Genomic DNA, 57,671 nt, shown 5'->3' on the forward strand with positions numbered 1-57,671 from the left:
TCTTGCTACTTGGATTGCCGTAAATACATCTTCATCAATATTGAACATTTCTTTTTTATTATAACCTTCTGCTTTTTCATTATCGTATTCAATTCCATTATAAATAACATGCATCTTTTCATTAGAAATACCTAAAGCAGCTAAACTTTTCTTTAATCTATTTGTTACAACAAAAAATAAATCTATATTTTTTAAGGCTTTCAAATTCAATTTCGTAAAAATCCAACCTTTTAAGCCTTGTTTAGTAAAGTCTTCAAATGGATCACTATGAATAGTCGTTACCCATTTTGCCGTTATTCTCTTTTTCATTAAAGAAACATAGAAATTAGCCCTAGGACCATGCGTATGAACTATATCAAATTTTTCATTATTAATGAATTCGCTTATATTCTTTAAAATAGATAAATCATAGCGGGATTTTTGTGAAAACACATGGACTTTTATCCCTAACTCTCTTGCTTCTTTCGCAACAATTCCATCTTCAAATACCGCTAATTCTACTTCACCAGTTGGAAACTGATCGAGAAGTGAAATAATATGTGTTTTCCCTCCCCCATCTTCTGCTCCTGCATTCATATGCAATATCCTCATATTTTTTCCTCCTTTAAATCCTCGCCACATTTCCATCTATCTTTATTTTACTGTACTAAAAAATAAAAGCTAACAAAAGTTAGCTTTTATTTTAATCATTCAATTTCTAAGTCTACAATTAGATAAGCTAACACCACTACAAAGTAGATCCCAACTCCTGGTGCTGTTAAAATATGTCCTGCAATATAGGCAATACCTAATGCTAACAATAAGCTTGCTGCAATCATTCCATATTTTATATTAAATATCTCTTTAAACCTTGTAATAAATACTAGTAGGATTCTTAAGCCGTAATAAATAAATGGAATCATTAGTAATGCAAAACCAATAATCCCAAAGTCATAAAACCAATCATGGAAGTCCATTTCAATTAGCTTTGGATCTGGCTGCTTTTGTTCATTATATTTAAAATTACCTGCATAACCCATTCCTAATAACTTTTGTGACATTGGCGCTTCTTTAAAGAACTGCTTATGTCTTTCTTCATATACTTGACGTCCGCTGAAAATAAGATTTTCTTGATTTTCTTTCTTTTGCTCTTTCTCAAGCTCTTTCTTAACTTCCTCTTCTATCTTCGCCTTTTCTTCTGGCTTTTCAACTTTATGATGCTTTTCTTCTTTTGCTTTAAGTTCTTGCTCTTTTTTCAGCTTTTCTTTAATTTCTTTTTCCTTTTGACCTTGCTGTGCCACATTTTGCTCTGATAAATAGTTATTGTGAATACCCATATTTTGTGCTAATGGCGTTTGTTTAAACGTTCCAACTACACCAGCTAATAGGACAATAGCAATTACTGCATTAAACGCAAGGGATTTTTTGTTCGGATTTTTTCTATCAAATAATAATTGTAGTACAATGATTCCGATTGCTGCCGCTAACGTAGCACCAATTGAGCCCATTCCTACTTTCGTACCGACCTGAATTAATGAGTAAATCATTAAAAGCGATGGAATCCAATATAAAACGTGTTTCCAGCTCTTTGTTTTTTGAATAGAATATAGTACCACAATAGGGAAAATAATAGCTAAGATTGAACCTAGTTCATTCCCTGCATAGAACCAACCTCGAGAACCTACCTTCATCCATTCATAACTACCAAAATCAGTAGATGTTGAAATAGAAATAACCATAATTGCGTTAATGATTAATGTAGCATATACAATACTATTTCGAACCTTATCACTAATATTAACTTTCTTTTTCAATGATTTTAAAGCTAAAATGTATGATCCCAGCATGATATATATATATAATGCTTTCGCAACGAATTTAACTTCTTCACTAAGTACAATAGGATCCTTAACTAGTTTATTATTAATAAATCCTACCCCTAAAACTCCGGCTAATAATATAAGATAAATTAAAAACTTTCTATTTTCCTTCTCTTTTGCCTGAATTAAAATGTAAATACCACCAACAGCCATAATAAGGAATCTTACTAAAATTCCAACGGTAGCACTTGACTTTAATAAAGTGATGCTAAGAGACGTTAATAAATCTAAAACAGGCTGTAAAATAATAAAAAAGAGCAAAAAACGCTCAAATCTAACCCTAGCTTGATTTGCTAACATTCCAAGACCTCCATACAAAATCTTAACATTATCTTTTAATCATAATTTTTTATCATTCAAACACACCTAGCAATTATAACATAACTCATATTCAAATCGAGAACTATTTTTCCAGCTAAAACTAGCCAGGACAAGTATTAACCAGTAATAGAAATTACTGTTCTTTCGCTATACTCCTTATTTTTACAAAAGCTATCTAACAACCATCCCCTTATTTTTGTCAGTATATACATATTTTTTTATCATTTTATACAGATGTAAACAACATACCTACCATTGTAACATTTTACCAACTAGGTAACATCAAAAAAATGTAAAATTAATCTTTTCATATCTTTTTCAAATTACTTTATAGCTATTTTCCAAACATTTTCAAACGCTTTCTTTATGTATTTTATCCGTTTTTCTACATGTAGCGAAAAGTAATTGTTATTTCCAATACTTTAGTGTATATTTTTTCTCTGGAACATCTTTAAGAGGAAGGGATTAAGGCCATGTTATTAATCGATATATTTACGTTTCTTGGCATTATCGCCGCTGCCATTTCTGGTACATTAGTTGGTTTAAAAAAAGATTTAGATTTATTCGGTGTCCTTTGTTTAGCTGTAGCTACTGCGCTCGGCGGCGGTATTATTCGTGATATTATGATCGGTAACCTGCCTCCCGTCGCATTTGTTAAACCCATTTACTTTTTCGTAAGCGTATTATCAGCATTATTTACTTGTATGTTTTTTGAGCGTATCAATAAACTTCAAGTTGTTATTATGCTTTCTGACGCTGTTGGCTTAGGCGTTTTTACAGCTATTGGTGCAAATGCGGCAATGTCACATCATGTTGACGCCTCATTTTTAGTTGTTTCAATGGGAGTCATTACAGGTATTGGAGGCGGTATTTTGCGTGACATTTGCGCTCAAGATATCCCCTACGTCTTCCGAAAAGAAATTTACGCCATCGCTTCTATTTTAGGGGCAATTAGTTTCCTAATCACATATGCAATGGGGGCACACGTATTGGCATTCTATGTTTGTTTATTAGTAACATTCATTATTCGCGTTGTCACTGTCATATATAATGTACATTTCCCAGTTTTCTTTAAAACACATGCTAAAATTAATAAAGGTCATTAAGAGAATTCTATATGGAATTCTCTTAATTTATATACTATTCTACACACTAACATAGAGTAATTGCATATAACAATATATAATTATATTAGAACCAAAAAATGAAAACGCTTTACAAACAGGGGGAAGAACGATGCTTGGGGTTTTTAAAAAACATAACAATAAAACAAACGTAAGTATACTTGAATTAAGTAAGAATCAACAAATCACTTTTAATGTTCCTACTAATTCTGAACTGAAAATTCAAATGGATATGCTACATATTTCAAAAGAAGATTTACAAATCGTAAAGGTACTACAGCCCTTTATTTATGAAGAAATTGATTGGATTACCGAAAAATTCTATTCCAATATTACAAAACAGCCTAATTTAATTACGATTATCGAACGTTATAGCTCTATTCCAAAACTAAAGCAAACTTTAAAAACACATATAAAAGAATTATTTAGCGGAGATATGCATGAAGACTTTATTGAACAACGTGTTAGAATTGCCAAAAGACATGTACAAATTGGGTTACATAGAAAATGGTATACTGCCGCTTATCAAGAATTATTCCGCTCTATCATGAAGATTTTAAAAACGAAAATTACAACAATTGACGATTTTTCTTATTCCATAAACGTAATAAACAAATTATTTACTCTTGAACAAGAACTCGTTATTGCGGCTTATGAATCTGAATATGAAAGAATGCAAAAAGAACTTGAAAAAGAAAAAGAGATAACAGCTATGACCATTACGCATATTGCAACAGAACTAGCATCTGTATCTGAAAAAACAAGCGCTTCTATTCAGCAGTTAACCGCTAGATCTGAAACGATTGTAGAAATTGCTAAAACAGGTACGTCATTAGCTACAACATCAGAAGAAAAAGCAAATAAAGGTAAAGAACAATTAAATGAGCAAAATAAACGAATGGAATACATTCAAACGAACATGGAAACGATTATTACAGATACGCATGAACTTCTCGATATTTCTAACAAAATTAACGAAATTATAGATATTGTAAAATCAATTGCCGAGCAAACAAATTTACTCGCACTAAATGCTGCAATTGAATCTGCGCGTGCTGGGGAATTTGGCAAAGGCTTTTCTGTTGTAGCTGGAGAAATTAGAAAGTTATCAGAGCAAACGAAAGAATCTATATTTAACGTTACAAAGCTCGTTGAAAAAACAAATGAACAGATTGTTCGTGTCTCTTCTTCCGTGAAACAAATTAGCTCTCTCGTATCTGAAGGAACTGATAGTATGTCTGCAACGGATCAATACTTCCAAGAAATCGTAAAAGACATGTCTAACTCGAAAGAACAGAATAAAAAAATTGAGAATGAGTTAGAAACCATTTCACAAGTAATGAAAGGAATTCAAGACGATTCCTCAAAAATGGCTCTAACAGCCGATAGTTTACAACTGGAATTAAATCGATAGAGTGAAGTTTATGTCAGTAGAGATATTTTATCCCTGCTGACTCTTAGCTTTCATCTTCTATCCATAAAAAAAGAATCCAAACTGGATTCTTTTTATTTTCTGAAAAATATTTTTTGACAATACACATAACTCATATAAACACCAAAGCTCTGCAAAATAAACAATGCTGGCATAATTACATTGTAATATGCCATATCTACTTGGAAGAGCTTTAACAATACGTAGCCACTAGTTAAAAATAAGAACAACATATATCCCTCATTTTGTTGTTTCTTAATAAGGAAGTGTAATAGAGCTATAGTCATAAATAATGTTAAGGCTATATATATCAGTTTTTCACATTTAAAAAGAATAGAATTTATTCCCTCATCTGAAAACTGATTTATCATCGGTTCTAAAAGTTTAAATCTTTCTCCCTCAATCTCTTTTAACTTTTGATCAATATGCTCTGTTACACTTTGATTTTTCGATACTCTTTCCTCATGTTGCGTTTTTCCAATTAAGACAGATTGAACATACGTCTCATTCGTAATCGTATATTGTGACAGTCCCATTGTCTTAATTCCATAATTCACACTAAAATGAGCACTATAAAATAGAATAAGTATCCCTATCATCTTTAGTAACACTTTTTGTTTCGTTGCTGATTGAAACACTTCAATTAATAATACATATATCGTGATAAAAATAGGAAGAAATAATCCCATTGGGAAAATCATATTACTACATGCAAATAAAATCGCTGAAAACACCCACATATAAGGATGATCTAATCCTTTATATAAAAGTATGTAGCAAGCAAAATAAAATAAAAATATTGCAAGTGACTCAGGAGTTAATACGGAACTCATGAATATATTTGGAATATACAGAGCATAAAATGTGGAAGCAATACGACCGCATTCTTCTCCAAAAACTATTGCCGCAATACGATAAATAAAAAATGCAGTTCCTGCGCAAAATAACACATTAAATAGTTGTAAAGCAAATAATGTATCACCAAATATACGAATAATTACTGACTCATATATAATAAACGGCAAATGAGTTATAGTCCCTATATTATTACCAATTGCAATCTCCTTTGCAGACTCATACATCATTTTCATATCACCAATTATTGGAGCATCTACAAATAACAGCATACTAAGCCTCACAACTATAGATATACTTATAAGAAAAATAAGAAATTGTTTGTCTGTAAAACGATATTGTAAAATTGATGCCACTAACAAAATGAGTATGACGAAAATTGCCAATATGATTGTTACACTTGTTGTACTTCCCCCAAAAAATTGCTTACTTGTCTCAAATGCTGTCCAACAACTATAAACAAAAAATGCAAGCATCGCACCAATCGTAATTTTATTGAAGAAAGATGAAAAATTTGTTTGTATATGATTCATATGTCCATTGCACCTCTATTTCCATTCATAACAAAACGATTCTATCATGAATGGGTACACGGCTGATAGGGAATTTCTATGACAAATACATAGTCATTACTTTTTGCTTGCAATGTAAGCGAATCCTCTTTTACACTACATTTTAGATAAAATAAATTTTCTTTCAGTTAACATGAATACAAATACAGAAGTTTAAATAATCCTCTTTTGGAATACGCTTTACTTTATTAAATATCTAATATGAGTAATCCACTTACACATATTATTCTGATTGAAAACAGACTATAGGGGCTGAATATATGGAAAAGAAATTCATGCGAGAATCTAAAGCAATTAAAACAACACGTGTTTTTCCTAACGATTTAAATAATCACCAAACACTTTTTGGAGGGAAATTATTAGCAGAAATTGATAGTATTGCTTCAATTGCGGCTGCAAGACATAGTCGTAAACATTGCGTAACAGCATCTATTGATTCAGTTGATTTTTTAACTCCAATTCACCAAGCTGATTCTGTTTGTTATGAAGCATTTGTATGTTATACAGGGAAATCTTCAATGGAAGTTTTCGTAAAAGTAATCGCAGAAAATTTATTAGAAGGTGAGCGTAGAATTGCCGCCACTTGCTTCATTACATTTGTGGCAATAAAAGACGGAAAACCTTCGTCCGTACCACAAGTACTTCCTGAAACTGAAGAAGAACATTGGTTACACACAACCGGTTCAGAACGCGCGGAAAATAGAAAAAAAGGACGTTTAAAAAGTAAAGAAATGGCTGAGGTTTTAACTTTAAATAAACCTTGGAATATATAATGTTATTTAGCACAGGTGAGCATTCCTTTATCTTCACCTGTGCTTTTTTATTACAAATTAAATTATAAGTTACATATAGCTATCTAAGCATAACGTCTATTCTTAAAATCCCCCACTAACTTGTCCTTTATTTTTATCTACTATTAGTGGTATAGTAGATAATGTTTACTAAACAAGAATGATGCCTATTATTTGTAAAGGATGGTGCAATATGTCTGTTGAAGTACCAATTGTAATACCTAAAACCTTGATTATTATTCCCGCTTACAATGAAGAGGAAGCGATTGCAGATACATTAACAAGACTTTTAGAATTAAAAGAACATTTTGTAGGATTAGATATTTGTGTAATTAATGATGGATCTATGGATAAAACATCTGAAATTGTTACAACATTCCCAGTCCATCTTGTAAATCTACCTTATAATTTAGGAATTGGATCAGCTGTACAGACTGGATATAAGTATGCTTATGAAAATAGTTATGATATCGCTATTCAATTTGATGCTGATGGACAGCATAACCCCGATGATTTATATAAAATCATCCAACCTATAGCTGAAGATCAATGTGATATGGTACTAGGGTCTCGATTTACGGAAAAAACCGCATATAAAGGCAGTCTTTCAAGAAGAATTGGAATATTTTATTTTACTGCCCTACTAAAATTACTAACAAAACAAACATTTATGGATCCAACATCTGGTTATCGTTCTATTAATCGCAAGGTAATTGAAATTTTCGCACAAAATTATCCGAAAGATTATCCAGAACCCGAAGTACTCATTCACTTAAAAAAGAAAAGTCTTCGCATTAAAGAAATATCTGTAAATATGCAAGAGAGACAAGGTGGACAATCTTCTATTACACCGTTAAAGTCTGCATATTACATGATTAAAGTCAGCTTGGCTATATTAATGCAAAAAATTGTGAAAGGTTGATAATCCATGCCCATAATTACCTTTTCATTTATCTTTATTCTATTATTATTTTTCCTGATTATTAACTCGATACGTAAAGGAACTTTAGAAACAAAATACGCCATTCTTTGGATTTTTGTTTGTATCGCAATGGCGATTTTAAGCTCTACAGATAAGATTATAAATTGGATTGGGAAGCTATTGCACGTAGAATACCCACCATCTGTTTTATTCCTGTTCGGACTTTTATTCTGCTTTATTTTAATTTTTGATTTAACTCGTAAGGTTTCTAAACAGCATCACCAACTTGTAACATTGACACAAGATTATGCGTTGCTAAAACAAAAATTAAATAATAAAGAACAAAATGATTCTTTACACGATGCATAATTAAAAATGACCTACTTTCTAAAATAGAAAGTAGGTCATTTTTATATACCATTTAAATGTAAATTCTTTGATAGATTTAATAAGATTATTTACTTACTTTAGAAATGGCCTGCTAATCCTCATAACAGTTGCGACAATACCTACACCTATCATTATAAATAGCATTGGCATCAATGGAAGCGCATATCGATCATATGCAAAGTATAAGCTATTGAAAAAGGTTTGGAATAAAACATTTATCCATAAGAATGAATACTCTCTCCACCTTCTCCAACAGAATGCAAATGCTAGGATAGAGCAAATTATGAAGCCTGTTTTAATTGTGTCATAAATCTTCTTCATATCTTCTCCAGATATATCAAAAATACTAATTGTGGTGCCTGGATAATAATATGCTTTTTCCCAGAAAATTTGTGGTTTTAAAATTAAATAACTCTTTATCATTGACGCTTTATCTGTATGCCACCATTCCTTAATACGGTCCATCGCTACTTCTTGCTGCTTCGCCATTAACTCATGCGCTTCTATACCTGGATATTTTGCAAAGATTTCTGCATCGATTTCTTCCACACTTTTCCCAGATGGATAACCTTCACCTTGATATGTGCCAAGTAGTAAAGGATTACCTGAACCAGCTGTAAGCGGAATAAACTTGTTAAACTGAACATAGTTACGTGCCCACCAAGGACCAAGTACAACAAATAGTACCAATACACTAATAAGGGCTTGCTTTACCATTAAACGAGCCGGATAGCGTTTTGCTACAAGATATATAAATAATAGAATTGGATATAAAGCGATTTGTACCCTGAAATATAGTGTTACAAAGTAGAATAATAAAATAATATAAAAATCTTTCATTGAATGCGTATCTGCTAACTTTAAGCTCCAATATAACAGCCCTAGTGATAGAAAGAGATAAGGACTTTCTGTCAACGTTAAGTTTTCCACCACCACTTCAGGTGGATATAGAGCTAATAACAATGCAGCAATCAATCCTACCGCCGGATTTAAAATATATGTACCAATCTTATAAGTCATATAAATACTTAAAATACCAAAAGCTATCATAACTAATTTTGCACATAAAACACCTAAACTTCCATGTCCGAATATGAAAAATATGCCCGCTAATAAAAATACTTGTCCAGGCATAATATGAATAGTTGGTTTTGTCGGATCATGATACGTTAACATACCAGTTTCCAAAAAATTCACGGCATTTTTTTGATACATTAAGTCATCGCTACCAAGTGTCAAATCACTACCATATGTTTTTAAAGTCATTAACCGAAAGATTAGGCCAATAACTAGAATAATACCCAATATTATCAATTCAGGTCTTCGCATATACTTTTGTAACATTCTAAAGCTTCCTCCCTTTTATTACAACACATCTCTCTATTATAACCACCTTTCATATCTAACTTCTATACCTTTAATAATAATTATTATATACATAAAGTTGATTTACAAAGTTTATATGCGGTAAACTTATACAGATATTCTTTTAATCTTATTCCTTATAAAATGAGTTAATTTAAAAACATAAAAATTTGAGGAGTTAAAATTCTATGATGAAACAAAACCAGCTTGTCTCAGTTGTTATCCCTCTATACAATGCAGAGAAATATATTGAAGAGACGATGCAGTCAATACTAGATCAAACATATAAAAATATCGAAATTGTAATTGTAGATGATGGAAGTAAAGATCAATCACCTTCTATCGTGAAAAACCTTGCTGAAAAATACCCAAGGCAAGTAAAATATGTTCATCAAAAAAACCAAGGTGTTTCGGTAGCTCGTAATACAGGAATTGAAAATGCTAGTGGAGAATATATTGCTTTCCTTGATAGTGATGACTTATGGCATCCAACTAAAATTGAGAAGCAAGTCGAAAGTATGCATAAAAACAACATGGACGCGTGCTATTGTGGTTATATGAATTTCTACGAAGAAACAGGCGAGAAGGTTGAACATACAACAAATTTTATTAAAGGCGATATGTCAAAAGCATTCCTAACACATCAAGTTGTTGCTCAAACAAGTACTTGGATTTTCAAACGATCCATCGTAATGGATCATAACATTCGTTTTACACCAGGATGTAGTTGGGGCGAAGACTTGGAGTTTTTATTTAAACTAATGAGTGTAACAAGTGTATGTTATGTTGATGAATACTTAACTTATTATAGAATCTTATCAGAAGGAAATCTTTCTTCAAAATATAAAGATTATGAATTAAAAACGACAAAAGAGCTGGAAGTATTCAATCGTATGAAGGACTGGGTACATAATAAGTCTCAAGATTTCATTACAAAAGACCCTCAGTCACTTATTGAGATTCTTGAGACTTATTTATTCCCTTATACAGTCATCAATAACGCTTGTATATATATTAAGGGAAACTCTCGATTAGATAAATCACAAGTTCAATTAATCAAAAAAGATATCAAGAAATATTGCCGTAAAATCTATTCAAAGAATGGAAAGCGTAGTAAAAAACTATATGCAATGCTTTGGTTTGTACGAATTAAATTTCTGTTTTCTTAAACTGAAAATATAACGATACTCTCTCTTTCTGTGAACAAATCAAATTTACAAATAGGACAAGCTAACCGGGTCCTAAAGAATAGAAAGGTCTTTTCTCATGAAAACAAATAAAATTCTAAAAAACGCATCCTACCTCTTTGTAGGAAACATTACTGTTCGTTTTGTACTGGCTATTGCAACAATTCTCTTTGCAAGATATGTTTCACCAGATGAGTACGGGATGTTTACAGTTGCATTAGCAGTTTCCGCTGTCATTTGCTATTTTACGGATGCAGGTTTGACACATACGTTTATGCGTGAAGGAACAAGAAGCAACGCTAACATTAGCGTATTAATAAGCAGTTATTTACGAATTCGTTTAGTATTAGCTATCGTAATTTCTGTGCTCTTCGCCATTTTCGCTCAGTTCTTCTACACTGATGCTTACTTACGTGCCATGGTATATTGGGTCGTACTACCAACCATGTTTGGAGCTACTTTACAAGGGGTTGGGATGGCCTATTTCCAAGTAACAGAGCGTATGCAATTCACAGCGATTATTTCTGTACTACAAGGTGTGACGGCCGCAGCCGCTCTTCTGCTAGGGATGTCATTTAAATGGTCACTTATGATGGTTGCTGCTATGTATGGAATATCTAGCCTTGTAACAGGAGTCATTGCCTTTATAATGACAATCCGCTATACAACAATTCATAAGGGTTGGAATAAAGGCATTTTAGATCAATTACTTATTTTCACAGTCAATGGCGTTATCATTATGCTTTTACCGCAGTTAGGTCCTATTATCTTAGAAAAAGTTTCAACAAAAGCACAAGTTGGATTCTTTGGGGCCGCCTATAAAATACCTGCTGTACTTTACCAAATACCTGGTGTAATTGCAGCAGCCTTTTATCCAAAATTGTTTGCTTTTGGAAACGAAAATAATATTGATGAACATAGAAAGCTATCTCAATTCGAATTAAAGCTTATGTCTTTCTTAGGGATGGGAATTTCTATCCCGTTTATTGCCGATCCAAATTTTTGGATTGTAACTCTATTAGGTGAAAAATATGCGCCAGCTGGTAATGCACTTGCAATTTTAGCCTTTATGGTCATTTTACAATCTATCAACTATCCGCTTGCTGATAATTTAACAACAGCTGGTCAACAATGGAAACGTGCGACAACTATGGCAATTGGATTAGCTGTCGCTATCATAAGTTACATCATATTAGGTAGCCAATTTGGAATGATGGGAGCTGCTGTAGCTGCTATCCTTACTGAGATTACATTATTAATCGGATTTTCATTATTCGTTCGTAAAGGATTTTCATTGCTATTCAAAGGAATAATATTCAATACACTAGCATTTATAATTAGTTATGCAATATATCGCACAGTATTAATTAGCTTACCACCACTAGTAGCTTTAGTACTTACTGGTATATTGTATGGCATTATTGGCCTTGCAATTGACCCACAAATACGTGGATTAATTTTAGGGTTTGTAAATAAAAAGCTAGGTAGATAAACAATAACAAGGCAAGCTTCTAAATTGTAAATAGAAGCTTGTTTTTTTACTTATATACAATTCCCCTTCATAATAAAAGGTTCTAGGTACAACCCCAATATATTTCTCGTACTTCTCTCCACTTAATACAACTGGTTTTTCCGTCAAATATATTATTTCCACAAATTCATTGATCTGCTTATCAAACAGACCAAAGAACTGGATTATTCCTCTCTTTACAGTTATTACTCATTTGGTATATCTCGTTAATTCCCGTATGTGTTGAATCATTTCCTCACCTGTAATGACACCATAACCTGGTATGTTCCAATTTTGTCCATAGGCCTCATCATGTGAAGCTAATTCAACCATTGCTTTTGCACCATCTGGTGTAAAAATATATTCACGGGCAATCTTTTTATCTCCAACAAAGCTAGACATCTTATTTGCAAGTATTGCCTTTAATTTATGATGGACAAGTGTGCATTCTGCATTTGGACCATAAAAGTCTGGGAAATGAGCAATAAACATTCGTACATTAGCTTGTTTTGAAAATATATACATTTTGAAATGATGGCATTATATGAAAGAATTTAGTATCATGATTCAAGGTACTATTTCAAGTTGGACGGAGGATACTATGAGCTTATTAACAGTTGAAAAATTAGGACATACATTTGGCGATCGTACATTATTTAAAGATGTATCTATGCGATTACTAGCAGGTGAGCACGTTGGATTAGTTGGTGCAAACGGTGTTGGTAAATCAACATTCATGAATATCATTACTGGTCAGCTTATTCATGACCAAGGTCGTGTAGAATGGACACCGGGCACACATTACGGTTACTTAGACCAACATACGGTTTTAACGCCTGGACGTACAATTCGTGACGTACTAGCGGATGCATTTTTACCGCTATTTGAAAAGGAAAAAGCTTTAAATGAAGTTACAGAAAAAATGGGAACTGCTACACCAGAAGAACTAGAAGAACTTCTTGAGCAAATGGCAGAAATACAAGATGCACTTGAAGCAGGTGGTTTCTATTTACTAGATATGAAAATTGAAGAGGCTGCACGTGGTCTTGGAATTGATGCAATTGGTTTAGATCGTGATGTTTCAGCACTAAGTGGTGGACAACGTACAAAGGTATTGCTTGCAAAGCTATTACTTGAACAACCAGAAGTATTATTACTTGATGAACCTACCAACTATTTAGACGTTGAACATATTCATTGGTTAACGAATTATTTAAAAGAATACCCACATGCGTTCTTGTTGATTTCCCATGATACGGAATTTATGAATAAATGTGTTGATGTTATTTTCCATCTAGAATTCACAAAAATGACGCGTTATACAGCAACATATGAAAAATTCCTAGAGCTAGCAGAAATCAATAAAAATCAACATATAAACGCTTATGAAAAACAACGCGAGTTTATCAAAAAGCAAGAGGACTTCATTGCAAAGAATAAAGCTCGTTATTCAACAACAGGTCGTGCAAAGAGTCGTCAAAAACAACTTGATCGCATGGAACTTATTGATCGCCCGGAAACGGCAATTAAACCTGAATTCTCATTTAAAGAAAGTCGCGCAAGTAGTCGCTTCGTCTTTGAAGGTGAAAATGTAGAAATCGGATATACACATCCGCTACTACCAAAGCTATCAATGACGATCGAACGTGGTGAAAAAATTGCTATTGTTGGATGTAACGGTGTTGGTAAATCCACGTTACTAAAAACAATCTTAGGTAAAATTAAACCTTTAAGCGGTAAAACAAGCCTTGGTGACTTCTTAGAGCCTGCATACTTTGAGCAAGAAGTTAAAGCTGACAATATAACACCAATTGATGATGTATGGAATACATTCCCTGGCCTAGACCAACATCAAATTCGTGCGATGTTAGCAAAATGCGGATTAAAAAATGAACATATTTCTCGTCCATTAAGTCAATTAAGTGGTGGAGAACAAGCAAAAGTTCGTTTATGTAAACTAATGGGTGAAGAAAGTAACTGGCTACTATTTGACGAGCCGACAAACCATCTTGATGTTACAGCAAAAGCGGAACTTAAGAAGGCTATGAAAGCATATAAAGGAACAATCCTCCTTGTATGTCACGAACCGGACTTCTATGAAGATTGGATCACAAAAGTTTGGGATGTTGAAGAGTGGTCTCAAAATAGTAAGTAGTCTTATCTAAAAAAAACTCCTTGTATGAACAAGGAGTTTTTTGCTTGTTTTTATTAAGAATTTTTTATATTGTAATATCCCATAAGTCGCAATTTAAATTCTTTTAATTCCGGATATGTCTCTAAATTTGCTAACATTCCTCTAATGACCGGAATTCTTGGATTAGACAATCTCATCTCCGCCTCTAAAACATCTAATGTAACAAGTAATTCATCATTTTCTAATTGATCCGCTAAAGTACGTTTAAACACAATAATTTCTTTTAAAAAATGTTCCTTAATCTGTTCCTTAATAAGCTCTGATTTACAAAGAAATTCTCCAAGCTTTTCTTCATGTAACACAGGTTCTTCTGAAGATTCTACCAATCCATCTACTAAATCGTCTACTCTTTTCAAAATAAAAGCAGAGACGTAAGATAAGTCTATTTCTGGCGCTTGTAAAATAATTAGTTCTAAATATCCACGGCATATGCCTTCTACCATAATGACTAAATCTAATAAATATGGCATAACCTTATCACCATAGATAGACAGTAAACTATTCCGATAAAATGCGTGAGACTCTAACTTCATCCGCATCATAAATTCTTCTACTTCTTTATTAAAAGGAATCGCATTTTCCCTTGCATGCATAATAATAAATTCTTTATGCTTTTGTATATCATTAAACTGGCAATGCAATTGTTTTGCAAATTTTTCACGTGGCAATAACGACTCTTTTTCAATATCCATCATTTTATTTTGAATCTTGTCATAGTAATATCGAAGTGTCGCTAATAAAAGTTCCTCTTTTGATTTAAAGTATAAATAAAAGGCTCCCTTAGATATGCCACAAGCTGTCACAATTTCCTGCACCGATGTCGCATTTACACCCTTAGTCGCAAATAACTTCATAGCCATCTCTATAATTAAGCGCTCTTTTTCTTTCATATCATGTCTCTCCTAAATTTAATCTCGCATCTTATTATGAATGTATTATACCATCCCTTTTCATTGACGGCTGACCAATCAGTCAGTTATATTATGTATTAGACTGACCAGTTGGTCAATATAATACAAAGGGAGCGCAAACATGAACAAAATTATTAATTTTTCGTTAAAAAATAAGTTCGCAGTTTGGCTACTAACCATTATCGTTACCATTGCAGGTATTTATTCTGGGCTGAATATGAAGCTGGAAACAATTCCTGATATTACAACACCTGTTGTAACAGTAACCACGGTTTATCCTGGTGCTACACCAGAAGAAGTAGCTGATAAAGTTTCAAAACCGATGGAAGAGCAACTGCAAAATTTAAGTGGTGTAAACGTTGTTAGTTCATCATCTTATCAAAATGCATCTTCTATTCAGGTAGAATATGATTTTGATAAAAATATGGAAAAGGCTGAAACAGAAATAAAAGAAGCTCTCGCAAATGTGAAACTGCCAGAAGGCGTAAAGGACCCGAAAGTTTCACGTGTAAACTTCAATGCCTTTCCTGTTATTTCATTAAGCGTAGCAAGTAAAAATGAATCTTTAGCTACCTTAACTGAAAATGTGGAAAAAAATGTTGTGCCAGGATTAAAAGGACTTGATGGAGTCGCATCTGTTCAAATTTCAGGTCAACAAGTAGATGAAGTACAACTTGTCTTTAAAAAAGATAAGATGAAAGAATTAGGTTTAAGTGAAGATACTGTAAAAAATGTAATTAAAGGATCGGACGTATCTTTACCACTTGGCCTATATACATTTAAAGACACAGAAAAATCAGTTGTTGTAGATGGAAATATTACAACAATGAAAGCATTAAAAGAATTAAAAATCCCTGCTGTTCCTTCATCAGCAAGCGGTCAAGGTAGTCAAACTGCTGGAGCTGGTGCACAAATGCCACAAATGAATCCAGCTGCTATGAACGGGATTCCGACAGTTACATTAGACGAAATTGCTGACATTAAGGAAGTCGGAAAAGCAGAATCTATTTCTCGAACAAATGGAAAAGAAGCAATTGGAATTCAAATTGTCAAAGCTGCTGACGCCAACACAGTTGATGTTGTAAATGCAGTGAAAGATAAAGTAAAAGAACTTGAGAAAAAATATAAAGACTTAGAGATTATTTCAACATTCGACCAAGGTGCACCTATTGAGAAATCAGTAGAAACAATGCTGAGCAAAGCCATTTTTGGTGCTATTTTTGCGATTGTTATTATTATGCTGTTCCTACGAAATATCCGAACAACATTAATCTCTGTCGTTTCCATACCACTTTCTTTATTAATTGCTGTATTAGTCATAAAGCAAATGGATATTACACTTAACATTATGACGCTTGGAGCAATGACAGTCGCTATCGGGCGCGTTGTGGATGACTCCATTGTTGTTATTGAAAATATTTACCGACGTATGTCGTTATCAGGAGAGAAACTACGCGGGAAAGATTTAATTCGTGAAGCTACGAAAGAAATGTTTATTCCGATTATGTCTTCTACCATTGTAACAATTGCTGTATTTTTACCGCTTGGACTAGTAAAAGGTATGATTGGTGAAATGTTCTTACCATTCGCCTTAACTATCGTCTTCGCTTTATTAGCATCGTTACTAGTAGCAGTTACAATCGTACCGATGCTAGCTCATTCTTTATTTAAAAAAGAGAGCATGAGAGAAAAAGAAGTACATCATGAAGAAAAACCAAGTAAATTAGCAAACGGTTATAAACGTATACTTGCATGGGCCTTAAATCATAAAATCATCACATCAAGTATTGCTGTCCTTCTATTAGTTGGTAGTCTTGCACTTGTTCCAATTATCGGTGTAAGTTTCTTACCATCTGAAGAAGAAAAAATGATTATTGCAACGTACAACCCTGAACCAGGTCAAACGTTAGAAGACGTTGAAAAAATTGCAACGAAAGCTGAGAAGCACTTCCAAGATAATAAAGACGTCAAAACAATTCAATTCTCATTAGGTGGCGAAAACCCAATGAGTCCTGGTCAATCAAATCAGGCAATGTTCTTCGTACAATATGATAACGACACGAAAAACTTCGAAAAAGAGAAAGAACAAGTCGTTAAAGATTTACAGAAAATGTCTGGAAAAGGCGAATGGAAAAACCAAGACTTCGGAGCAAGTGGCGGTAGTAACAAAATCAAGTTATACGTTTACGGAGATAGCTCAGAAGACATTAAGCCTGTCGTAAAAGATATTCAAAACATAATGAAGAAAAACAAAGACTTAAAAGATATAGACTCTAGTATTGCAAAAACATACGCAGAATACACTTTAGTCGCAGATCAGGAAAAGCTAAGTAAAATGGGTCTAACGGCTGCACAAATTGGAATGGGACTTTCTAATCAACATGATCGCCCTGTTCTGACAACAATTAAAAAAGACGGTAAAGATATCAATGTATATGTAGAAGCTGAAAAACAAAATTATGAAACAATCGATGACTTAACAAATCGTAAAATTACAACGCCGCTTGGTAATGAAGTGGCTGTAAAAGATGTGATGACTGTAAAAGAAGGAGAAACTTCGAATACAGTGAAACACCGCGATGGCCGTGTTTATGCGGAAGTAAGTGCAAAACTAACATCTGATGACGTTTCAAAAGCATCCGCCGCGGTTCAAAAAGAAGTAGATAAAATGGATCTTCCTTCTGGCGTAGATGTTTCTATGGGAGGCGTTACAAAAGATATTGAAGAATCATTCAAGCAACTTGGCTTAGCGATGTTAGCTGCGATTGCTATTGTATACTTCGTTCTTGTCGTTACATTTGGCGGTGCTCTTGCACCATTCGCAATTTTATTCTCGCTACCATTTACAATCATTGGAGCCCTTGTTGCCTTATTAATCTCTGGTGAAACGTTAAGTGTCTCTGCAATGATCGGTGCCCTTATGTTAATCGGTATCGTTGTAACAAACGCAATCGTGCTTATCGATCGCGTTATTCATAAAGAAAATGAAGGTCTAACAACACGTGAAGCTTTATTAGAAGCTGGTGCAACACGCCTTCGCCCGATTTTAATGACTGCAATTGCAACAATCGGTGCTCTTATCCCGCTCGCATTAGGATTTGAAGGTAGCGGCTTAATTTCTAAGGGACTTGGTGTAACAGTAATTGGTGGATTAACAAGTTCAACATTATTAACACTTCTTATTGTTCCAATCGTTTATGAAATATTAAGCAAGTTTAAAAAGAAAAAAGTAAAGTAACAAAAAAATAACCTCGCTAACTGCGAGGTTATTTTTTATTTCCAAACAAGATTAGGAAATCACCATAGCCTTCTTTTTCTAATTCCTCTGTTGGAATAAATCGAAGAGCTGCTGAATTTATACAATAGCGAAGTCCATTTGGTCCTGGACCATCTGGAAATACGTGGCCGAGATGTGAATCTCCTTCCTTACTTCTCACTTCTGTACGCGTCATATTATGACTCACATCCATTTTTTCCTTCACACTAGCTGACATAACTGGCTTCGTAAAACTAGGCCATCCACATCCACTATCAAATTTATCTAGAGAAGTAAACAAAGGTTCACCTGAAACGATATCTACATAAAGACCTTCTTCTTTATGATTCCAATACTCATTTCGAAATGGTGGTTCTGTACCATTTTCCTGTGTTACATAAAATTGCATCTCACTGAGTTTTTCCTTTAAATGAGCATTATCCTTTGGCCAATGTTGCTTAATAAACGCATCTCGCCCTGAGCCCTTACGGTATAACTCGTAGCGGAATTCATTTTTCTTATGATATCCTTGGTGATATTCCTCTGCGGGATAAAACGTAGCAGCTGGCAATATTTTTGTCGCAATCGGCTTTGAAAAGCGCCCACTCCTTGCAAGCTCTTCTTTTGAAGCCTCTGCTTTTTTATGTTGTTCTTCATTATGATAAAAAATCACTGTTTCGTAAGACTGTCCGCGATCGTGGAATTGCCCACCTACATCAGTCGGATCAATTTGTCTCCAATATATATTTAATAACTCCTCATACGGCATTTTATTTGCATCAAATGTAATTTGTACTGCCTCATAATGTCCCGTCGTTTCTGAACATACTTCTTTATATGTTGGATTCTCTTTATGACCACCTGTATAGCCAGAAACAACCTTTATAATTCCTTCCATCTCTTCAAATGGCGAAACCATACACCAGAAGCACCCTCCAGCAAATGTAGCTAATTCTACCTTTTCATTTACAGCCATTCTTTCACCCCTATTCTATCTTCTCCTTACAGTATGGCATAAGAAACATCATGTTATAAAAGAAAAAGCATCGAACATCGATGCTTTTTTCTCTTCACTTTATTTTTTTCCAGCGTCCTTCTCCATTTCATCACTTGTCACATCTAAGACATCTAATAAGAAAATGAAGATTGGAATACCGATAATTAATCCCCATACACCTAAGAAGTGTTCCGAGAAGATTAATACCATAAACGTATAGAAAATTGGTAAGTTTGTTTTTTGCGACATAAACTTCGGATTTAACACGTAACTTTCAAGCGCATGAATGACTGTTACGATAACTAAAATATAAACAACGTACATAATACCGCCGATATTGTAAGCAATCATACAAAGCGGGAATAACGAAATGATAACCCCAGCTACTGGAATTAAACCAAGTAAGAAGATCATTAACGCTAAACCTAATAATTGTGGGAATCCTAATATCCATAATGCAATAACGGATAAAACGCAGTTAACAACTGCAATTAAAAATTGTGCCTCAATTACTTTTCCGAATGAACGTGCAAATTTCTTACCGAAGTACTCGATTTCAGTATAGAAAATTGCAAGTCTGCTCTCTTTAAATTTTGCAGTAAAAGCAACGATACGAGCTTTCTCCAATAAGAAAAATAAACTTAAAATTAAAGAAAGTAACACTTGAAGGCCAAATTTCCCAACATTCGTAATCGATTTATACAAAATGTCAACGCCTTGTCCTACATACTTCGAAAGTTCCATATGATTAACAGCATTAACTGCATACTTAATTAATTCACTGTCCGGTGGGTTTCTTAAAAATACATTAAATTGATAAATCAATTGTGAAATTTGTATCGTTAATACTGGTAAATATTTAAATAGCGTAATAGCAATTCCACCAATTAACATGACATATAGAAATGCTATAATGAGTTTTCGATTAATGGGCATGAAATGATCTAATTTGCGGGAAATAAACTTTTGGAATCGATCCATTAAATACGTAAGAATAAACGTAATTAAAATTAAATTCAACATACTTTGCAGCCCGTATAACACGAGAGCAAGTATTACTAATACGAGTAACCTCTGAAATCCTTTGCTTTGAAACAGGTTTTTTATTTGCATAATCGACGAGTACTCTCTCCTGTCCTATAAAGTAAAACGTTAATAAGTAGATTTTTCTCTCTTTTCTACTTTTAATTATTCATTCATATTAAGATTTTTATAAGCTCATTATACGCCTACCTTAGCAGATCTATAGTAGCTTACTTCTTATTTTACAATACAATGACCTAATTCAAAACGTATTCTACACAGTATTAATGAAGATTTAAGGAAACTTACATTTTGTCACAATAGGTCTTACCACTACTGTAACATAAAAAGCAAGCTATCAGTAGAAATCTGTCCTACAAATAGCTTGCTTTTCTCATTTTTTAAGTAAGTTTTACTATCCAATGAATGGCATGAACATCGGTATGACAACTACCGTTACAACTCCAACTACTGTTACAGCAATACTTGCCATAGCTGCCTCTACTTCACCCATTTCAATTCCTACTGCCACTCCTAATGCATGACCTGCTGTTCCAAGTGCTAAACCTTTTGCAATTGGATGTTTCACTCTAAATGTTTTTAAGAATAACGCTCCTAATGCGTATACGATGACTGCGTTAAAGATTACTGCAAATGATGTAATTGCTGGTATACCACCAATACTTTCAGAGATTGGTAATGCAATTGCTGTTGTTGCCGCTTGTGGTAACATTGAATTCATTACTGCTGTATCTAGGCCAATTGCTTTTGCAACAATGAACACGACAATTACTGAACAAATAGATCCAACCACGATAGCTGATAAAATTTGCCACCAATATTTTTTCAACTTATCCACTTGTTTATATAATGGAATTGCAAACGCGATTGTTGCTGGCTCTAAGAAAAAGCTAATCATTTTTCCACCAGTATTATATTCTTCGAAAGTAAAGTTACCTACTTTTAAAAAGACAATCCCTAATACCATCGCTACGAATAATGGTGTGAATAAGAAGAACCCTTTTGAATGCTTGAATAATAATGTTCCGATTCCATATGCGATTAATGAAACGACGATTCCGAAATATGGAGTCATTGTGCTTGCCATGTTCATTCCCTCCTAACAATATATACTAAAATGGTTACGCAACTTTTCCGTGCTTGCGTCCTTTATTTACTACTTTCAATTCTTTTGTATCTTCTGTTTCTTTTTTATCTTTTCCTAAAATAAATTGTGCAAATAATCCTGTTACAGCGAGTAAAATAACTGTTGCGACAACAATTACAGTTAAAATTTGTACAAAATATTGTCCCATTACACCAAGAGAATTAATAACCGAAATACCTGATGGGACGAAAAGGAATCCGATAATACCTGTTAAAGCTGTTCCAAGTGATTCAACTTGTTCCAATTTAATAACCTTTAAACATAATAGACTAAATAAAATGACTAACCCGATTACCGATGAAGGCATCGGAATTGGTAAATGTGTTGCAATAATATTAGAAATTAACATAATAGCTGAGAATATGAATGCTTGTGATAAGAAACTATATACTTTTTTCGTACTCATTTTGGCCACCTCTTTCGATTTGGTACCTTTATTGTATAGGATATAACCGTCTTAGTAAGCGTTTACATAATAGAACGTCAAATATACAGAATCAGTTACAAATATAAAAGGATGAAATACAAAAGCTGCTTCTTAAATACGAAGCAGCTTCTTGAGTTCTTTTGCATATGTACGACTAACAGGTACTTTTGATCCTTCTTTCATAATTAAATTATAAGTAGAATTGAACCACGGCTGGATTTCAGTAATATGATTAATATTTGCAATGAAGCTACGATGTACACGCATAAAACTTGCTTGCGGCAACTTCTTTTCCAAAATCACAAGTGTATCGTGTGTTATATATGTGTCCCTCATTGTTTTTACTGTTACTTTTCCATCCACAAGTCCTACATATATAATATCTTCAATATTCACAAGTACGATTGATTCTTCAATTGGTAATGCTAATTTATGCATATCTGCCGTTACATCTGCCCCTTTTATTTCTTGCTTCGTTTCTATTTGTGACTGCTTTTGTTTTTTATACTTCTTTAATGTTTGTACAATACGTTCTTCATCAAATGGCTTTAAAATATAGTCTAACGCATCTACTTCAAATGCTTGCAACGCGTATTGATCATAGGCAGTCGCAAATACAATGGCAGGTGGATTTTTCATCTTCTTTAATATATTCGCGATTTCAAATCCGTTATCATCAGATAACTGAATATCTAGGAAAACAATATCTGGTTTGTTTTTCATTAGCTCTTCTAATGCGTCCTCTACACAATCAGCCTCACCAATTATCTCAACTTCCTTCGTTCTTTCTAATAAATACTTTAGTTCATCGCGTGCTAACATTTCATCATCAACTACTAGTACTTTTAACAATCTGCTCTTCCTCCCCTACTTTTTTTGGAATAACAAAAGTAATCTCTGTCCCCTCGTTTAATTTACTTTCGATATGAAGCATCGTTTCTTTTCCAAATAGCCCAATAAGACGTTCATTAATATTATATAAAGCTGTTCCAGTCCCTTTCTTGGACGAAACTACCATCTTTCCTAATTGTTCTAAACGTTCTTCCTCAATTCCTTGCCCATTATCTTTTACTTCAAAATGAACCATACCCTCTTTTTCAAAAACATGCACTTCCACTTGGCATACTGGTTGCTTCTTCGGGAAAGCGTGTCGCAACGCATTTTCAACCAATAGTTGAAGAACAAATGGTGGTACTAAAGTTGTCTTTAGCTCATCCTCAATATACACCTTTACTTCATACTTATTTGGAAACCTTGCTTGTTCTAGCGATAAGTATGCCTGTACATGGTTTAATTCTTGTTCTAGTGGAATCAATAACTGACGTGCCCCTTGTAAATTACAACGGAAATACACACTAAGCTGTAATAATAACTTCCTTGCTTTTTCTACATCTGTTCGGCATAAAGCTGATACTGTATTAATCGCATTAAATAAAAAGTGTGGGTTAATTTGTGCTTGTAATGCCTTTATTTCCGCATCTTGCAATAATTTACTTTGCAACTCAGCTTCCCCTAATTCAAGTTGTGTAGAGAATATTTTTGCTAACCCTTCTGCTAATTCCTCTTCCACACGACTTAACTGGTTAGGATTTTTGAAATACAGTTTTAATGTCCCTATCGTATTTCCATGTGAAGTTAGTGGAATAACAATCGCCGCTTGCAAAGGGCATCCTTCATGTTGACAATTAATGACCTCACGTGATTTTGCTTTCATTATTTTTCCTGTGTGTAACACTTCTTTCGACAAACCAGTTATTAAACTATGTGAAGGAATATGGTGATCTGATGCTAATCCAACATGAGCTAATATTTTCTCTGTATCTGTTAAGGATACCGCATCAGTTCCTGTAAAGCGGTGAATAATTTGTGCCACATGCTTACACGATTCTTCTGTTAAGCCTTGGCGAAAATACGGTAACGTTTTATCTGCAATACGTAATACCTTATGAGTCTGAAGTGCCTTTGCATTCTCTTCCTGGCGCAAAATAGCTTGTATCATAGAAAGTAAAATAAAACTTCCAAAGCTATTTACAAGGATCATTGGTATCGCAATTGTTTTCACAATACTCATTCCATCCTCTACAATTAATAAGATCATAATCATTTCTAAAGAAACGATAAACACACTTAAAACCGCTGAAAATTTAGGCGTAATTGTACGATTATACTTTTTGAAAATGTATCCAATATAACCTGTTATAACCCCCGCTAAAATTGAAGAGATTGCACAACTTAGTGCAGTCGTCCCGCCAAGCATATAACGGTGAATACCAGCAATCGATCCTACTCCAATTCCAACGATAGGTCCGCCAAGCAATCCACTAATTCCAACACCCATAATACGTGTATTCGCGATTGTGCTCGATGAAGAAACACCCTGTAGCCAATTTTCATTCATAATCGTATTACCCGCTATTTCAATCCCAGTGTAATTGCTTACAATTGTAAACACCGAAAAAATACAAATAAGCTTAAGCTTATCTACATAACCATCTTGCTTATGAAGAAGGCGCCTGAATGTTTTAATATGCGAAAGTAAAAATCCTAAAATAACAATAAGTCCGACGCGTTCAATCATCATAAGTACTAAATTTAGCATCTGTGATTCATTCCTTTTTATAGTAGTTAGTTTTATTATCGGAAAATAGTGAAGTGGGCGTCAAGAAGAATGAAATACCTTTTGCAATATTTTACACATAACAATTCCCTCTTTATTTGACAATCTAATAGAAGAGTGCTAAAAATAAATTAATATAATACAGTCCTTTAACCCAACCCCGTGAGGTTGAGAAGGAAGTCGGAATACAATATACGTATGTTCTTTTCTAGGAATACGTATGCTTTTTTGGCCTTCTCATCATATCAGGTGAGAAGGCCTTTTGTTATTCTTCCATAGCGACTGTAGAAGAAAATAAGGAGGAATAATGATGAACGTCACTACTGATGTACAATCAACAACAGAGGAGACGAAAGAGAAAAGATATAAAACACTATTTGGGTCTGCGCTAGGATATGCAGCAGAAGGCTTAGATATGTTGCTCTTATCTTTCGTGCTCGTCTACATTTTAAAAGAATTTCATTTAAGCCCTATTGAAGGTGGGAACTTAACTTTAGCTACTACAATAGGAATGCTAATTGGGTCTTATTTATTTGGATTTATTGCTGATTTATTTGGGCGTATCCGTACGATGGCCTTCACAATCTTACTATTTTCACTCGCGACAGCACTTATTTATTTCGCAACAGATTATTGGCAATTATTAATTCTTCGCTTTTTAGTAGGAATGGGAGTTGGTGGTGAATTCGGAATTGGGATGGCCATCGTAACTGAAACATGGTCGAAAGAAATGCGCGCAAAGGCAACATCCGTTGTGGCACTTGGATGGCAATTCGGCGTACTAGTCGCTTCACTCCTACCAGCATTTATCGTTCCACACTTTGGATGGAGAGCCGTTTTCTTATTTGGACTCATTCCCGCACTACTAGCTGTCTATGTCCGAAAAAGTTTAAGTGAACCGAAAATATGGGAACAAAAACAACGATACAAAAAAGAATTGTTACAAAAAGAAGCTGAAGGTAATTTAACAACTACTGAGGCAGAGCAATTAAAGCAAATGAAAAAGTTCCCACTTCGAAAGCTATTTGCAAATAAAAAAGTAACGCTAACAACAATTGGTCTTATTATTATGTCATTCATCCAGAACTTCGGATACTATGGAATCTTTACATGGATGCCAACTATTTTGGCGAATAAATATAACTACACATTAGCAAAAGCGAGCGGTTGGATGTTCATCTCTACGATTGGCATGCTCATTGGAATTGCAACTTTTGGTATTCTAGCCGATAAAATTGGTCGCCGTAAAACTTTTACAATCTATTATGTTGGTGGTACTATATACTGTCTCATTTACTTCTTCTTATTCACAGATTCAACATTATTGCTATGGGGAAGTGCATTGCTTGGGTTCTTTGCAAATGGCATGATGGGAGGATTCGGAGCAATTTTAGCTGAAAACTATCCCGCTGAAGCTCGTTCTACAGCAGAAAACTTTATTTTCGGTACTGGACGTGGTTTAGCTGGCTTTGGACCTGTTATTATCGGATTACTTGCTGCAGGTGGTAATGTAATGGGGGCATTATCTCTTATCTTCATTATCTATCCAATCGGTTTAGTTACAATGCTATTATTTGTCCCAGAGACGAAGGATAAAGTATTAGAATAGATTGAAACTACACAGTGTACGATCTTCCTTCAAGAAAGATAGTTATATAAATAGCAAAGAGGAAGCATCTCTAATGAAATGCTTCCTCTTTTGATATAAAATATACAATTATTTATTTTGATCTACTAGCTTTTTGGAACAAGAAAGAAGTTTGCTCTTCTTCTTTTACAATACCTTGTTTTAATGCTAGTTCCCCTGCCACTTTAGGCGCTAGCCATAGCATTGGGAACAACAGAACGGATACTGGGACAGCTGTTACTACGATGAATGATTGCAATGCATTAATACTTCCCTCACCCATGTATAAAAGAATTGCCGCAACTGCTCCCATAATAAGCGACCAAAAAATTCGTAAGCTAATTCTAGGATCTCCGTCTCCAGTCACTGCCATCGAAATCGAATAAGCCATTGAATCTCCTGTTGTCACTACAAATAAAATTGTTAATAAAAGAAATGCCGGTCCAATAATATGAGAGAGTGGCAGTTGCTCTGTAATTGCAATCATAGCAGCTGGCATACCAGATGCACTTAATGCGGTCGATATAGAACCAGGATTCATTAACTCATAAAACACACCTGATCCCCCTAGTATAGTAAACCAAAACGTTGTAATAATAGGTGCAATAATTCCAATTGCAACGATGATTTCTCGAATTGTTCTTCCTCTTGAAATGCGGCTCACTAAAATTGCCATCATCGGTCCATATCCAATAAACCACCCCCAGAAAAAGATTGTCCACGATCCTAACCAACCTGTATCACCGCGGTATGTGCTCATTGGAATAAATTCATTTATATAAAATCCAAACGAAGATACAAACGAATCAATAATAAATCCACCTGGTCCACATAATAATACAAATACCATTAATAAAATCGCTAATTTAACATTTAAATCGCTTATAATTTGAATCCCTTTATTAATTCCTGTTACTGCAGATATAGTAGAAACCGCAACTACACAAATAATAATTGCTAATTGAGTAGTAAAAACATCAGGAATATTAAACAATGCTTGTAGGCCATAACTTGCTTGTAAGCCTAAAAATCCGATTGGTCCAATCGTCCCTGCAGCTACCGCAATAATGGCAAATGCATCAATCATTGTTCCAAGCAAACTCTTTCGCAATTTCTCACCAAAAATAGGATATAAAAGCGTTCGAGGTTTTAACGGCATACCTTTATGATAATGCCCATACATCATAACTACCGCACTAATTGTACCTAAAATCGTCCAAGCCAAGAAACCCCAATGCATATAACTTTGCGCTAAAGCAGGCATGACCGCTTCTTTCGTTCCAGCAGATATACCTTCATGTATTGGTGGCACCGTCATCAAATGGTACATAGGCTCTGCTGCTGCCCAAAAAACGCCACCCCCGGCAAGTAATGTAGACATAATAATAGCAAGCCATTTTGCTGTACTAATCTCAGGTTTTTCTAATCCCCCAAGTTTAACTCTCCCATATTTCGAGAACGCCATACACATTGCAACAATAAATGTACCAATTAATAAAACTTGCCAAAAGGCACCAAAATATTTAATTGAAGCTGCAAAACTACTATTAATGGCTCCCTCTACGTAACTTTTATTTAAAAAAACCGCAATTACAAATAATAAAAGTGAGCCACCACTAATAAGAAATACAGGCCAATCCGTTTTTCGACTCTTCATCCTCATTTACACTTCCTCCTTCCTCAGCAATCTAAAAAAACAACTTTATTATGTTTTATTGTTTACACCCAAAACACAATGATTATATAAGAATAATAATTTATCTATTTCCTACACACTTATGTTGTCCCTAAAAATATGCTAAATCCCTTATTTAAAAGAAAATTTCTATTCCTCTTACATAAAAAAGCAAAATAAAAGACCTTATATTTCTATAAGGTCGTCGAAACAGAAATTTGATTATAACATAAGGAACTCCTTGGTTCAAAAAGCTCCTTCCAAAAATAACCGAGGGTAAAGGCTTCCATTTGCTACGTAACAGTAGTTAAAAAAATTATATTTTTACAGAAAATGCCCTATACTACAAACTATTTATGAAAGAAATTCGGCTTCAAAATCTCATTCGGATACGGTTTATGATAAATATGGGTGGTAGCTGGAGATAACGGCGGAATGAGCCACACCCAATTGCCCGTTACAACACGACCACAAGCAGCTTCTTGCTTCTCAAATTGCTGAAATTGTTGTGCCGCAGTATGATGGTCAACAATACTCACTCCTTGTTTTTTAAAGGAATATAAAACAGCCACGTTTAATTCAACTAACGCCTTATCTTTCCATAACGTACCATTTCTCGATGTATCCAAATCCATCATTTCCGCAACTGCCGGAAGTAAATTATAACGATCATAATCTGCTAAGTTACGTGCCCCAATCTCTGTTCCCATATACCATCCATTAAACGGAGCTGCTGTATAGGAAATACCGCCAATTTCTAAGCGCATATCTGAAATCATTGGAACCCCGTACCATTTTGCTCCAAGTGACGAAATTGGGTATTCTGGGTGTTCAATTGGCACCTCTTTTACTTCTTCTTTCGGAATTTCTTTATATATCGGCGCTTTTCCATCTATAGAAAACACAAGTGGCAATACATCGAAATTCGTACCTTCTCCTTGCCAGCCAAGTTCTTGACAAAAATCTGTAAACACAGCGGAATGAGAGTCACCAATCACTCCCATTTCTGTTTTATATCCTGCATACCGAATCAATTGGTGATTATAAATTCGTATATTATTTTCTTCACCTTGATATTGCTTAAAAATTGTAATGGTCGGTTTCACTTTTCCGTTGTTCGTTGCATATTGAATATGATGAATTAATGCATTATATACACCTTCCTCATCATTTACTTCACGTGCATCTAATATGTGCATCTTACTCCAAAATAGTCTTCCGATACATCGATTACTATTGCGCCATGCCATTCGCGATCCGTGAACAAGTTCTTCAAATGTATGTTCATACGTCCCCGTCTTCTCTATTTCAACTCGAATTTCTTTCATGCGTTCTTCTATGACTTGTTCTTTATTAAGCTCTTTATAGCAAATCGTAATAAAATGACTCGCTTCCTCTATTAATTGTTTCGTTTTACTCATAAACGATCTCCTTCTATTTCAACAAAACGTTCTACTTTACAGTATAAGCAAAAAGAATAAGAGTCACAAATGAAAGTCGAAGTGTTACTTTTATTGTAATATTTTTCAGAAAATTAAAGAGATTACTATTGACTTGCATAAAAAATAGGTGTATTTTTGACTCAGGTAAATTATTTTTACCTATACCAACTTTTAGAAGGAAAGGAGGGAATGTCATGTCTTCATTTCAATTGCCAAAGCTTTCATATGACTATGATGAACTAGAGCCATATATCGATAGCAATACACTTTCTATTCATCACGGGAAGCACCATGCGACATACGTAAATAATTTGAATGCTGCATTAGAAAACTATTCGGAATTACATAATAAATCTTTAGAAGAGTTACTATGTAATTTAGACACTTTACCAAAGGAAATTGTTACAGCTGTAAGAAATAACGGTGGTGGACATTATTGTCATAGTCTTTTTTGGGAAGTAATGAGCCCACGGGGTGGCGGCGAGCCTAATGGAGACGTTGCAAAAGTAATTGATTATTATTTCAATACCTTTGACAACTTAAAAGATCAACTGTCTAAAGCAGCAATTAGCCGTTTTGGAAGTGGTTATGGCTGGCTTGTCCTTGATGGTGAAGAACTTACTGTAATGAGTACACCTAATCAAGATACACCTTTACAAGAAGGTAAGATTCCATTACTCGTCATTGATGTATGGGAACATGCCTATTATTTAAAGTACCAAAATCGTCGCCCAGAATTTGTTACCAACTGGTGGCATACAGTGAACTGGGACCGGGTAAATGAAAAGTATTTACAAGCAATTCAATCACAAAAACATTAGTCGTGCGTATAAGGTAAGTTTGGTAATGTAAAATTAGTATTGTCGAAATCCTCCAGAATCCCCCGGATTGCCACCGGGGGATTTATGATTATTTCATTGCATGTATGTAATAACGTAATACTTTTTCTATTTCTATTTTCAACTCTCGGAACGGGAATCCTAATTCATTAGCTTTTCCATTATGTAATGTACAATTAGTCACTTCATTATAAGGCGCTACATTGTCTACTGCTTCTTGAACAAGTGCTTTTATTCCCGTAGTTTCTTCTATGTAATGAATAATGTCCCGAGCAGAAACTGCCCCGTTGCTACAAGCATTAATTGGCCCTTCTATGTCTTTCATCCCGCACCAAACTAAAAATCCCCCTGCTTCTTCTTCATGTATAAACGACAACTTTCCATCTAGATGATTCACTGCGACAGGCTCTTCTCTCACGATATGTTCAACGTAAAATTGTAACCTTTTCGTATAATCGTTTTCTCCAATAACAACCGGAAAACGAGCTGCAACAACTGGGAATGTTGCTTGTTGAAATACAACGGCTTCGGCTAATCTCTTTCCTTCACCATAATTGAAGTCATTCCTATCTCCATACGCGATTGCATACTCGTACGGATTAAAGTCTTCTTCTGATAAGCTTAGTGCAGGTTCATAGACAGCCATTGAAGATGTCATAACATATTTCTTCGTTTTCCCTCGTAACACTTCACATATTATCTTCGCTGCATTCGAGCTATAGCATAAATTATCGTATACAATATCATAACTTTTATCTTCTAGACGCTCTGCTAGTTGTTTTTCATCTTCTCTATCTACAATAAGTCTTTTTACTGCACTTCCAAAAGAATCTTCCGTAATTCCTCTCGTCGCAATCGTTACATCGTGCCCCTCTTGCAAAAGTGCTTCTACTAAATGTTTACCAAAAAATCTTGTTCCCCCTAGCACCAATACTTTTTTCAACTTCATCATCCCCATTTTAGAAAATTGTAAAATACTACCTCTCTATTATAAATGCTAACATATAAAAAGCATGGAATTCGTTTAACGATTCCATGCTTTTCTACAAAAAATATATTAACGTACTCGATATTTATAAATACAATAACAGAAGTATAAAATAGAAATTACAGATACATAAACCCATAATTCATATACGAATCCTTCTCCCCATACTCCCATAAAATAAAAGAGTGAAGGTAACGTCAATGTTACCCATGATTGTACGAAGGCAATCCTGCCAAGATATTGATTGATGTTCTTTTTTTGTGTATTTAATACAAAAAATAAATACCAAAGTAATGCCCACATAAACCACGTTAACGCATTCACAACATCGTGGAATTGAACAAATGAAACAACCATATAGAATAAAGCAATAATTGCTACCCAAATGCAGAACCAACCTAAACCGCTACTATCCATTCCTTTTATAAAAGTAACACCTACATATAAATAGGTTAATCCGAATAAGAAAGTAGCTGCATATGAATATACCGTCCAATTACTTTGATCAGAAATCATGATTAAATAGAACGGAATAATAATTTGTAGTGCACCCACAAATAAATTAAAAACACCTGCACTTTTCATCTCTGCTTTTCCTAATATAACAAGACTATTTAAAAATAAAGCTGCACCCGAAAGTAATAATCCTACGTAACCCATATGTATTCGTGTGAAAGTCTTTCCCTTTCACACTTTTAACCTCCCCACAATATAAAGTGATTCTTTATTATTTTTCTTCCTATTTAAAACTACATACATAATTTTTAATCCAAATAGGTCAGACTTCCTACCTTGAAGAACACCAAATTTAAAACGCTTTCAATCATAAATAACCCTATCAGAACATTAATAGGATTCCTTGATTATAAACGTACTCTAACCATGACACAAGTATTGATGTTATTTTAAATATTACGTTTTTTATTTCTATAAAAATTAATAGGATAATGCACTTTTTCTATCTTATTCTACTAATTTCTAACATGGAGTATTATAAAATGAGCTAGTCAGTAATACATTCATCTTTATAAGATAATCGTATACTGACCTAAACTTTCATATTCAATATTGATAGTTTCTCATCCCTAATAATTGCTATTTATCATAAATATCATTCGGATTAATTGTAGGAATAAATCCATTTATAGAACTATATTTTTTAGATACGGTATTTGGAGTAACGGTAAACGTTACAATCTTATTACTTTGTTGTTTAAAATAGCGCATCCAATTTTGACTCCATTCATCTTTCGTAATAACTTGTTTATTGAAGTCCTCCCACAATACACCATGTATAAAATTCAAGGATGTATTTTTGATTGTGTCAAATCCCCAATTCTGTATAAGAAGCAAATCAGAATCAACACCTTTTATTTCTTTTAATAAATTTACATATGCTTCGCGAAATTTCCCTTGTGTAACTGGCTGATCATAAAAATAGTCGTCAATATCACCAGCGGTATCTAAAAACACACCGTCTATTCCTTTTCCAATAACTTGCTGTTTCACTTTATTTACAACAATCCGCCGGTAATGTTCATCAGCTAAATTCATAATATATGTATCCCACTGCTCAATCTTCATTTTCTTACCGTCTCGATAATAATAGTCTGATTCAACTACTTGCGATTTATGCCACGATTCTAATTCTAAAACACTAACATACCCAAGGACTACTGTTCCTGATTTTTTTAATTGCTGAACTTGCTCTTTCGAAAATGCATATGGCTCTATAATGACCATGTCATACTTTGAAAGTCCCTCAATTACTTGCTCATTTGCTTCACCATAATAAATTTTATAACTTCGTACATTTTTTAAAACTGGTTCCACGACATTTGCTTGAGCGGATGTACTTGAAGAAAAAATAAAAGAAAATATAGCTAAAAAGCATATGGAACGTTTCCACTCCATAATAATATTCCCCCCCTATAAAACTGTAATTTTTTATCATTTTAAATATTAATACAAGTATAGTAATACAATAACATTTTACATTTTTTCAAGCTCGATATTTAATAAAAATTCCAATAAATACAATACATTAACAAAAATTAGAATTTATTTCACTTGAATTTACTACATCTCTGTTGATAAAATGATTTGGGCTTTATATATTTTAAAATAATTCTTTTAAATTATGTATTTTATTTCAGCGTACTATTCCTCAAAATTAAATTCGCAAACGAAAGAAGGGATTTTTTATGCACTATAGACAATCTAATTTATTACAAAAAATGATTGAACCTACGATTCTCTTTATTGCTCTATTTTTTCTCTCAATACTAACTGATTTTCTAACACCAACGTATGAATACTTCTTACTCTTATTTATTACATTAATTATTTCTAGCCGGTATGGCATATCTATCGCCCTTTTCACCTTTCTAGAAGCAATGATTTATATTTTTATAAGCGGTATATATAAGGAAGATGATATATTACTGTACTTTTATTCATTAGATTACTGGATTAATTGGATTTTCTTACTTGTTATTAGTTTATGTTGTGGACTAATGAGTACTGCACAAAAGGAACGGTATGAAGATGTACATATGATAAATAATGAGCTAAAAGCCGAAAATAAAGAATTAAAATATGTTGTAAAACAATTGGATGAAACACGTATTACACTACGTTCTCGTGTACTTGAATCAAATAATCACTTATCTAAAATGTATCATATGTTTAAAGCTTTAAATCATACACATCCTGAAATTGTACTCGATGAGGGGATAAATGTATTAAAAATGTATTTCGGAGCAAAAAAAATTGGTATCTATCACGTCGATAACAATAAACAATCACTTCGTATTAAATTAAGAGCAGAAACTGGTAAAAATACCTTACCTCAATCCATTTTTGTTAAAAATGCTTCGCTAGTCATCAAAAATGCTCTAGCACATAATCGACCTTTTTTCCGTACAGAAGAGGATTTTCAAGACGCTCCACTTTTAGTTGGTCCCGTCCTATTCCAAGATGATGTACAATATGTCATTATATTAGACGAAATTGAATTTTCAAAAGTAACTTCTGAGCAATTCGAACTTTTCACATGGTATTTACGCTGGATGGGTGATCGTTTACAAAACGCTTCTAATCTTTGGCTATCAAGTCAAGAGGATCGTACATTCCCTAAAACGAGCATTTATTATGAAGATGAATTTGAACATTTACTAAAAATAGAAAAGAAACGTTACGAAACATTATCTTATCCATATTCCTATTTTGAATTTACTGTTCCACAAGATTCCTTAGAAATGATAAATTCTATTTTAAAAGATCATTTGCGTGATATTGATATATTCGGTTATAGCACGACCGAACAAAAAGTTATGATTCTATTACCTGGCACTGAAGAAAAATTTTTATTACCAGTCAAAACTCGTATACAAAACGCTCTTTCTTCTAAAGGAGTGGTATTCTAATGATTTTACTCCTCCTTTACTTTATTTATGCTATTTTGGTTTTTCTTTTATTTCGATTTACGAAAGGTTTGATTACTGAAGATAAGAAAGGAATTATTGAGTTTTGCTTGATTATCTCTCTCCTTTTCCCGCTTGTCGGACTTATTATATCAGCAATCATGTTATTACTGAATATAAGACGCTCCAAGACCGAGTGGTTACAGCAATACTCTGAGTATGTTTCCTTTCAAGTTGATCATTATGAAGATATTTTGGCATCGGCAAAACAAGATATGGACCTAATTTCATTTTCTTCTGGATTAGAACTAGATAAGCCTGAATTACATAAACAACTCATTGTACAGTTAAGCTCCTCCCCTATTTCCAATGAAGGAGGCTTATTGAAAGAAGCCATTCACCATAAAGATCCTGAAACTGTACATTACGCAGCAACTACTATTAATTTACTAAATGAACGGTACGAAAAACAGATCGAATACTTAAATAAGCAATTTCTACAAAATCCACAAAATGAAATTGCAAAAGAATTGGTTTCTAACTATTTAAGATATATAGACAGTGGTCTTCTTTCTAATCAGCAAAAAGAAAAAATAATCGCCGAATTTATGAATTTTATTACACAAAGTGTAGAACTATTCCCTACCGAACCTCTTTATCCTTTCCACCTTGGAAATCTGTTTCTACATACAAAACAATATGCAAAGTCTGAAGAACAATTTTTAAATCTTATTCATTTCTATCCTGAATCATATTACGGTTACGTTGGGTTACTTGAAATATATTATGAGCAAAAGTTATGGGACGAGCTCTATAACTTAATCAATAATCTAGCAGCTGCAAAAAGAGTTCATATACTACCGCGTAAATATCAATTATTTGTAAGGCAGTTTGGAGGCGTACACATTGAAAAAGGGGATTAATATATATATCGGAATTGTTAGTATCATTTTATTTCTCTTAATTATATCTATCCTTATATATCGAACAGAAAATTTCTATCAAAAGTTTTCTGTTCCTAAAACTAAAGAAACAGCTACTGTTAAAACACTCAAAGCAAAAGATGTAGCCCAAAATGGACAAAAAATGCAATTATACGTTTTAAAAACGGATAATACATTAGGGCAACAAGTCGAATTTAATACGAAAAAGGCAATGGATTACGCACACCTACACTATAAAAATATTACAGCTAATGAAATTAAGGGACTTACTCCCTCTCCCTATACAGGAATTATTATTACAGGTGAAATAATGGCGCAACTTCCACAAGCTGATATTCAAAATTTTGTACAAATGGGCGGAAGGATTATTGTCGCAAACCGACTTGATTCAGATTCTTCCTGGAACACATTATTTGGTATTACAAAAAAAGAAGGCTTCAAAGATGTGAAGGGATTAACCTTTGAAGAAGTTTTATTCCCTGGTTATCCTGATCTCTCAAGTTCTTCTCCATTGTTCACTCATAGCTCAATGAATATTACGCTAGATGAGAATACAACTAATACTTGGATTACTGCAGAAGATACTCCCATCCTTTGGACCAATGACTACGGTGAAGGAAAAGTCTTATATTGGAATACAACAGCATTGAACGATAAATTAGGTAGAGGTATGTTCGTTCAATCACTGGGTACTATTTTCCCGACTTTCGCTACAGTACAACTTGGAGCGGAGATTATGTATATCGATGACTTCCCATCTCCAATTCCAAGTGGAGAACTAAAAAACTTAACAACAGAAAAAATTTCTGTTGAAGAATTTTATAAAAAACATTGGTGGAAAAATATGAAGGATATCTCTGAAGAGCTTGATATTAAATATACAGGGGTTGCAATTGGGACATATCAAAATAAAGTAACGCCACCCTTTGAAAATTTTACAGGTAAAAATAGAAATACCTATTTATTATTTGGGAGAGAATTATTAAGTCACGGTGGAGAAATCGGTATTCATGGCTATAACCATCAACCTTTATTATTACCACCAGACCCAGTAGATAAAGCACTTGAATATGTTCCATGGAATTCAAAGGAGGACATGGAGAGATCCTTAGATGCTTTACAAAAACTCGTGTATAACTTCTTTCCAAACGAAAAACTAAAAACCTATGTACCACCATCCAATATTATAAATACGACTGGATTAAGTGCATTAAACGACGCGGTCCCAACTATGGAAACAGTTGCTTCTCTATATGTGGGAAGTAAAAGTAACGGCAGTTTAATTCAAGAATTTGGACCAGACGAGCACAACAAAAATATTTATCACTTCCCACGTATTACGAGTGGCTATGCTATTTCAGATGAAGAACAATTTATTTTAGCTGATGTTACTGCAAATTTAGGGGTTATCTCACATTTCGTCCATCCAGATGATATCCTTGATGAAAAACGTTCGGGTAATTTAACGTGGGAAGAATTATTTAAAGCTTATAAAACGACAATTAAAGAAATACGAGAAAGATATCCTTATATAAAAAGTATGACACAAAGTGAAGCAACTGCTTCCATGAAAATTTATCAAACCGGTGATTTAGCTGTTTCTTATGAAGATGATGCTGTTCACATTGCATATAAAGGATTACCAAACCACACTGCAACGATTATACGTGTGGAAGAAGGGAAAAAATTGAAAACTGGTTCATTCCCATACGGCACAGTTACAAAGCTAGATTCACAAATTTATAGCGTTATATTAAAACAAGCTAACGCTACAATTCCAATTAAAGGGGTATAGCAGATGAGAATAGGTTTAGTCGTTGAAGGAAGTTATCCTTTTGTCAGTGGCGGAGTAGCAAGTTGGGTACAAATGATTATCCAACAATTTAAAGAACATGAATTCACCATTTTTGCGATCGTACCGCAAATAAAAACAGAAGAGGAATATCAATATGAAATTCCTAACAATGTAAAAGATATCATTATGATTCCCTTACAATCAGAAAGTGACTCAAACCATATAAAAACCAATTTAACGACTGATGAAGTACAAATACTTCAAAAATGGTTTACATTCCAAGCTAACGACACAGAAGCATTACAAATATTAGGGAACAAGCAAAAGCTAGGAACACTACATTCCTTCTTCGAAAGTCGTGAATTTTATGAAATAGTGAAAGAAAGCTATTTGTATGAAGAAAGTAGTGGTTCTTTCTTAAATTATTTTTGGATGTGGAGATCTATGTTCACACCAATCATTCAAATTTTACAAATTGACTTTCCTGAATTAGATCTTATCCATTCTGTATCTACAGGCTATGGTGGGCTTCTTGGAGCTGCAATTAGTGCCAAATCTGACATACCATTTATTCTAACAGAGCATGGTATTTATTCTCGGGAACGTGAAGAGGAAATACTCCAATCAACTTGGATACCAATCGAATACAAAAAAAGATGGGTTTCTTTCTTCCATCATTTATCTCACCAAGCATATGAACAAGCTGCTGATGTGATTACGTTATTCGGACGGAATAGTGCATATCAAAAAGAACTAGGAGCTCCGGCCCATAAACTAAAAATTGTTCCAAATGGTGTTACTTTATCTGACTATAAGGGGCTACGTAAGCCAAAACATAATTCAGATAAACTCATTATTTCTGCTATTATACGAGTTGTGCCAATTAAAGACGTAAAAACAATGATTTATGCAGCTAAATTATTATTAGAAAAAGATATTCCGTTTATCTTCTACTTATTAGGTCCTGATACAGAAGAACCAGAGTATGCCCAAGAATGTCGTGATTTAATTCAGCAACTTGGATTAAAAGAACATGTAATAATGACTGGCAGAGTAAACATTAAAGATTACTTAAAACAAACGGATATTCTCGTATTAACTAGCATATCTGAAGGGCAACCACTAGCTATGTTAGAAGGAATGGCATCGGGATTACCATGGGTTGTTACAGACGTTGGTTCTTGTAAGGAGTTAATTTATGGACAAGATGAAGATCCTCACGGCCAATGTGGCTTTGTTGTACCACCTGTATCTCCTGAACAAGTTGCCACCCACTTAGAATGGTATTATCGCCACCCTGAATCCATTCAACAATTCGGAAACAATGGGCGTAATCGTATTGAAGCATATTATCAATTATCAGGTGTTGTTGATAGTTATCGTAAGCTTTATTTAGAAAGGGGTGCGAAAACATGGCAGGTATAGGATTTCGATTACAAAAATTATTTCAGGAAGACTACTATTCTTCAAGGGTAAAAGCTTATGGATTTTCGTTATTTGTTACAGCTGGTCCTTGGTTAGTCGTTATTTTAGCAGTAACAACTATTCGATTCATTTTGAGTTTATTTCATTCTATTTCAATTGAAGAACAGCGTCTTTTCACTATTTCAATTTCATATTGCTTTATTTTTTCTCAAATTATTTACGGAGCATTGCAGCTCATTGTAACTAGATATGTAGCTGACCTTTTATACGAACAAAAAGCTGATAAAGTATTTTCTTCATTTTTAGGAATGACGAAGATCACACTTTTTTTAGCTATTATGTTATGGCTTTTGTTTGCATTTTTCACACCGTTAGCTTTATATTATAAAATCGTGATGCTATTTTTATTTTTAGCTTTAAATATCATCTGGATTCAGTCCATTTATTTAACAGCAGCTAAAGATTATCAATCAATTGCACTGGCATTTTTAATCGGATCCATTTTTTCCCTATTAGGAATTATCCTAGTAGCTTACTGGCACCCTACACTTGGGTTAGAACATGGATCTGCCCTATTGCTTTTAATTTCTTTTACACTCGGTACTTTCATTACACTAGTATGGTTAAGTATCGTTATTGTACGAATGTTTCCAAATAGTGATGCTACTGAACAATTTACCTTTCTGTCTTATTTAGATAAATATCCAGAATTATTTTGGTCAAGCCTCTTTTACAATGTGGGTATTTGGGTATGTAATTTTGTTATTTGGTTTGGAGACGGTCGGGGAAATATTGAAAATACATTTATTTATCATCAAATTTATGATACTTCTGTTTTCTGGGCGTATTTAAGTATTATCCCAACCTATATTTTCTTTGTAGTATCCATTGAAACCAGGTTTTATGAAAGATATAAAAAGTTCTTCGGTTCGGTAAACAATGGCGGAACATTACATACGCTTTTACAATTGAAAGATTCCATGAACTTTGTCTTAAAGCAGGAAATGGAACGTATACTTCGTAATCAAGGTATTTTTTCCTTACTTATTATTTTTATAATATGGATGTTTAGTTCGCAATCTGGAATGACAACACTTAATTACTCTATTCTGCAACTAACTATAGTTGGTGCTTATGCAAATGGAATGGTGCTCGTTATTACATTACTACTCCTATACTTTGAGGATCGTAAAGGGGCATTTCGAACATCAGCTATTTTCTTTTTTGCAAACTTGTTATTAAGCCTTATCCTGCTTCCATTCGGATTCAATGGTTACGGCATTAGTTTCGCAGTTGGATCTTCTATTACATTCCTATATGCTATTTCTAGGCTCTTTACTTACATTAAAGATATTGATTATTATACATTTTGCCAGTCAAATATTCCTATAAAACAGCGGACCTTTTTTACCAAATTAGCTAATAAACTTAACGGGAAATAAATACAAAAATGACCTTTGCTCATGCAAAGGTCATTTTTGTATCTACATATTAAACTTCCAAATAGCCATTTTTATTATTTGATTGCCATCTCCAAGAATCTGCACACATTTCTTCTAATCCACGTTTTGCTTCCCATCCTAGTTCACGTTTTGCCTTTGATGCATCTGCAAAACATATTGCCACATCGCCAGGACGACGCTCTGTAATTTTATAAGGAACTTTTTTTCCTGAAACCCTTTCAAATGCTTCAACCATCTCAAGTACACTATACCCTGTACCTGTGCCCAAATTATAAGCATCTACTCCTGTTGTATTCAGTACTTTCTCTAGCGCTTTTACGTGACCTTTTGCTAAGTCTACAACATGTATGTAGTCACGGATGCCTGTTCCATCTTTCGTTGGGTAGTCATTTCCAAATACACTTAATTCTTTTAGCTTACCTACTGCCACTTGTGTGACATATGGCATTAAGTTATTTGGAATTCCATTTGGATCCTCTCCAATACGTCCACTTTCATGTGCACCAAATGGGTTGAAATAGCGAAGTAACGCGATACTCCATTCTCTATCTGCAAATGCTACATCACGCATAATTTGCTCAATCATTAATTTCGTTTGACCATATGGATTTGTTGCACTTAACGGAAACTCCTCTGTAATCGGTGACGTTTCCGGGATACCATATACAGTTGCGGATGAACTAAAAATCATCTTCTTTACATTATGTTTCTGCATTACTTCACATAGCACTAAAGTGCTCGTAATGTTGTTATGATAATATGTTAATGGAATTACTACTGATTCCCCTACAGCTTTAAATCCTGCAAAGTGAATAACTGCTTCGATTGCATTTTCTTCAAAAATTGCGTCAAGTGCTTCTTGATTTAAAACATCTTCTTTATAAAACTTAAATTGTTTTCCTGTTATTTCTTTCACTCGATTTATAGATTCTACCGAGCTATTCGAAAGATTATCAACTACTATAATTTCGTAACCGCTATTTAGTAATTCTACACATGTATGACTACCAATATACCCTGCTCCACCTGTTACAAGTATTGCCATAATTATAGTCCTCCATATTTCATTCATTATAAACTTCTCAAAGTATATCACATATTTCTTATCCTATGTTTAATATGCGAACACAGAAACTTACATTTTATCCCATAATAATTTTATAACATATACGATTCCAATCAAGTAATAAGAAAAACGCCACATAATTTTTATTATGTGGCGTTTTTCTTATTAAATTACGTAACAATATACACTTAGAAAATGTGCAAGACTACCTAATAATACAAAAACGTGAAAAACTTCATGATGTCCCATATATTTAAACTCTAGCCATTTTGGCTTTGTTCCATAAATAAATCCACCAATTGTATAAAAAATGCCCCCAAGTACTAAGAAAACAATGCCTCCTGTACTTAAATTCTCAGCTAACGGTGCAAAGAATAAAACAATTAACCAACCCATCGTAATATAAATTGCTGTCGATAACCATCTTGGACAATTAAACCAAAACATTTTAAACACAATGCCACAAATCGCAGTTGCATAGACTAAACAAAATAATAGCAAACCACTTGCTGAATTTAATGTAATTAAGCAAAAGGGTGCATATGTACCTGCAATTAATATAAAAATCATAGAATGATCTAGCTTCCTAAAGAAGTAAATAACACGTTCATTGGCCACAACACTATGATATACAGCTGACGCCGTATAAAGGACCATCATTCCGATACCAAACAAAATAACAGCTGTAATTGCAGCAAATGATGGCATCTTGATAGAAACTTTCACAAGCATAGCTAATAAGGCAATAAATGATAATATCGCCCCACCTAAGTGAGTAAATGCATTAACTGGTTCCCTTACATAAGCATTCATAATAACACCCCTCATATAATTACATGTAGTTTTAATAACTACATGTAATTATATACACATTTCTTTTTAAGGTCAACATTTACAATTCATTTGTTTCGTAATACCATATTTAAAGATGTATTAGACATTAAGTTCCACTAAGTTATAAAAGTGAGGGATTCTACGTGGAAAATATAAATGAATTACTTGAGACATTGCATTTAGAAAAAAATATTAAACTTGAGGATATTCCAAATGTTGACTTATATGTAGATCAAGTTGTCCAACTATTTGAGAATACTTATGCAGATACAACGAGAACTGATGATGAAAAAGTATTAACAAAAACGATGATTAATAATTACGCAAAAGGAAAACTATTCATCCCTATCAAAAATAAAAAGTATTCAAAAGAGCATATGATTTTAATTAGCCTAATTTATCAATTAAAAGGTGCTCTTTCCATTAACGACATAAAAAGTTCATTAGAAACTATAAATGACTCCTTATTAAATGATGATTCATTCGAATTAAATACGTTATACAAAAATTATCTTGCTCTTACTGAAAGCAATGTCGAAAGCTTTAAACAAGACGTAAATAACCGTGTTACAGAAGTAAATGAGATTTCTTCCTTAGAAGACACAAAGTTAGAAAAATTTCTACTACTAACATCCTTCGTGACTATGAGTAATATGTATAGACGTTTAGCGGAGCAACTAGTGGATGATTTAAAAGAATCATAAATAAAAAACTATCCACCTATTAAAGTGGATAGTTTTTATTTACTTAATTGCTTCATGAACTTTTAGTTGTTTCCCTTTAATCGTTGTAGTCTTCATAACTTTCAAGACAAGTGGTCCTTTTCCATTTAATATTTCAACGTAAGAAACATTATCTTGTATCGTAATAATGCCTATATCTTCTGCTGTAATACCTTTAATTTTAGCGATTGTACCGACGAAATCTACCGCCCTAATTTTCTTTTTCTTCCCGCCATTAAAGTAAAGCTTCATAATGCTTTTGTTGATGTCTGCATTTTTATCTTTCTTTATAATTGGTTTAGCATGTATCTTTTCTTCAAATGCAGCTTTCCCTTTCATAACTTCTTCTTTTGAAGGTCCAATTGCCTTTGGAATTTCAAAGCCAATATACTCCTCAATCTCTTCTAAAAATCTATTTTCATATGGTGTTATAAATGTAATAGCTTTTCCACTATTTCCAGCTCGTCCCGTTCTTCCAGTACGATGTACATAGCTTTCTTTTTCAAGTGGAATATCATAATTAATAACATGTGTAATATTATCAATATCAATTCCCCTCGCAGCCACGTCTGTTGCTACTAAATAACGAAATTTTCCTTTTCTAAAATCATCCATGACTTCAAAACGATCTTCTTGTACCATACCACCATGTATTTTGTCACAAGGATAGTTAGCTCGGTTTAATTGTCTATATACATGATCTACATTTTCTTGTGTACGGCAGAAAATAATACAGCTATCAGGATTCTCAATCGTTGTTACATCTTTAAGTAGTGAAAGCTTCTCGTCTTCTATCGCCTCAAAAAGAGTATGTTCAATTTTATCCGTCGTAATCCCAGCCGCTTTAATTTCAATATGAGTTGGTGCATTCATATATGTACGTGATAACCTTTCAACATCTTCCGGTAAAGTTGCTGAAAATAGCATTGTCATTCTATTTGTAGGTAATTCATCAATAATTGCCTCTACTTGATCGATAAAGCCCATGTTTAGCATTTCATCCGCTTCATCAATCACTAAATATTTTAATCGCTCTAAAGAAAGGGTCCCTTTTTCAATATGATCCAATACACGCCCTGGAGTCCCTACTACAATATGCGTCTTTTGCTTTAACTCTAATTTTTGACGTGCAAATGGGGACTTACCATAAATTGCGGCGGCTTTAATTCTTTTGAATCGCCCTATATTTGTAATATCTTCTTTCACCTGTACCGCAAGCTCTCTCGTTGGTGTTAAAACTAATGCTTGTGGTTTATTCTCTGCCCACTCCACCATTTCACAAAGTGGAATACCAAATGAAGCTGTTTTTCCACTTCCCGTCTGGGACTTCACAACAAGATCCTTCTTTTGTAATGCGACTGGAATAACCTTACCTTGTACTTCTGTTGGATGATCATACCCTAACCCAGTAAGTGCCCTTACAATTTCTTTACTTAATTTATACTCAAAAAACCCTTTTTTACTCATATATTAACCTCATTTTATTCTGTATTATTTTCTTTTTTATCTTTTGTATACGTTACTATCGCCCTACTTATTATACTTGAAACCTCACATAAAAAGATGGATTATGCCAGATTCATCTTTTTACATAGAAATAAACCTTATCATTTCATATATTGTTCAACTACTTGATAACATCTTTTGCTCGTATTGTTAGCATTAACCTTTTCATAGAATCCTACATCCACTCAAAAAAAATAAAAAGAATACATACATCCTTATATAATTATCTTAATTTTTCAACCTTTTTATAGACGAACAATATAAAACAAAAAACATTTTAAATTCGTTTTTAACGTTGTTTTTTACATATAAAATCTACTTTTAAAAAAAACGTTAAGAAATCCTTTGACTTTTTAATGAAAACAATGTAAATTATCATATGGACGAACATTTTTGATTAATAAAAATAAAATATTCGTATTTTAGGGGTGTAAATGATGGAAAACGTATTCGACTATGAAGATATTCAATTAATTCCTGCAAAATGTATTGTAAATAGCCGCTCTGAATGTGATACAACTGTCACTTTAGGAAAACATAAATTTAAATTACCTGTCGTACCTGCAAATATGCAAACGATTATTGATGAAAGAATTGCAACGTATTTAGCTGAAAATAATTACTTCTATATCATGCATCGTTTCCAACCAGAGAAACGAATCTCATTCATTAGAGATATGCAATCACGTGGATTAATCGCTTCTATTAGCGTTGGTGTAAAAGAAGACGAGTATGAATTCGTACAACAATTAGCTGCTGAGCACCTTACGCCTGAATACATCACGATTGATATCGCGCATGGACATTCTAATGCTGTAATCAACATGATTCAACATATTAAAAAGCATTTGCCAGAAAGCTTCGTTATCGCTGGAAACGTTGGAACTCCAGAAGCGGTAAGAGAATTAGAAAACGCTGGTGCTGACGCAACAAAAGTTGGTATTGGACCTGGTAAAGTTTGTATTACTAAAATTAAAACAGGCTTTGGAACTGGTGGTTGGCAGCTAGCTGCACTTCGCTGGTGTGCAAAAGCTGCAAGTAAACCAATTATCGCTGACGGTGGTATTCGTACACATGGCGACGTAGCTAAATCTATTCGATTTGGGGCGACTATGGTTATGATCGGTTCTCTATTCGCTGGTCATGAAGAGTCTCCAGGGGAAACAATCGAAAAAGACGGCAAACTTTATAAAGAGTACTTCGGTTCAGCTTCTGAATTCCAAAAAGGTGAGAAGAAAAACGTTGAAGGTAAGAAAATGTTCGTTGAGCATAAAGGTTCTTTAGAAGACACTTTAATCGAAATGGAACAAGATCTTCAATCTTCTATCTCTTACGCTGGTGGAACAAAATTAGACTCAATTCGTACTGTAGATTATGTAGTCGTAAAAAACTCTATTTTCAACGGTGATAAAGTATATTAATTTTTAAACTTAACTCGAAGGACAAGTATTTTTATGCTTGTCCTTTTTTATATATAGAAATGTAAAATATTTTCATTTTACTGAATTTTCTAGTATCATGTTTTTAGATACTTATAATAAGGGGGATATAATATATGAAAGATGTAATTGAGAAACGCCATATTCGCGCAGAAGTTCCTATTGAATTAACATGGGACCTCTCTGATTTATACGAATCTGATAAAGAGTGGGAAACTGCATTACGTGTATTAACAGATGATATAAAAAAACTTGATGCGTTTAAAGGACAATTACACAATAGCCCTACCACCTTATTACATTGCCTACTTTTAGAAGAAGAGCTTTTAATGAAGTTAACAAAACTATACTCCTATGCAAATTTAAAAGAATCTACTGATCGTACAAATCCAGTTATTCAAGCGAACTCTTCCAAAATTGCTGCTTTATGGACGAAAGTACATACGGCGCTATCCTTTATTCATAATGAAATTCTCTCATTAGAAGAAGGCACAATTGAAAAATATTTAACTGAAGAAACAAAACTTGAACCTTTCCGTAAATCATTACTAGACATATTACAAAAAAGGCAGCACACGCTCTCTCCTGAAACAGAAGAAGCACTTGCTGCACTTGGCGAAGTACATAGTTCTCCATACAAAATTTACGGTATGACTAAATTAGCCGATATGGATTTTAACTCCATACAAGACGAACAAGGAAATGAACTCCCTGTCTCATTTTCATTATTTGAAAGTAAATATGAATTTTCTCCAAGCGTAGACATACGCAGAAAGGCATACTCATCATTTGTGTCCGCCTTGAAGCGATATAAAAATACCGTGGCAACAACATATGCTACCGAGGTAAAAAAACAAGTAACACTCTCTCGTTTACGCAAATTTGAATCTGTTACTCATATGCTTTTAGAACCTCAAAAAGTTCCACTTGAAATGTATAACAATCAACTTGATATTATTTATAAAGAATTAGCACCTCATATGCGCCGTTTTGCAGATTTAAAAAAGAAAGTATTAGGACTCGATCAAATGCTTTTCTGCGACTTACATGCACCTTTAGATCCCGAATTTAATCCAGCAATTACTTACGAGGAAGCTGGAAAACTTATTCAAGACTCTTTACAAGTACTCGGCGATGAATATAGTGCCATTATCAAAAAAGGGTTCAAAGAAAGATGGGTCGATCTTGCAGATAATGTAGGGAAATCAACAGGAGCATTTTGTTCAAGCCCATATGGTTCTCATCCATACATTTTAATTACATGGCAAAATACGATGCGTGGCTGCTTCACATTGGCTCATGAATTTGGACATGCTGGTCATTTTTATTTAGCAAATAAAAACCAGCGTATTATGAATGTACGTCCATCTATGTACTTTGTTGAAGCGCCATCTACAATGAATGAATTACTATTAGCCCAGCATTTATTAGCGACGACTGACGATAAGAGAATGCATAGATGGGTTATTCTGCAACTACTCGGCACATATTATCATAACTTTGTTACCCATTTACTTGAGGGAGAATATCAAAGAAGGGTATACACGCTAGCAGAAGAAGGAGAAGCACTTACAGCTACAACTTTAACTGAAATAAAAACAAATGTCCTTTCAACATTCTGGGGAAATTCCGTAGAAATTGATGAAGGTGCTGGCTTAACTTGGATGCGTCAACCTCATTATTATATGGGCTTATATTCTTACACGTATTCAGCAGGCCTCACTGCATCTACTGCGGTAGCTCAAATGATTAAAGAAGAAGGACAACCTGCCGTTGACCGCTGGTTAGATGTTCTTCGTGCTGGTGGTACGATGAAGCCACTTGAATTAATGAAACGTGCTGGAGTCGATATGTCAAAACCAGATGCAATCCGGAAAGCTGTTTCTTACGTCGGTTCCTTAATTGATGAATTAGAACGCTCTTATCAAGAATAAAAAATAAGCCCTCGCTTTATGAGGGCTTATTTCATACTTATTTTCCAAATCTTTTACGGTATCCACATTTTCTGCATAGCTCTTCAACTGCAACTCTTCTCGAAAATCCATCGACAATGTTTGTTGCTCTTTCGCCTTCTATAATGTTAGAAAATGAATCATTATTAATATTTCCAAGGTTAATAATGCCTTCACCATCTAAACAACAAGGAATAACCGTTCCATTCGCTAAAATACCAGCTTGATTTCGAAGGCCGTGACAGAATCCTTTTCCATCATCCTCTTCTTCATGCAATGCTGGCCACTGGAATTCATAGTCTTGATTAATAAAGACACGTTCCGCAATTTTTATACCTTTTCCTGGTGTAAGCTTCTCTTCAATTTGATAAGATAAATTAAACTCATTTTCAATGATAGATAATAACTCTCTATTCTTCTGGATTTCAGCATTTGTTTTATTATCCTGCGTTAGGTTCCATAATCTAAGTGAAACGATTAAATCCGATTGACTTGTCGCCTCTCTAATGAAGGAAAGTATACTTCTTACATACCCCTCTTTGTCTTGTGAACCTGGGTGCCCATCAAAACTATGCAGTGAAAAATTCATTTGTCTTAAAGCAGGCTTATTTAACAATCTATGCCTTCTCTTATTAATTAACGTTCCGTTCGTTGTAATATTAACTTTAAACCCTTTTTCATGGCTTAAATCTAACAATTGATCTATTTTTGGGTGCAGCAACGGCTCACCCTTCACGTGCAAATAAATGTAGTCTGTGTGTGGTTTAATTTGGTCTAACCTTTTTGCAAAATCCTCCACAGAAATGAATTGCTTCTGTCTTTCCGTCGGCGGACAAAAGCTGCACGCAAGATTACATACACTCGTAATCTCCAAGTAAAATTTCTTAAACTTCTTCACCTTTAACTCCTCACTTCTATGACTACTTATACTTTTTCCTCTTCATATTACAGCATACTTTTTTAGAAATAGAAACATACTTATTTTAGGAAATATAGAAAACGGCCACATCTGTAGCCGTTTGAATGTACTATTACTATTTATGATACGGTTCCCCACGATTAATACGAAACGCTCTATACACTTGCTCAAGTAACACTAATCGCATTAATTGATGTGGTAACGTCATCTTTGAAAAAGAAAGAGATTCATTTGAACGCTTCATTACTTCTGAACTTAGTCCAAGTGATCCACCAATCACGAAGGCAACTTTACTTTTTCCATATGTAGCAAGACGATCTAAGCTTACTGCAAATTCTTCTGATGATTTTTGCTTTCCTTCTATCGCTAACGCAATGACATGCGTATCATCAGAAATTTTATCTAGTATACGTATACCTTCTTTTTCTTTTACAATTAGCATTTCTGCTTCACTTAAATTTTCTGGTGCCTTTTCATCTGGCAATTCAATTACTTCTACTTTTGCGTATGCAGATAATCGTTTTAAGTATTCTGCTATACCTTGTTTTAAATATTTTTCTTTTAATTTCCCAATTGAAATAATCGAGATATTCACACGTATTCCCCACCTTACAAACATGTTATCCACATAACTTATCCACATATCCACAATTGTTACCCACATATTGTGTGAGAATCTGTGTTCGATACAACATATGTCGCCTCATTTTGACAAAATTCACATGTTTTTTTCTCTTTTTCTGAGTTATCCACATTGTTAATAACTGGCGCTACTTCACACTCATCCACAATAATATCTAACGCTAATTCAACATGTTCTAAACAACAAGGTAAATTCATATTCTTCACCTCACTTTTCTACAATAGAAAACAGGAGGTAGGCCCTCCTGTTTTTAATACTTTTGAATGCCTAGTTTAACCGTTGTTGTTGCTCGTTTCGTACCACGATAAAACGTAAGAGTCATTTTATCATTAATTTTTTTATCATATAAGGCCGTACGGAATCCGATAATATCACGAACCGGTTTTCCATCTACTGCTACAATTACATCGTGTTCTCGTAAACCAGCATCTGTGCCTGGCGAAGGACTTTTCACATCTAAAATGCAAACTCCCTCTGTTACATTGCCTGGTAAATGCAATGTTTTTGACCAATAGTAGTTTGGAATCTCATTTAATGATCTCAGTTCAATTCCAACATACGGTCTTCTTACTTTTCCGTACTTCTCTAATTCATTCATAATTGGAACAGCTCTAGTCACTGGAATAGCTAGACCAATTCCTTCTACTTCTTTTGCAGCAATTTTCATTGAGTTAATACCAATTAATTGACCTGCTGCATTTACAAGCGCACCACCACTATTACCCGGATTAATTGCTGCGTCTGTTTGCAATACTTCTACTTGCCAATCATAATGTCCATCTTGATCTAAATCTACAGGGACAATACGCTCATTAGCTGAAATAATACCTTGTGTGACAGTTCCAGAAAATTGGAGCCCGAGCGGGTTTCCAATCGCAATGACTGGTTCTCCTCTACGAACAGTATTAGAATCGCCAATCTCAATTACTTTTTTCACATGCTTTGCATCTATCTCTAGTACAGCCAAATCTGTGACCACATCGGTTCCTAATACCTTTCCAGGAACCTTCTTACCATCACTTAAACTTACTTCAATACGATTTGCTCCAGCAACAACATGATTATTCGTTACAATGTAAGCTTGACCATCTGTCTTCTTATAAATTACACCTGATCCCGTACCTGCTTCTGAATCTGCCTCTGAAAAATTATCTCGTTGAATATTAATAACTCCAACAACAGCTTCAGACGCACGATCAACAGCATCCACAAAGCTAATCTGTTTAATTCCTTGAGCTTCGGCCATATTACTTCCACTTGCTTCAGCTTGCGGAAACGCGTCCGCATCATTTGAAAATAAGGGAGCTCCAAATGCAAATAACGAAGCTCCTACAATTGTTCCTGCTATGCTAGAAATAACAATACCTTTATGCTTCTTTTTCCTTGCACGTTTCATACGATAATTTTCTCCATCAATAAAGGACATATTTGTTCACCTATCTTCCTGAAAACAACTATATTCACCTTTATTGTTTACTAAAATGGAGAATTATACGTATTGAATTTTTGTAGGCATTTTTGGATCTGTATCGTGAATTTCAAAAGCTTCTCCCACTCCAAATCCCTTTTCCTCTAATACTTGTGATACCGACATACGTGCTAGTTCTTTCATGTTATTATCTAAACTCAAATGGGCTAAATAAATATGCTTTGTCTCATCTGTAATTACATCCGCCATTGCTAATGCAGCATCTTCATTACAAACGTGCCCCACATCGCTTAAAATACGTCGTTTAATACTCCATGGATAACGTCCCATACGAAGCATTTCCACGTCATGATTACTTTCAAACACGAAAGCATTAGCCCCCTTAATAACACCTTTCATACGGTCACTCACGTATCCTGTATCTGTAATAAGAGCTAGCTTTCTATTATTGTTATGAAAAGCATAGAACATTGGCTCTGCCGCATCATGTGAAACTCCAAATGACTCGACCTCAATATCACCGAATGTTTTTACATCCCCAACTGAGAAAATAAACTTTTGCTCAGTTGGGATATTTCCTATTAAGTGTTCCATTGCATTCCATGTTTTCTCATTTGCATAAACAGGTAAATCATATTTACGTGCCAATACACCTAAGCCTTTAATATGGTCACTATGTTCATGTGTTACAAGAATACCCGATACATCATTTATATTTAATTCTGCCTGTTTAAATAAAGCCTCTGTTGCTTTACCACTTAAACCTGCATCGACAAGTAACTTCTTTTCATCTGTTCCTACATATAGCATATTCCCTGTACTTCCACTTGCAAGTACACTAAAATGCAACCCCATTCTTTCTCACTCCAGTATGTTCATCAACCACTTGATTTTCCTTTTCACCTAATTCCATAACTTGTCCTTCAATTGCATTTACAAAGAAGTCCTGCTTCTGCTCCGTTTTTAAATTCCACGTTGGAGCAAGTACTTGGTTATTAGAAGTAGATGCGGTAAGGTTGGCATAACCAATTTGCGCTTCTTTTACATGTGTATTCCCATGAATTTTATTTTTTAAATACAGATTTTCTAAAGCAGTTTGGGCAGTAATAATTTCTTGCTGTTTCGTTTTTTCACTTTCGCCCATTTCTTTTAAATCTGTTAGCATCGTCTGTGTGTACGACACAAGTTCATTTTTTTCATTTAGTTCCACAACAATCATTGCCTGCTCGTTATAGAAAATAGGCTTATCTTTATATCTTTGGAAGAAGTAAATTTTAGAGTCTTTCATCGCTCCAAACTCATACTTTTGTCCATCTAATACATAGTTCTTCAAAAAATCATTATACTTATCTTTGGATAAAGATTTTGTATTTAAAAAGGGCTCTTTTAGCTTACTTTCTATTTTGTAAATATTTTGTATATGCGCCGTTTGATTTTTTAAAGCCTGTACATCTTCTTCTTTAAATGCCTTGTTTTCAGCCCTAATAAATGACTCTTTTTTCGGTTCTTTAGGGAAATTACCCATAGTAATTTTGTTTGCTTTTAATTCTTGATCTATCTTTGTTTCTGCAATAAGCTCCAATTGATTACTATCTTGCTTTTGAATGAATTGAAAAATGAGAAAGAGATCCAAAACAAAAAAGGTCACAATAAATATGGTTTTAATCCGATCCCAATCCATTTAGTCCTCCCTCACTCCACTCATATATTTTTTGTTTGCCAGCTTCATCTTCAACAAACTTTACATACCAAATCGGCTGTAGTCGCGCTACTTGCCCATCTAGTGATAATTTGTATCCAATCCCAATGTCCTTAATGAATCTTTTATCTACAGCCGCATTATTTTCTAAGGATGCTATTACAACGTGACCTGATGGGAGAGTAACCTTCTGTTCGATACCTTTCGTATTCAAAGACAGCAACGATCTTTCATATTCCATTACTTCTTCTGATCCCCATACTTGTCTCAATTCAGCTAACCCATCTGTATTAAATACGGGATATCCATCTTCCTGTAAGCGGAAGACTGTCTGTCCTTTATTCATATAGTCCAAACGATATGAATCCAAGCTTCCACTGTGACCATTTACAAAATCAAAACTTTTTTGTAAAAGCATTAAATTATCTGGCTTTTTCTCACTTAAAACAGAAGAATTTTTATACTTTAGCATATGCTGATCATTTTCAATCTCCATAGACCTAATACCATCTGTAAATATTTCTTTCGATTGCTCGGTAATCGGGCTTAAATAACGTGGGTCACTAAAAAGAGCATTCTTAAATGTATCAACCGCCAAATTAGATGAAATATATGTTATATTACTTAATTCTGTCGTTCCATCTGGTAAAAATAGCTTTTTCATATCATTAATTTGATAGTCAAAATAAGGTTTCGCTGATACTATAAATTGATTTTGTGCATTTACAATATCTTTTAAATACACACCACTTAATTTTGCTTCATATATTCTAGAGTTATCACCATCGGAAACAAAATTAATTTTAATTTCTTGATCCCTACTTCTAGAAGGGTCAAGAATAATTCGATTAAAGTGTTTAGGCTTATCTATACTCTTTTCTTTCATACTAAACATAGATTTAACTGCATCAAATGGGATGTTGGTAGGGAAAATAAGTTCAATTTTCCCTTCACCATGCACATAAGAAAGGAAGTCAGCCTTAGCAATCGATATCTCTTTGAACTCATGTAATTCCCCTGCTTCCAAAGTTCTATAGATTGATTCTATATCTCCCTCTCTTTTGCTCCCGTAATGATTTTTATCTTTATGCACAATGATAGAAGTAGGGCGGACAACATCAGCGATTTTCGTTTGAGTATTTCCCTCATTCCCCTGTACAAATTTTGCGTTTTGCATAGATGTGGAATCTGGCACATACGTCCATAAGTTAAAAGTAAGAAATAGACTAATTACAACTAAATTAATTAAAACTATCGTTTTAACATTCTCCATACTCATTCCCATTCGTCCTCTTCATCTGCTGCCATAGGCAATGTGAAATAAATCGTTGTCCCTTTTCCTTCCTCACTCTTTGCCCAAATCGAGCCACCATGTGCCTCAATCATTTCTTTCGCAATTGCTAATCCAAGTCCTGTACCGCCCATTTGTCTTGAACGTGCTTTATCTACGCGATAAAAACGTTCAAAGATTTTATCGACGTTTTCTTTCGGAATACCCATTCCTTGATCACTTACACTAATCTCCAATAATTCTCCGCGATCACGTAAACGATATGTTACTGTTCCACCTTCTGGTGAATACTTTAATGCATTCGAAATAATGTTATACAATACTTGCGTAATTTTATCCGTATCCATATCAATAAATCGAGATTTTTTAGAGAAAGATCGTTTGAAGCTTACGTTTTGCTCTTTAGACATTTCAAAACGATCAATAATGTTATTAAAGAAGTCAGTAAAGTCGACCCATTCTTTCATTAAACGATGTTCTGTACTATCGAGTTTAGATAGTTGCAATAACGCATTTACAAGTCTAATCATTCTTTCTGTTTCTTCTTGTGTAACTGTTAAAAACTGTGGTGCAATATTTGGATCTTGCCACGCACCGTCTGTAAGTGCCTCTAAGTAACTGCGCATTGTCGTTAATGGCGTTCTTAATTCATGAGAGACGTTTGCTACAAACTCGCGGCGTTCTCTTTCTATACGCTCCTGCTCAGTCACATCATATAATACGGCAATTAAACCATTTGCTTTCCCTGTCTCTTTTTGAATAACAGAGAAACTAGCGCGTAAAATATATGGCTCATTTCTCGTACTAAAATCTAATAAAACAGAATCCGGCTCTTCGTATAAATGATCGAGCGTAAATTCTTCTTGTATTCCCAATACTTCTAAAACAGATTGATCGAGCGCCGTTTCACGCGAAACATTTAGCATCTTTTCCGCAGGATCATTTAATAAAATAATGTCCCCTTTTCGGTCAGTAGCAATTACTCCATCTGTCATATGTGATAATACGGATGACAATTTACGTCTTTCACTTTCTGTTGAAGAACGAGCTTGTTGTAATTTTTTTGATAAATTATTGAAAGATAATGCTAATTGTCCAATTTCATCATGGCTATGCACTTTTACTTTTCTTGAATAGTTTCCTTTTGCCATTTCAATTGCTTGTCTTCGCATATCAGAGATTGGTCTCGTAATCGTTTGAGCTAACAAAATTCCAAGTACAGCTGTTACGAGTAATGCAATAACGGTTCCGGTCGCAAAGATTTGATTAATATCCTTCATCTGCTTATAAACATCTTCCATGGATGCAACAACGTAAATAGCACCAAGTGCATCTTTGTTGTTATCATCCATAATAGGAGTAATCATAACTTGTACACGGTGACCTGTACGACCATCCTTCTCAATTTTCACTTCTGGTTTTTTTTGTACCAATACCCGCTGAACAGCTATATCAGTTGACGTTCTATTTACCTTGTTTTGTTTTGACTCATCTGAAATAGCGAGCAGCTTTCTATTCGCATCAAATACACTTACCTCTTGAATATCCTTCTTTCGATCAGAGGCAAATTTTCGAATGGAAGTTTTAATCGTTTCACCTGTTGATTCTGTCTCTGCTTTTGTATAACTTTTTTTAAACTCTTGTTTCAAGTTATACGATAATAAGTTCGTTTGTTGCGTTAAAGAATCTCTAAAACCTTGTACAAGACTCTTTTCTAACTCTCTTACGAAATATACCCCAATAACTTGCATAGCTATCAATATTAATAGCATATATATAAGTACAAATTTTAAATGAATAGATTGAAAAAAACCGACTTTCTTCATATACTATTCCTGCTCTGGGTCACGCAAGTAATACCCTACTCCACGTCTAGTGACAATTAATGTAGGATGACTTGGATTATCTTCAATTTTTTCACGTAGACGACGTACTGTTACATCCACTGTACGTACATCTCCAAAATAATCATAACCCCAAACTGTTTGCAATAAATGTTCACGTGTCATAACTTGTCCTAAATGTTTTGCTAAATAATGTAATAGCTCAAATTCACGGTGTGTAAGCTCAATATTTTCCTCACGTTTTGTTACACTATACGCATTTGGATTGATAACAATTGGTCCAATAACCATTTCCGTATTTTCTTCTTTTTCTGCCGCACCACCTTGCTGATGGCGACGTAAATTCGCCTTCACGCGAGCAAGTAATTCCCTCGTACTAAATGGCTTCGTTACATAATCATCTGCGCCAAGCTCCAAACCTAATACTTTATCAATTTCAGAATCCTTCGCTGTAAGCATAATAATCGGCATTTCTGAGCTTTTACGTATTTCACGGCAAACCTCTAAGCCATCCTTACCTGGTAGCATAATATCTAATAAAACCATATCTGGCTGTTCTTCAGTCGCTTTTTCAATTGCTTCATCACCATCGTGCGCCATTACAATTTCAAAACCTTCTTTTTCTAGGTTGAACTTCAAAATATCTGCAATCGGCTTTTCATCATCAACTACTAAAATTTTCTTTCCCATCATCGTCTATTTCCTCCTTATAAAGTGAAACTTTAATCAGCCCTCACCAATCGGGCTTTTACGGGCAGCTCGCTTCCCACCTAACTTCTTTGCTTTCGCTGAATTTTAAGGTGGGGGTCTTACTGCCCGGTAAATAACAGGGTAAAAATATGGTCAATATCCTTAAACACATTGATGTCTACATAGTATGTCCCTATATGACCGCATCTTTTGCTTAAGTAATTTCTACTCTATTCTCACAGACTCATGTATAATCCACTTTTACACGGAATCCTATACGATCTATAGAAAAACCTCTAGCTTCAACTGCTAGAGGCTCCTCATTCTATTTTAAAATAACTACTCAATTTTGTAAAATTACACAAATAAAAAGGATATTAAGTGGGCCCACTTAATATCCTGAGAGTGGCTCGGGACGGAATCGAACCGCCGACACGAGGATTTTCAGTCCTCTGCTCTACCGACTGAGCTACCGAGCCAAAACTATATATAAAACCACTAATGGTGGTATAAACAAAAGTGGCGGTCCCGACCGGGGTCGAACCGGCGATCTCCTGCGTGACAGGCAGGCATGTTAACCACTACACCACGGGACCAAAAATGAACATAAAAAAAACATGACCCGTACGGGATTCGAACCCGTGTTACCGCCGTGAAAGGGCGGTGTCTTAACCACTTGACCAACGGGCCACGAAAAAATAAAATGGTGAGCCATGAAGGACTCGAACCTTCGACCCTCTGATTAAAAGTCAGATGCTCTACCAACTGAGCTAATGGCTCATACTCACCAACGTCATATTTTCGTGACGACAAGATGTATCATAACATGTTTTATTTATATTTTGCAATACCTTTTTTTATTTTTTTATAAAAGATAAGAAAAAACTCATGCGGACATGAGTTTTTCTCAAAAATATCAATTAAGCTTCGTATACGTTACGAACAATATTTGTTTGGTTACGATCTGGTCCAACTGAGAACATAGATAATTGAATTCCTGTTAACTCAGAAACACGTTCTACGTATTTTCGTGCATTTTCAGGAAGCTCATCTAATGATCTTACACCAGTAATATCTTCTGTCCAACCTGGAA

General features: G+C 34.2%; 48 protein-coding genes, 4 tRNA genes and 2 pseudogenes (2 of these 54 only partly in view). 20 read left to right on the forward strand and 34 right to left on the reverse strand.

What is annotated here, in order from left to right; translation table 11 throughout:
* Both RCJ96_RS20535 and RCJ96_RS20540 read right to left on the reverse strand, forming a co-directional pair.
* On the reverse strand, window positions 1-591 hold the 5' portion of the coding sequence (locus RCJ96_RS20535; RefSeq protein WP_416503988.1) for a glycosyltransferase family 4 protein. The gene continues 519 nt to the left of window position 1, outside the view; the window shows 591 of its 1,110 coding nt (coding positions 1-591); it begins with the start codon at window positions 589-591; the stop codon falls past the left edge of the window.
* A gap of 95 nt (window positions 592-686) precedes the next feature.
* Complete coding sequence (locus tag RCJ96_RS20540; RefSeq protein ID WP_061131908.1) at window positions 687-2,159, reverse strand: O-antigen ligase family protein; 1,473 nt, start codon at window positions 2,157-2,159, stop codon at window positions 687-689.
* 494 nt (window positions 2,160-2,653) lie between these two features.
* Here RCJ96_RS20540 and RCJ96_RS20545 point away from each other — a divergent pair, with 494 nt between their 5' ends.
* The 3 genes and pseudogenes from RCJ96_RS20545 (at window position 2,654) to RCJ96_RS20555 (ending at window position 4,718) form a co-directional block, all read left to right on the forward strand.
* Complete coding sequence (locus RCJ96_RS20545) at window positions 2,654-3,286, forward strand: trimeric intracellular cation channel family protein (protein ID WP_000924376.1); 633 nt, start codon at window positions 2,654-2,656, stop codon at window positions 3,284-3,286.
* 250 nt (window positions 3,287-3,536) lie between these two features.
* A pseudogene (locus RCJ96_RS20550) lies at window positions 3,537-3,914 on the forward strand (protoglobin family protein); the annotation flags it as partial.
* Complete coding sequence (locus tag RCJ96_RS20555; RefSeq protein WP_370657705.1) at window positions 3,912-4,718, forward strand: methyl-accepting chemotaxis protein; 807 nt, start codon at window positions 3,912-3,914, stop codon at window positions 4,716-4,718. The pseudogene RCJ96_RS20550 and the gene RCJ96_RS20555, both read left to right, overlap by 3 nt.
* A 92-nt stretch (window positions 4,719-4,810) precedes the next feature.
* Here RCJ96_RS20555 and RCJ96_RS20560 read toward each other — a convergent pair whose 3' ends face one another.
* Window positions 4,811-6,124 carry an ArnT family glycosyltransferase gene (locus tag RCJ96_RS20560; RefSeq protein ID WP_416503987.1) on the reverse strand — a complete coding sequence of 438 codons (1,314 nt, stop codon included), beginning with the start codon at window positions 6,122-6,124 and terminating at the stop codon, window positions 4,811-4,813.
* A 299-nt stretch (window positions 6,125-6,423) separates the two neighbouring features.
* On the opposite strand from RCJ96_RS20560, the gene RCJ96_RS20565 reads away from it, so the two are divergent.
* From RCJ96_RS20565 to RCJ96_RS20575, 3 genes are all read left to right on the forward strand, one after another.
* Window positions 6,424-6,936, forward strand: a complete 513-nt coding sequence (locus tag RCJ96_RS20565; protein WP_061131911.1) for an acyl-CoA thioesterase — start codon at window positions 6,424-6,426, stop codon at window positions 6,934-6,936.
* Window positions 6,937-7,147: 211 nt separating this feature from the next.
* The gene (locus tag RCJ96_RS20570; RefSeq protein WP_000110208.1) at window positions 7,148-7,876 is read left to right on the forward strand and encodes a glycosyltransferase family 2 protein; all 729 of its coding nucleotides are present in this window, start codon (window positions 7,148-7,150) and stop codon (window positions 7,874-7,876) included.
* A 6-nt stretch (window positions 7,877-7,882) separates the two neighbouring features.
* Entirely contained in the window at window positions 7,883-8,245 is a 363-nt protein-coding gene (locus RCJ96_RS20575) for a DUF2304 domain-containing protein (RefSeq protein WP_001121766.1), read from the forward strand.
* Window positions 8,246-8,338: 93 nt separating this feature from the next.
* On the opposite strand, the gene RCJ96_RS20580 is transcribed toward RCJ96_RS20575, so the two are convergent.
* A complete protein-coding gene (locus RCJ96_RS20580; RefSeq protein WP_000939654.1) occupies window positions 8,339-9,610 on the reverse strand; it encodes a glycosyltransferase family 39 protein in 1,272 nt (423 codons plus the stop codon).
* A 209-nt stretch (window positions 9,611-9,819) separates the two neighbouring features.
* On the opposite strand from RCJ96_RS20580, the gene RCJ96_RS20585 reads away from it, so the two are divergent.
* Window positions 9,820-10,800 (forward strand): glycosyltransferase family 2 protein, encoded by a 981-nt coding sequence (locus RCJ96_RS20585; protein WP_416503986.1) that lies wholly within the window; start codon window positions 9,820-9,822, stop codon window positions 10,798-10,800.
* Between the two features lie 97 nt (window positions 10,801-10,897).
* Window positions 10,898-12,310 (forward strand): oligosaccharide flippase family protein, encoded by a 1,413-nt coding sequence (locus tag RCJ96_RS20590; RefSeq protein WP_416503985.1) that lies wholly within the window; start codon window positions 10,898-10,900, stop codon window positions 12,308-12,310.
* Here RCJ96_RS20590 and RCJ96_RS20595 read toward each other — a convergent pair.
* A pseudogene (locus tag RCJ96_RS20595) lies at window positions 12,299-12,841 on the reverse strand (short chain dehydrogenase); the annotation flags it as partial. The gene RCJ96_RS20590 and the pseudogene RCJ96_RS20595 sit on opposite strands and share 12 nt — an antisense overlap.
* A gap of 88 nt (window positions 12,842-12,929) precedes the next feature.
* Between RCJ96_RS20595 and RCJ96_RS20600 the strand changes: the two are divergent.
* Window positions 12,930-14,483 carry an ABC-F family ATP-binding cassette domain-containing protein gene (locus tag RCJ96_RS20600; protein WP_000055410.1) on the forward strand — a complete coding sequence of 518 codons (1,554 nt, stop codon included), beginning with the start codon at window positions 12,930-12,932 and terminating at the stop codon, window positions 14,481-14,483.
* A gap of 53 nt (window positions 14,484-14,536) precedes the next feature.
* On the opposite strand, the gene RCJ96_RS20605 is transcribed toward RCJ96_RS20600, so the two are convergent.
* Window positions 14,537-15,412, reverse strand: a complete 876-nt coding sequence (locus RCJ96_RS20605; RefSeq protein ID WP_416503984.1) for a TetR/AcrR family transcriptional regulator — start codon at window positions 15,410-15,412, stop codon at window positions 14,537-14,539.
* A gap of 142 nt (window positions 15,413-15,554) precedes the next feature.
* Here RCJ96_RS20605 and RCJ96_RS20610 point away from each other — a divergent pair, with 142 nt between their 5' ends.
* The gene (locus RCJ96_RS20610; protein WP_446699839.1) at window positions 15,555-18,671 is read left to right on the forward strand and encodes an efflux RND transporter permease subunit; all 3,117 of its coding nucleotides are present in this window, start codon (window positions 15,555-15,557) and stop codon (window positions 18,669-18,671) included.
* A 28-nt stretch (window positions 18,672-18,699) separates the two neighbouring features.
* Here RCJ96_RS20610 and msrB read toward each other — a convergent pair whose 3' ends face one another.
* The 6 genes from msrB to lytS form a co-directional block, all read right to left on the reverse strand.
* Complete coding sequence (gene msrB, locus RCJ96_RS20615; RefSeq protein ID WP_000290164.1) at window positions 18,700-19,665, reverse strand: peptide-methionine (R)-S-oxide reductase MsrB; 966 nt, start codon at window positions 19,663-19,665, stop codon at window positions 18,700-18,702.
* 99 nt (window positions 19,666-19,764) lie between these two features.
* Window positions 19,765-20,799, reverse strand: coding sequence for an AI-2E family transporter (locus RCJ96_RS20620; RefSeq protein WP_001166015.1), 1,035 nt, complete (start codon window positions 20,797-20,799; stop codon window positions 19,765-19,767).
* 325 nt (window positions 20,800-21,124) lie between these two features.
* Window positions 21,125-21,817: an antiholin-like protein LrgB gene (gene lrgB / locus RCJ96_RS20625; protein WP_000168869.1), complete on the reverse strand. Its 693-nt coding sequence runs from the start codon at window positions 21,815-21,817 to the stop codon at window positions 21,125-21,127.
* Window positions 21,818-21,851: 34 nt separating this feature from the next.
* A complete protein-coding gene (lrgA, locus tag RCJ96_RS20630) occupies window positions 21,852-22,283 on the reverse strand; it encodes an antiholin-like murein hydrolase modulator LrgA (protein WP_000104902.1) in 432 nt (143 codons plus the stop codon).
* Between the two features lie 132 nt (window positions 22,284-22,415).
* Window positions 22,416-23,156, reverse strand: a complete 741-nt coding sequence (locus RCJ96_RS20635) for a LytR/AlgR family response regulator transcription factor (protein WP_000921833.1) — start codon at window positions 23,154-23,156, stop codon at window positions 22,416-22,418.
* Window positions 23,134-24,903 (reverse strand): two-component system sensor histidine kinase LytS, encoded by a 1,770-nt coding sequence (lytS, locus tag RCJ96_RS20640; RefSeq protein ID WP_000933578.1) that lies wholly within the window; start codon window positions 24,901-24,903, stop codon window positions 23,134-23,136. The genes RCJ96_RS20635 and lytS overlap by 23 nt, the downstream gene beginning before the upstream one ends.
* A 328-nt stretch (window positions 24,904-25,231) precedes the next feature.
* Between lytS and RCJ96_RS20645 the strand changes: the two genes are divergently transcribed.
* Window positions 25,232-26,530, forward strand: coding sequence for an MFS transporter (locus tag RCJ96_RS20645; RefSeq protein ID WP_416503982.1), 1,299 nt, complete (start codon window positions 25,232-25,234; stop codon window positions 26,528-26,530).
* A 112-nt stretch (window positions 26,531-26,642) separates the two neighbouring features.
* Here RCJ96_RS20645 and RCJ96_RS20650 read toward each other — a convergent pair whose 3' ends face one another.
* Together RCJ96_RS20650 and RCJ96_RS20655 are read right to left on the reverse strand one after the other, a co-directional pair.
* Window positions 26,643-28,211 carry a BCCT family transporter gene (locus RCJ96_RS20650; protein WP_242304454.1) on the reverse strand — a complete coding sequence of 523 codons (1,569 nt, stop codon included), beginning with the start codon at window positions 28,209-28,211 and terminating at the stop codon, window positions 26,643-26,645.
* A 362-nt stretch (window positions 28,212-28,573) separates the two neighbouring features.
* Window positions 28,574-29,644: a nitric oxide synthase oxygenase gene (locus tag RCJ96_RS20655; RefSeq protein WP_416503981.1), complete on the reverse strand. Its 1,071-nt coding sequence runs from the start codon at window positions 29,642-29,644 to the stop codon at window positions 28,574-28,576.
* A gap of 215 nt (window positions 29,645-29,859) precedes the next feature.
* On the opposite strand from RCJ96_RS20655, the gene sodA reads away from it, so the two are divergent.
* On the forward strand, window positions 29,860-30,486 hold the full coding sequence (gene sodA / locus RCJ96_RS20660) for a superoxide dismutase [Mn] (protein WP_000094044.1): 627 nt from the start codon (window positions 29,860-29,862) through the stop codon (window positions 30,484-30,486).
* 88 nt (window positions 30,487-30,574) lie between these two features.
* On the opposite strand, the gene RCJ96_RS20665 is transcribed toward sodA, so the two are convergent.
* From RCJ96_RS20665 to RCJ96_RS20675, 3 genes are all read right to left on the reverse strand, one after another.
* Window positions 30,575-31,456, reverse strand: coding sequence for an NAD-dependent epimerase/dehydratase family protein (locus tag RCJ96_RS20665; RefSeq protein WP_416503980.1), 882 nt, complete (start codon window positions 31,454-31,456; stop codon window positions 30,575-30,577).
* Window positions 31,457-31,561: 105 nt separating this feature from the next.
* Window positions 31,562-32,152 (reverse strand): AmiS/UreI family transporter, encoded by a 591-nt coding sequence (locus RCJ96_RS20670; RefSeq protein ID WP_000542569.1) that lies wholly within the window; start codon window positions 32,150-32,152, stop codon window positions 31,562-31,564.
* 435 nt (window positions 32,153-32,587) lie between these two features.
* Window positions 32,588-33,406 (reverse strand): endo alpha-1,4 polygalactosaminidase, encoded by an 819-nt coding sequence (locus RCJ96_RS20675; protein ID WP_070807261.1) that lies wholly within the window; start codon window positions 33,404-33,406, stop codon window positions 32,588-32,590.
* 290 nt (window positions 33,407-33,696) lie between these two features.
* Here RCJ96_RS20675 and RCJ96_RS20680 point away from each other — a divergent pair, with 290 nt between their 5' ends.
* The 5 genes from RCJ96_RS20680 to pelG are packed head-to-tail and all read left to right on the forward strand — an operon-like array spanning window position 33,697 to window position 40,523.
* The gene (locus tag RCJ96_RS20680) at window positions 33,697-34,920 is read left to right on the forward strand and encodes a nucleoside-diphosphate sugar epimerase (protein ID WP_061129134.1); all 1,224 of its coding nucleotides are present in this window, start codon (window positions 33,697-33,699) and stop codon (window positions 34,918-34,920) included.
* Window positions 34,920-35,840, forward strand: a complete 921-nt coding sequence (locus RCJ96_RS20685; RefSeq protein ID WP_270795403.1) for a tetratricopeptide repeat protein — start codon at window positions 34,920-34,922, stop codon at window positions 35,838-35,840. Before RCJ96_RS20680 ends, RCJ96_RS20685 begins: the two co-directional genes overlap by 1 nt.
* Entirely contained in the window at window positions 35,824-37,656 is a 1,833-nt protein-coding gene (locus RCJ96_RS20690) for a DUF2194 domain-containing protein (RefSeq protein ID WP_242304455.1), read from the forward strand. The genes RCJ96_RS20685 and RCJ96_RS20690 overlap by 17 nt, the downstream gene beginning before the upstream one ends.
* A gap of 3 nt (window positions 37,657-37,659) precedes the next feature.
* Window positions 37,660-39,081, forward strand: a complete 1,422-nt coding sequence (gene pelF, locus RCJ96_RS20695) for a GT4 family glycosyltransferase PelF (protein ID WP_416503978.1) — start codon at window positions 37,660-37,662, stop codon at window positions 39,079-39,081.
* Entirely contained in the window at window positions 39,069-40,523 is a 1,455-nt protein-coding gene (gene pelG / locus RCJ96_RS20700) for an exopolysaccharide Pel transporter PelG (RefSeq protein WP_074608003.1), read from the forward strand. The genes pelF and pelG overlap by 13 nt, the downstream gene beginning before the upstream one ends.
* Before the next feature lie 49 nt (window positions 40,524-40,572).
* Here the strand turns inward: pelG and galE are convergent, their stop codons facing one another.
* A complete protein-coding gene (galE, locus tag RCJ96_RS20705; protein ID WP_074608001.1) occupies window positions 40,573-41,589 on the reverse strand; it encodes a UDP-glucose 4-epimerase GalE in 1,017 nt (338 codons plus the stop codon).
* A gap of 186 nt (window positions 41,590-41,775) precedes the next feature.
* Entirely contained in the window at window positions 41,776-42,423 is a 648-nt protein-coding gene (gene trhA, locus RCJ96_RS20710) for a PAQR family membrane homeostasis protein TrhA (RefSeq protein ID WP_074609429.1), read from the reverse strand.
* 164 nt (window positions 42,424-42,587) lie between these two features.
* Here trhA and RCJ96_RS20715 point away from each other — a divergent pair, with 164 nt between their 5' ends.
* Window positions 42,588-43,148: a DUF1836 domain-containing protein gene (locus RCJ96_RS20715; RefSeq protein WP_000427879.1), complete on the forward strand. Its 561-nt coding sequence runs from the start codon at window positions 42,588-42,590 to the stop codon at window positions 43,146-43,148.
* A gap of 39 nt (window positions 43,149-43,187) precedes the next feature.
* Here RCJ96_RS20715 and RCJ96_RS20720 read toward each other — a convergent pair whose 3' ends face one another.
* Window positions 43,188-44,633 carry a DEAD/DEAH box helicase gene (locus RCJ96_RS20720; protein WP_416503977.1) on the reverse strand — a complete coding sequence of 482 codons (1,446 nt, stop codon included), beginning with the start codon at window positions 44,631-44,633 and terminating at the stop codon, window positions 43,188-43,190.
* Between the two features lie 476 nt (window positions 44,634-45,109).
* Between RCJ96_RS20720 and guaC the strand changes: the two genes are divergently transcribed.
* Together guaC and pepF are read left to right on the forward strand one after the other, a co-directional pair.
* On the forward strand, window positions 45,110-46,093 hold the full coding sequence (gene guaC / locus RCJ96_RS20725) for a GMP reductase (RefSeq protein WP_000432434.1): 984 nt from the start codon (window positions 45,110-45,112) through the stop codon (window positions 46,091-46,093).
* A gap of 134 nt (window positions 46,094-46,227) precedes the next feature.
* Entirely contained in the window at window positions 46,228-48,045 is a 1,818-nt protein-coding gene (pepF, locus tag RCJ96_RS20730; RefSeq protein ID WP_416503976.1) for an oligoendopeptidase F, read from the forward strand.
* Between the two features lie 37 nt (window positions 48,046-48,082).
* On the opposite strand, the gene RCJ96_RS20735 is transcribed toward pepF, so the two are convergent.
* The 14 genes from RCJ96_RS20735 to RCJ96_RS20800 all read right to left on the reverse strand — a co-directional run.
* Window positions 48,083-48,961, reverse strand: coding sequence for a radical SAM/SPASM domain-containing protein (locus tag RCJ96_RS20735; RefSeq protein WP_000713636.1), 879 nt, complete (start codon window positions 48,959-48,961; stop codon window positions 48,083-48,085).
* Window positions 48,962-49,097: 136 nt separating this feature from the next.
* Window positions 49,098-49,577 (reverse strand): 23S rRNA (pseudouridine(1915)-N(3))-methyltransferase RlmH, encoded by a 480-nt coding sequence (gene rlmH / locus RCJ96_RS20740; protein ID WP_001027003.1) that lies wholly within the window; start codon window positions 49,575-49,577, stop codon window positions 49,098-49,100.
* Window positions 49,578-49,636: 59 nt separating this feature from the next.
* A complete protein-coding gene (locus RCJ96_RS20745; protein WP_001052827.1) occupies window positions 49,637-49,822 on the reverse strand; it encodes a CxxH/CxxC protein in 186 nt (61 codons plus the stop codon).
* A 53-nt stretch (window positions 49,823-49,875) separates the two neighbouring features.
* Entirely contained in the window at window positions 49,876-51,051 is a 1,176-nt protein-coding gene (locus tag RCJ96_RS20750) for a S1C family serine protease (protein WP_000008052.1), read from the reverse strand.
* A 63-nt stretch (window positions 51,052-51,114) separates the two neighbouring features.
* Window positions 51,115-51,909, reverse strand: a complete 795-nt coding sequence (locus tag RCJ96_RS20755; protein ID WP_000522836.1) for an MBL fold metallo-hydrolase — start codon at window positions 51,907-51,909, stop codon at window positions 51,115-51,117.
* Complete coding sequence (locus RCJ96_RS20760) at window positions 51,893-52,735, reverse strand: two-component system regulatory protein YycI (RefSeq protein WP_242304460.1); 843 nt, start codon at window positions 52,733-52,735, stop codon at window positions 51,893-51,895. Before RCJ96_RS20760 ends, RCJ96_RS20755 begins: the two co-directional genes overlap by 17 nt.
* Window positions 52,716-54,032: a YycH family regulatory protein gene (locus RCJ96_RS20765; protein WP_074609425.1), complete on the reverse strand. Its 1,317-nt coding sequence runs from the start codon at window positions 54,030-54,032 to the stop codon at window positions 52,716-52,718. Before RCJ96_RS20765 ends, RCJ96_RS20760 begins: the two co-directional genes overlap by 20 nt.
* Window positions 54,029-55,870, reverse strand: a complete 1,842-nt coding sequence (gene walK / locus RCJ96_RS20770; RefSeq protein ID WP_000755380.1) for a cell wall metabolism sensor histidine kinase WalK — start codon at window positions 55,868-55,870, stop codon at window positions 54,029-54,031. The genes RCJ96_RS20765 and walK overlap by 4 nt, the downstream gene beginning before the upstream one ends.
* A 3-nt stretch (window positions 55,871-55,873) precedes the next feature.
* The gene (gene walR / locus RCJ96_RS20775) at window positions 55,874-56,581 is read right to left on the reverse strand and encodes a cell wall metabolism DNA-binding response regulator WalR (RefSeq protein ID WP_000971872.1); all 708 of its coding nucleotides are present in this window, start codon (window positions 56,579-56,581) and stop codon (window positions 55,874-55,876) included.
* 403 nt (window positions 56,582-56,984) lie between these two features.
* Window positions 56,985-57,057 (reverse strand) — tRNA-Phe (locus tag RCJ96_RS20780).
* Between the two features lie 41 nt (window positions 57,058-57,098).
* Window positions 57,099-57,174 (reverse strand) — tRNA-Asp (locus RCJ96_RS20785).
* 22 nt (window positions 57,175-57,196) lie between these two features.
* Window positions 57,197-57,268, reverse strand: a tRNA-Glu gene (locus RCJ96_RS20790).
* A 14-nt stretch (window positions 57,269-57,282) separates the two neighbouring features.
* Window positions 57,283-57,358 (reverse strand) — tRNA-Lys (locus tag RCJ96_RS20795).
* A 140-nt stretch (window positions 57,359-57,498) separates the two neighbouring features.
* Window positions 57,499-57,671, reverse strand: the end of a protein-coding gene (locus tag RCJ96_RS20800) for an adenylosuccinate synthase (RefSeq protein WP_000100223.1). Its footprint extends 1,117 nt past the window's final position; 173 of the gene's 1,290 nt are visible here — the last part of the coding sequence; its start codon lies beyond the right edge, outside the window; its stop codon occupies window positions 57,499-57,501.

The sequence above is a fragment of the Bacillus sp. BSL6 genome, assembly GCF_052928345.1.

Excerpts from the sequence above, each read along its gene's own strand:
- trhA (WP_074609429.1), bottom strand. The coding sequence starts at position 42,423 with ATGAATGCTTATGTAAGGGAACCAGTTAATGCATTTACTCACTTAGGT.
- RCJ96_RS20540 (WP_061131908.1), bottom strand. The coding sequence starts at position 2,159 with ATGTTAGCAAATCAAGCTAGGGTTAGATTTGAGCGTTTTTTGCTCTTT.
- RCJ96_RS20610 (WP_446699839.1), top strand. The coding sequence starts at position 15,555 with ATGAACAAAATTATTAATTTTTCGTTAAAAAATAAGTTCGCAGTTTGG.
- lrgB (WP_000168869.1), bottom strand. The coding sequence starts at position 21,817 with ATGGCAAGCACAATGACTCCATATTTCGGAATCGTCGTTTCATTAATC.
- RCJ96_RS20745 (WP_001052827.1), bottom strand. The coding sequence starts at position 49,822 with ATGAATTTACCTTGTTGTTTAGAACATGTTGAATTAGCGTTAGATATT.
- RCJ96_RS20575 (WP_001121766.1), top strand. The coding sequence starts at position 7,883 with ATGCCCATAATTACCTTTTCATTTATCTTTATTCTATTATTATTTTTC.
- RCJ96_RS20645 (WP_416503982.1), top strand. The coding sequence starts at position 25,232 with ATGAACGTCACTACTGATGTACAATCAACAACAGAGGAGACGAAAGAG.
- RCJ96_RS20750 (WP_000008052.1), bottom strand. The coding sequence starts at position 51,051 with ATGTCCTTTATTGATGGAGAAAATTATCGTATGAAACGTGCAAGGAAA.
- RCJ96_RS20545 (WP_000924376.1), top strand. The coding sequence starts at position 2,654 with ATGTTATTAATCGATATATTTACGTTTCTTGGCATTATCGCCGCTGCC.
- RCJ96_RS20685 (WP_270795403.1), top strand. The coding sequence starts at position 34,920 with ATGATTTTACTCCTCCTTTACTTTATTTATGCTATTTTGGTTTTTCTT.
- RCJ96_RS20585 (WP_416503986.1), top strand. The coding sequence starts at position 9,820 with ATGATGAAACAAAACCAGCTTGTCTCAGTTGTTATCCCTCTATACAAT.
- lrgA (WP_000104902.1), bottom strand. The coding sequence starts at position 22,283 with ATGAGTACGAAAAAAGTATATAGTTTCTTATCACAAGCATTCATATTC.
- RCJ96_RS20670 (WP_000542569.1), bottom strand. The coding sequence starts at position 32,152 with ATGGGTTACGTAGGATTATTACTTTCGGGTGCAGCTTTATTTTTAAAT.
- RCJ96_RS20565 (WP_061131911.1), top strand. The coding sequence starts at position 6,424 with ATGGAAAAGAAATTCATGCGAGAATCTAAAGCAATTAAAACAACACGT.
- pelF (WP_416503978.1), top strand. The coding sequence starts at position 37,660 with ATGAGAATAGGTTTAGTCGTTGAAGGAAGTTATCCTTTTGTCAGTGGC.
- pepF (WP_416503976.1), top strand. The coding sequence starts at position 46,228 with ATGAAAGATGTAATTGAGAAACGCCATATTCGCGCAGAAGTTCCTATT.
- RCJ96_RS20675 (WP_070807261.1), bottom strand. The coding sequence starts at position 33,406 with ATGGAGTGGAAACGTTCCATATGCTTTTTAGCTATATTTTCTTTTATT.
- RCJ96_RS20600 (WP_000055410.1), top strand. The coding sequence starts at position 12,930 with ATGAGCTTATTAACAGTTGAAAAATTAGGACATACATTTGGCGATCGT.
- RCJ96_RS20665 (WP_416503980.1), bottom strand. The coding sequence starts at position 31,456 with ATGATGAAGTTGAAAAAAGTATTGGTGCTAGGGGGAACAAGATTTTTT.
- RCJ96_RS20590 (WP_416503985.1), top strand. The coding sequence starts at position 10,898 with ATGAAAACAAATAAAATTCTAAAAAACGCATCCTACCTCTTTGTAGGA.
- RCJ96_RS20720 (WP_416503977.1), bottom strand. The coding sequence starts at position 44,633 with ATGAGTAAAAAAGGGTTTTTTGAGTATAAATTAAGTAAAGAAATTGTA.
- RCJ96_RS20570 (WP_000110208.1), top strand. The coding sequence starts at position 7,148 with ATGTCTGTTGAAGTACCAATTGTAATACCTAAAACCTTGATTATTATT.
- msrB (WP_000290164.1), bottom strand. The coding sequence starts at position 19,665 with ATGGCTGTAAATGAAAAGGTAGAATTAGCTACATTTGCTGGAGGGTGC.
- RCJ96_RS20650 (WP_242304454.1), bottom strand. The coding sequence starts at position 28,211 with ATGAGGATGAAGAGTCGAAAAACGGATTGGCCTGTATTTCTTATTAGT.
- RCJ96_RS20580 (WP_000939654.1), bottom strand. The coding sequence starts at position 9,610 with ATGTTACAAAAGTATATGCGAAGACCTGAATTGATAATATTGGGTATT.
- RCJ96_RS20620 (WP_001166015.1), bottom strand. The coding sequence starts at position 20,799 with ATGCAAATAAAAAACCTGTTTCAAAGCAAAGGATTTCAGAGGTTACTC.
- RCJ96_RS20755 (WP_000522836.1), bottom strand. The coding sequence starts at position 51,909 with ATGGGGTTGCATTTTAGTGTACTTGCAAGTGGAAGTACAGGGAATATG.
- RCJ96_RS20765 (WP_074609425.1), bottom strand. The coding sequence starts at position 54,032 with ATGAGTATGGAGAATGTTAAAACGATAGTTTTAATTAATTTAGTTGTA.
- galE (WP_074608001.1), bottom strand. The coding sequence starts at position 41,589 with ATGGCAATACTTGTAACAGGTGGAGCAGGGTATATTGGTAGTCATACA.
- RCJ96_RS20560 (WP_416503987.1), bottom strand. The coding sequence starts at position 6,124 with ATGAATCATATACAAACAAATTTTTCATCTTTCTTCAATAAAATTACG.
- RCJ96_RS20680 (WP_061129134.1), top strand. The coding sequence starts at position 33,697 with ATGCACTATAGACAATCTAATTTATTACAAAAAATGATTGAACCTACG.
- RCJ96_RS20655 (WP_416503981.1), bottom strand. The coding sequence starts at position 29,644 with ATGAGTAAAACGAAACAATTAATAGAGGAAGCGAGTCATTTTATTACG.
- walR (WP_000971872.1), bottom strand. The coding sequence starts at position 56,581 with ATGATGGGAAAGAAAATTTTAGTAGTTGATGATGAAAAGCCGATTGCA.
- walK (WP_000755380.1), bottom strand. The coding sequence starts at position 55,870 with ATGAAGAAAGTCGGTTTTTTTCAATCTATTCATTTAAAATTTGTACTT.
- RCJ96_RS20605 (WP_416503984.1), bottom strand. The coding sequence starts at position 15,412 with ATGAAAGAAAAAGAGCGCTTAATTATAGAGATGGCTATGAAGTTATTT.
- guaC (WP_000432434.1), top strand. The coding sequence starts at position 45,110 with ATGGAAAACGTATTCGACTATGAAGATATTCAATTAATTCCTGCAAAA.
- lytS (WP_000933578.1), bottom strand. The coding sequence starts at position 24,903 with ATGCTAAATTTAGTACTTATGATGATTGAACGCGTCGGACTTATTGTT.
- pelG (WP_074608003.1), top strand. The coding sequence starts at position 39,069 with ATGGCAGGTATAGGATTTCGATTACAAAAATTATTTCAGGAAGACTAC.
- sodA (WP_000094044.1), top strand. The coding sequence starts at position 29,860 with ATGTCTTCATTTCAATTGCCAAAGCTTTCATATGACTATGATGAACTA.
- RCJ96_RS20760 (WP_242304460.1), bottom strand. The coding sequence starts at position 52,735 with ATGGATTGGGATCGGATTAAAACCATATTTATTGTGACCTTTTTTGTT.